The following is a 42011-nucleotide window of genomic DNA, read 5'->3' on the forward strand; positions in this document are numbered from 1 at the left end:
CACGAAGCCTCTGGTGGAGACGGATTTCTTGGTCGAAAACCCATCTACCAGGGGCTTCACCTGTCTGTCACCCCAACTGCCCCTCCAACCGAACAGGTTGGAAAGAGCTCAATGTCTTCCAACTCGATGGAGAGTTCCCGGAGCGTGCCGAAAGAGACGGATATGTGGTCCTCGGCTGATGTTTCGGTCGGCATGTCTTCCCCCTTATGTGCAATCGGAGCTGCTGCGGACGGCGCCTTGTGTCCCGTGAGGTTTCAGAAGGAGTCCAAAGAACTGCGGGGAGGAGCGGTCGGAGGAGCGCTCGTGTGGTGCTCTCTGTGCGGTGTCGACAATCTGTCGACCTCGCTGGTGACGTCCAACTGAATGCGTTGAAGCTGGGTGAGGACGTCCAGTTCGATCTCGGTGAAGCCGTCCCTGCTAAGGCGAACCGCCTGCTCAAGGTGCCGTATCACCTCGCGGATGCGTACCGCGTCCTCGGCTGCTGCCCGGTGGAATGCGCGATAAGCGGTTCCGGCGGGACCGCGCCAGCCGGCCTCTATGTGGTCCACCACCCCGTCCATCCGCCTGACTTGCTTGTCGAGGTGGTCCTGCATGTCGTCGAGGTCGTCCGCGAGCTTGGTCAGGTCGTCGTCGGACACACGCAGATCTGGCTTCTGGCCCTGTCCCGTCGGTGTGTCGGGCAATCCCATGGTGAGTCTCCCCGTTCCCTCGTCAGGCAACTGTTGCCCGTCGCCCGGGAGATGATCCTATGAAACGATCCGATCATGGGTAGCCGAGGCACGTCGACGCGGGCCCCGAGAAATCCCTCCGCTGTGTGCAACCTTCCACCCACCACGCGGGTCGTATTTGCTGTCAGGACTCCTGGGAGGGGACCCGGGGGGGATCGAGGGGTTCTGACGGGGAGGGAAGCGAAGGGGCCCGGTCGACGGACCGGGCCCCTTCGAAGTGCGCACGCCGCCCGCGCTCGACCTACGGTCACGCCCCCACGCTCAGAAGAACACCCCGCATCGCAGCAGCACGTTGGCGTACGGCTGGGCCTCGCCCGTGCGGACGACGAGGCGTGCGCCCGCTGTCAGGGTCTTCAACTGCTCGTGGGGGACCAGGTGCAGGCCGGGGAAGTGGCCGGTGAGCAGGTCGGCGGCGGCCGGGTTGGCGTCGTGGACCTCGGCGGCGGCCGTCGCGCCCTCGACGACCAGCTCCGCCAGCAGCCCGTCCAGGACCTCCGCGAACGACGGCACCCCGGCCCGGAAGGCGAGGTCGACGACGCGGGGCTCGTCGGGGATCGGCATGCCGACGTCGCACACCAGCACCCCGTCGCCGTGGCCGAGTTCGGCCAGGGCGCCGGAGAGGTGACGGTTCAGGATTCCGTGCTTCTTCACAGGGCCGCGACCTCCGCCGCGGTCGGGAAGGACACCTGCGCCCCCTGCCGGGTGACCGTCACCGCGCCGACCCGGGCCGCGTACGTCGCCGCCTCGGCGAGTGACTCGCCCGCGCCGAGCCGCCAGGCCAGGGCGGCGGTGAACGCGTCGCCCGCGCCGGTGGTGTCGACGGCGTCGACCCGCACGGAGGGGACCCGTGCCGTGCCCTCCGGGGACGCGACCAGCGCGCCCTCGCCGCCCAGGGTGACCACCACCGACCGCGGGCCCGCGGCGAGCAACTGCTCTGCCCAGTCCTCCGGCTCGTCGCCGGGGCCGCCCGCACCGCCGGTGCCGTCCAGGATGACCTTCGCCTCGTGCTCGTTGACGATCAGCGGGTCGCAGGCCGCCAGTACCTCCGCGGGCAGCGGCTGCGGCGGCGACGGGTTGAGGACGAACCGGCTGCCGGGCGCGAGGCTGCGCACCACCTCCGCCACCGTCTCCAGCGGGATCTCCAACTGCGCGGACACCACCCGGGCGGCCTGGAACAGACTGCGGGCGGCACGGACGTCCTCCGGCGTGAGCCGGCCGTTGGCGCCCGGCGAGACGACGATGCTGTTGTCGCCGGACGGGTCCACGGTGATCAGGGCGACCCCGGTCGGCGCCCCGCCCACCAGGACGCCTCCCGTGTCGACGCCGGCCGACCGCTGCGAGTCCAGCAGCAGCCGCCCGTGCGCGTCGTCGCCGACCCGGGCCAGCAGGGCCGTACGGGCCCCGAGGCGGGCGGCGGCGACGGCCTGGTTGGCGCCCTTGCCGCCCGGGTGGACGGCGAGGTCGGAGCCCAGCACCGTCTCCCCGGCGGCCGGACGGCGCTCGACGCCGATCACCAGGTCGGCGTTGGCCGACCCCACGACCAGGAGGTCGTAGTCGTCGTTCATGTCGTGCTCCCCACGTGCGTGTGCGGGGCGGACGGCCGTCGTGGCCGCCCGCCCCAGGGTCCTGTCGGCGGTGGTCAGCCGCCGAAGTCGGCCACGTTGTCCTTCGTGACCACCTTCACCGGGACCTTCACCGTGTCGTCGAGCTTCTTGCCGTCGGCCGCGCGCAGCGCGTTGGTCACCGCGATCCGGCCGAGTTCCTTCGGCTGCTGCGCGACCGACGCGTACAGCGTGCCCGCCTCGACGGCCTTGAGCCCGTCCGGCGTGCCGTCGAAGCCGACGACCTGGACGGACGTGCCGGCCTTCGAGCCGAGCGCCTTGATGGCACCCAGCGCCATCTCGTCGTTCTCGGCGAACACGCCGTCGATGTCGGGGTGCGCCTGGAGCAGGTTGGTCATCACGTCCAGGCCCTTGGTGCGGTCGAAGTCGGCGGGCTGCTTGGCGACGACCTCGATGCCGGGGTAGTCCTTCAGGCCCTCGGCGAAGCCCGCGCCGCGCTCGCGGCTGGCGGACGTGCCGGCCTGGCCCTGGAGGATCACGATGGTGCCCTCGCCGCCCAGCTTCTCGGCGAGCGCCTTGGCGCCCTGCCGGCCGCCGGCCACGTTGTCGGAGGCGACCAGCGCGTCCGTCTCGGCCTTGTTGACGCCCCGGTCCACGGCGATCACGGGGATGTCGGCCTGGTTGGCGGAGCGCACGGCCGGACCGGCCGCGTCGGAGTCCACCGGGTTGACGATGATCGCGCCGAGGCTGCCGCTGGTGAAGTTCTGCAGCTGGTTGGCCTGCTGGGAGGCGTCGTTCTGGGCGTCGGTGACGGTCAGGTCCACGCCCTGCTTCTTCGCCTCCTCCTTCGCACCGGCCTGGATCTGCACGAAGAACGGGTTGTTGAGCGTCGACAGGGACAGTCCGACCTTCTCGGTCTTCGCCGCCGAGGAGCCGTTGTGCAGGAAGGACAGGGCGCCGACGATGGCCGCCGCCACCACGGCGGCGAGGAGGTAGGTCGCCGCCTGCTTCTTCCGGTTGCCGCCGCCGGACGCCCCGGTCACCGGGGTGGCCCCGGCCTTGCGCCGGACCGTGTCCAGCAGCACGGCCAGCGCGATCACGACACCGATCACGACCTGCTGCCAGAACGCCGACACCGACAGCAGGTTGAGGCCGTTGCGCAGCACCGCCAGGATCAGCGCGCCGATCAGCGTGCCGGACGCCTTGCCCGTCCCGCCGGCGAGCGAGGCGCCGCCGATGACGACCGCGGCGATGGCGTCCAGTTCGTAGCCCTGCGCGGCCTGCGGCTGCGCGGAGGCCAGCCGGGAGGCGAGCACGATGCCCGCGGCGGCGGCGAACAGGCCGGACAGCGCGTAGATGGCCAGCTTCTGCTTCTTCACCCGCAGCCCGGACAGGCGGGCCGCCTCCTCGTTGCCGCCGATCGCGTACATGGAGCGGCCGATGTAGGTGCGGCCGAGGATGAACGCCGTGATCAGGCCCATGCCGACCATCACGAGCACCGGGACGGGCAGCCAGCCGCCGAGGGTGTCGCCGAGGTGGGACACGGAGTCGGGGAAGGCGATCGGGGAGCCCTGCGAGATCACCAGGGACAGGCCGCGGGCCACCGACAGCATGGCCAGCGTGGCGATGAACGACGGGAGTTTGCCGTACGAGACGAGGATGCCGTTGACCAGGCCGCACGCGATGCCGGTGGCGACGGCCAGCAGCACCGCGAGGACCACGGGGACGCCCGCGGAGGTGGCGCTCCAGGCGAGCACGGTGGCCGACAGGGCGGCGACCGAGCCGACCGACAGGTCGATGCCCGCGGAGACGATGACGAAGGTGACGCCGAAGGCGAGGATCGCGACGACCGCGGCCTGGACGCCGATGTTGAGCAGGTTGTCGGCGGTCAGGAAGTCGCCGGACAGCGCCGACATGGCGATGACGAGGACGATGAGCGCGGTGAGCGCGCCGTTGTCGAGGAGCAGGCGGCGCAGGCCGCCCGGGGCGCCACCCTGCGCGCCCGGCTTGCTCTTGAGCGTGTCAGTGGCCACCGGGGGCCTCCGTTCCGTTGCTGTGGGGGCTGTCGTGCGTGCCGTCGGTGCCGGAAACACCGGGCGGGCCAGACGCACCGGGCGTGCCGGGGGTGCTCGGCGTGCCGGAAGCGGCTGACGTGCCGGGCCTGCCGGGCCTGCCGGGCCTGTCGGGGGTGTCGGCGGTGCCGGTCGCGCCGGGAGACGTGCCGACGGCGAGCGCCATCACGGCGTCCTGGGTGGCGTCCTCGGCGGTCAGTTCGCCGGCGACGCGGCCCTGGGCCATGACGACGACCCGGTCGCTCATGCCGAGCACCTCGGGCAGGTCGCTGGAGATCATGAGCACCGCGGCGCCGGCGGCCGTCAGTTCGTTGATGAGCTGGTAGATCTCGACCTTCGCGCCGACGTCGATGCCGCGCGTCGGCTCGTCGAGGATCAGCACCTTGGTGTTCGCCAGCAGCCACTTGCCGATGACGACCTTCTGCTGGTTGCCGCCGGACAGGGTGCGCACGTGCTGCCCGAGGCCCGCCATCCGCACGCCGAGCTGCCGCGCGATGCGGTCCGCCGCCTCGTGCTGCCCCTTGAGGTCGACGAGGCCCGCGCGGGAGGTGGAGCGCAGGGTGACCAGGCCGAGGTTCTCCTCGACGGAGGCGTCGAGCACCAGCCCCTGTCCCTTGCGGTCCTCGGGCACCAGCCCGATGCCGGCCGCCATCGCGGCGTTCACGTCGTGCCCGCGCAACGGCGCGCCGCCGACGTGCACCGTCCCGGTGTCGTACGGGTCCGCCCCGAACACCGCGCGGGCCACCTCGGTGCGCCCGGCGCCGACGAGTCCCGCGATGCCGACGACCTCACCGGCCCGCACCTCGAAGCTCACGTCGTGGAACACGCCGTCCCGGGTGAGCCCTTCGACCCTGAGCAGGGCGTCACCGGCGTCGGTGCGCTCGCGCGGGTACTGCTGCTCGATGGACCGCCCGACCATGAGCCGGACGAGTTCCTCCTCGCCGGCCGTGGCGGACACCTGTCCGACACTGCGGCCGTCCCGGATGACGGTGACCCGGTCGCCCAGGGCGGCGATCTCCTCCAGGTGGTGGGTGATGAAGACGATGCCGACGCCGTCCTCGCGCAGCCGCCGCACGATCGCGAACAGCCTGTCGACCTCCTCCGAGGTCAGCACGGCGGTCGGCTCGTCCATGATGAGCACCCGGGCGTCCAGGCTGAGCGCCTTGGCGATCTCGACCATCTGGAGCCGGGCGATGCCGAGTTCACGCACCCGGGCACGGGGCGACACGTCGACGCCGACCCGCTTCAACAGCACCTCGGCGTCGGCCTCCATCGTCTTCCGGTCGATCATCCCGAAGCGGCGCGGCTGGCGGCCGAGGAAGATGTTCTCGGCGACGGTCAGGTCGGGCACCAGGTTGAACTCCTGGTAGATGGTGGCGATCCCGAGCCGCTCGGAGTCCTGCGCACCCTGGATGCGCACCTCCTCGCCGTCGACCACGATCCGCCCGGCGTCGGGCGTGTAGGCACCGGAGAGCATCTTGATCAGCGTGCTCTTGCCGGCGCCGTTCTCGCCGAGGAGCACGTGCACCTCGCCCCGGCGCAGGTCGAAGTCGACGCTGTCGAGCGCGACCACGCCGGGGAAGGTCTTGCGGATGCCCTCGATGCGCAGCAACTCGTCCGGACTGCGGCTGCTCACGGCGTACTCCTTCGTACGGGGGAGGGGGACGGGGGAGAGGGGGGCCGGGGGGACGCCTCGGCCGGTGACGGTGACGGTGACGGTGACGGCGGCGGGGTCGGTGACGGCGGCTTCGGGGACGGTGCCGGAGCCGGGGGCGTGGGTGGTGCCGGGGGCGGGGACTGCGGGTCCGGCGCGGGCGCCGGCTCGCCGCAGGAGCGGCGCACGACCAGCCGGGCGGGGAGGGTGACCGACTCGCCGGGCCGCCCCTCGATCCGGTCGACCAGTGCCCGCACGGCGGCCCGGCCCAGCTCCCGGGTCGGCTGGGCGATGGCGGTGACCGGCGGATCGGTGTGCACGAACCAGGGGATGTCGTCGAACGCGGCCAGCGCGATGTCGTCGGGGACGCTCAGGCCACGCTCCCGGATCGCGTCCAGCGCGCCGAGCGCCATCAGGTTGTCGGCGGCGAACAGCACGTCCGGCGGTTCGGCCAGCGCGAGGAAGCCCTCGGTGACCCGGCGTCCGCTCTCGGCCTGGAAGTCGCCCTGGCCGATGTGGGCGTCGGGGAGGTCCAGCCCGTAGGCGCCGAGCGCCTCCCGGAAGGCGTCCACGCGCTCCCGGCCGGTGGTGGTGGCCGCGGGTCCGGCGATGATCGCCAGCCGCCGGTGACCGAGCCCGTACAGGTGGGCGACGAGGTCCCGGACGGCGTCGCGCCCGTCCGACCGGACGACGGGCACGTCGACGCCGGGGATCCAGCGGTCGACGAACACCATGGGCGTGCCCGTGCGGGCGGCGTCCAGCATGCGGGGCGACCCGCCGTCGGTGGGGGAGACGAGGAGCCCGTCGATCCGCCGGTCCAGCAGCGTCGTCACGTGGTGGTCCTGGAGGTCCGGCCGCTCGTCGGCGTTGCCGATGATCACGCTGTAGCCGAGGGCGCGGGCCTCCTCCTCGACGGAGCGGGCCAGCTCGGTGAAGTACGGGTTCATCACGTCGCTGATGACCAGCCCGAGGGTGCGGGTCTGGTGGGTGCGCAACGACCGGGCGACGGCGTTCGGACGGTAGCCGAGCCGCTCGACGGCCGCCGTGACCCGCGTCCGGGCCTCCGCGCTGACCGAGGGGTGCCCGTTCAGCACCCGCGACACCGTGGCCACGGACACGCCTGCCTCGGCAGCGACGTCCTTGATGCTCGCCATCGCCGTTCCACCTCCTCGTGGAATCGATTACACGAGGGATTGGAATCGATTACACGGCGAAGGGCAAGAGGGGGGCCGGTGGCCGAAACTGAATCGTGACCGACGGGGCGGGTGCGGGCCCGCCCAGGGCCTCGCCCCACGCGCAGGTCGCGGGCGATGTCCTACCCGGCCGCCCGCGGGACCGCGCCCGCCGCGACGAGCGCGCCGGCCGTCTCCGGGTGGGGTCCGGTGTCCGCCCACTCCAGCGGGGTCCGTCCCGTGCCGTGGTCCTCGCGCAGGTCCGGGTCGGCACCGTGCGCCAGCAGCTCCCGGACCGCCTCGGTGTGCCCCCAGCACGCGGCGGCACACAGCGGCGTGCCCTCGGATCCCGCGCCGCGGCTCTCGGTGTCGGGGTGCGCCCCGGCCGCCAGGAGCAGCCGGACCGTCGCGGTGTCCCCGTTCACGGCGGCCACGTAGAGCGGGGTGGTGCCGTCGCGGTCCCTGCCCTCCGGGTCGGCCCCGGCCCGCAGCGCGGCCCGCGCTCCGTGCGCGTCCCCCACGAGAACCGCCCCGAAGAGACGCCGGAAGTGCTTCTTCTGCTGCCGCTGTTTCATGGGCGCCGAGCCTATGGACCGGCGCTCCGGTCCCGCGAACCACGTTCGCCGCCCCTCTCGGCCGGGGCCCTGCGCTTGTGGCCGGGTCCCTGTGTCCCTGGTTGGTCGGGTCCCTGGGCGCCCGCCCGGCGCCGCCCGAGGCCGCCCGCTCAGTCCCGGAACTCCCCGTCCTTCGGCAGGGCGGCGAAGTCGTCAGGGCCGGAGGAGAGGAAGGCAAGGCCGGCACCCCGGCCTCCCGGCGCTCAGGCGGCCGCCAGCTCACACCACACGTACTTGCCGCTGCTGCCGTCCCTGGTCAGGGGCTGCCACCCCCACACGTCGGCACAGGCCCGCACCAGCGCCAGCCCTCGCCCGTCCTCCCGCCCGGCCGCCTGCGCGAACGGCTGGGGCGGCTCCGGCGGCCGGGGGTCCGCGTCCCAGGCTCCGATGCGCAACGTGCCCGGCGGCGACCAGTGCACGCGCAGTGCGGCCGGGCCCTTGGTGTGGCGCACTGCGCCATGAAGAGCTGGAGCTGCGAGTTCGCCACCGGATGCAACGCAAGGTGATCCTCGGCACCCCGGCCCGCGTACCGTATGAGGCTGTCATCCACGAAGCGGCATTGCGTATCAGAGTGGGGACCCGGGCCACGGCACGAGCGCAGCTCACCCGCCTTCTTGAACTGTCCGAAGCCGATCATGTCGAGGTACGCGTCATTCCCTTTGACCTGGACGGTTTCGGTGGCACCTGGAGCCCCATGATGCTGGCGGGCGGGAGGGTGCCCAAGCTGGACACGGCGGTTCGTGATGCACCGCATGGCACCGGTTTCATCGATTCCGAGGCCCAACTCGGCGTTTTCCGAACGGTCTTCCGTAGAGTGAAGGATGTGTCACTCGACCCCAGCCGGTCGCGTGACTTCATCCAGAGACTGGCCAAGGAACTGTGAGGCTCCGTGTCCACCCCTGACAACTGGCGCAGGTCGTCCTACTCCGGCGGCGGCGACGGCAACAACTGCGTAGAGATCGCGCACGCACCCACCCGCATATCCGTCCGCGACTCCAAGGCTCCCAGCCGGGCCACCCTCACCTTCCCCGTCTCCGCCTTCGCGGTGTTCGTCGAGGAGCTGAAGAGGCCGACGAGCGGATCGTGACCCACACCGCGTCCGCGCCCGCAGGGCGGCCCCCGCCCGGTGCGTCTTGTCCGTCCACCGGTGCGCGGGAAAGAATCGCGGCATGTCCGGTGACCGCCTCATGCGCATCCACAGTGCCGAGTTCCAGGCCATGGCCGAGAGGGTCCTGCGGGTCACCGAGCTGACCTCCCGCCTGAACGTCCTGCCCTTCGAGGACGAGGAGGGCAAGGCGCAGTTGTTCGAGCGGATCCTCGGCAGGCCGCTGCCGCCGAGGGTCACGATCCACCCGCCCTTCTACACGGACCACGGCCTGAACCTCGATCTCGCCGAGCGGGTCTTCGTCAACCAGAACTGCACGTTCCTGGACTACGCCGGTATCCGGCTCGGTGAGCGCGTGATGGTCGGCCCGAAGGTCACGTTCATCACCAGCGGCCACCCGGTCGATCCCGGGGAGCGGCGGCTGTACCTCACCGGCGCACCCATCGACGTGGCGGAGAACGTGTGGATCGGCGCCGGTGCCACGATCCTGCCGGGCGTCAGCATCGGCCGGGACGCCGTGATCGCCGCCGGCGCGGTCGTGGCCGACGACGTTCCGCCGGCGAGCCTGGTGACCGGTGGCAAGGCGACCGTGCACCGGACGTGGTGACGTCCGCAGTCTGACGAAGGAGCCGTGGGACCACATGGAGAACTGGCGGAAGTCGTCCTACTCGGGCCCCGACGACGGCAACAACTGCGTCGAGATCGCGAACGCACCCACCCGCATATCCGTCCGCGACTCCAAGATCCCCACCCGGCCGACCCTCTCCTTCACCGCCTCCGTCTTTGCCGTCTTCCTCGACGCGTTGAAGGAGCCGGCGCCGACGGGGTGAGGCGCCCGGGGTGATGCGGAGCAGCCCTGTCGCGAGGGCCGGCCGGGTCCGGCGCCCCCTTCCGGCCGTGTACACGCGCGTGTGCCGGACAGCGCGGGGCTGCCCGGCACACGCGGTCGTCTCCAGGAGTGCCGAGGCCGCCGGTGACGTGGACGTCCGGCAGCCTCAGCACCTTGGATCAGCGGCGACCGCGGCTGTCGCGGTTGTCGCGGCGGTCGTCACGGTCGCGGCGGTCGTCACCGGCACGGCGGTCGTCGCGGCGGTCGTCACGGTCGAAGCGGCTGCGGCCCCACGACTCGGTGTCGACGACGCGTCCGCGGTCGTTGCGCAGGGTGGCCGTGTCGGAGCGGTTGTCCCAGATGTGGTTGCGGCGGTCCTGGAACACCCGGGTGCGGGTGTCGCGGCCGATGCCGGTGTGGACGTAGACCGAACTACGCCCGGCGAGGCGGACGTTGTTGAAGCGGTAGCGCTGGCCCTCCTCGTTGCGCAGCGTCCATCCCCTCAGGTTGACCGCGTGGCGGGTGGTGTTGGTGATCCGCACCCACTCACCGTTCACGGAGCGGTTGTTACGGGTGTCGGGACCCGGGGCGTTGTACTGCACGTCGGTGATCTGCACGGCCGGCCGGTGCGGCCGGTGCTCGGCCGCGGAGGCGGGCGCCGTCAGGACCGCCGTCAGGGCACCGACGCTCAGCACGGCGGCGGTGAGGCGGCGAGCGTTGACAGACGTGGACTTGGACACAGGATCCCCCTGCTCGGTGCGGGCCCGGCCTCCCGATCCGGCGTGCCGGCGGCGGAGGCTGGGCCTGGTGCGAAGGGCGGCCGGTCGGCTGCCCACGCACACCCTGCCCACCCGCGGCCGGTCGATGGAGGAGACGTGAAGGGTCGTTACGATCCAGCCACATCGCTGTGAATGTCACCTGTAATATCCATTTACCGCGTCAATGCATCAGGTTGACGACAAATGGGGCATCGTGCCCTTGTGGGCACTGGCCGCCGACCCGATCGCGCCACGGCACGCCACCCCGGCCCTCGCGGCGGCGTCACCCGAAAGTGGGTAACGGCGTCCCGCCTCCGATCACCCCGCCCCGCGACGGAACCGGGCCCAGAACCTGACGGGGCGCCACGGGAAGCCTTCCGGTCGGTCAGGTGGGGAGAGGAGAGGTGCAGAGGCGGGGAGGCGGGGAGGCGGGGGAGCGGGGAGGCGGGGAGGCGGCGTCCGCGTGGCCGGGTCCCGCCGCGCGCGGGCGGGCGGGCCGCAGGCACCCTGCGGCGCGGTGGACGCCCAGCGCCGTCCGTGAACTCGGGGGCCCGCCCCCTGTCACACCCCACCGGTACCGTCGGATCATGTCCAACCAGTCCGCGGCGGCGTCCGGAGGGCCTCGCCTCGCCGTTCTCGAAGGTGTCCTGGAGCGCATCACCTACGCCAACGAGGAGAACGGCTACACCGTCGCCCGCGTCGACACCGGCCGCGGCGCCGGTGACCTGCTCACCGTCGTCGGCGCGCTGCTGGGCGCGCAGGTGGGGGAGTCGCTGCGCATGGAGGGCCGTTGGGGGTCGCACCCGCAGTACGGCAAGCAGTTCCACGTGGAGAACTACACGACCCTCCTCCCGGCGACCGTGCAGGGCATCCGGCGCTATCTCGGGTCGGGGCTGGTCAAGGGCATCGGGCCGGTGTTCGCCGACCGGATCACGCAGCACTTCGGGCTGGACACCCTGAAGATCATCGAGGAGGAGCCGAAGCGGCTCATCGAGGTGCCGGGTCTCGGGCCGAAGCGGACCAGGAAGATCGCCGACGCCTGGGAGGAGCAGAAGGCGATCAAGGAGGTCATGCTCTTCCTCCAGACCGTCGAGGTGTCGACGTCGATCGCCGTGCGCATCTACAAGAAGTACGGCGACGCCTCGATCTCGGTGGTGAAGAACCAGCCCTACCGCCTCGCCGCCGACGTCTGGGGCATCGGCTTCCTCACCGCGGACAAGATCGCCCAGTCCGTCGGCATCCCGCACGACAGCCCGGAGCGGGTGAAGGCCGGCCTGCAGTACGCCCTGTCGCAGTCGGCCGACCAGGGCCACTGCTACCTGCCGGAGGAGAAGCTCATCGCCGACGCGGTGAAGCTGCTCCAGGTGGACACCGGCCTGGTCATCGAGTGCCTCGCCGAACTGGCCGCCGAGCCCGAGGACGGTGAGGACCCCGGCGTCGTGCGGGAGAAGGTGCCCGGGCCGGACGGCGGCGAACCGGTCACCGCGATCTACCTCGTCCCCTTCCACCGCGCCGAAGTCTCCCTCTCCGCCCAGCTGTTGCGCCTGTTGCGCACCGACGAGGACCGCCTGCCGTCCTTCGGGGACGTCGACTGGGACAAGGCGCTCGGCTGGCTGCGCGGCCGGACCGGCGCCGACCTCGCGCCCGAGCAGGAGGCCGCCGTGAAGCTGGCGCTGACCCGGAAGGTGGCCGTCCTCACCGGCGGCCCGGGCTGCGGCAAGTCCTTCACGGTCCGGTCGATCGTGGAGCTGGCCCGCGCCAAGAAGGCCAAGGTCGTCCTGGCCGCGCCCACCGGCCGGGCCGCGAAACGCCTGGCCGAGCTGACCGGGGCCGAGGCGTCCACCGTGCACCGCCTGCTGGAGCTGAAGCCGGGCGGCGACGCCGCCTACGACCGGGACCGCCCGCTGGACGCCGATCTGGTGGTGGTCGACGAGGCGTCCATGCTGGACCTGCTGCTGGCGAACAAGCTGGTCAAGGCCGTGCCGCCGGGGGCGCACCTGTTGCTCGTCGGGGACGTCGACCAGCTGCCCAGCGTCGGCGCGGGGGAGGTGCTGAGAGACCTGCTGGCGGACGGCAGTCCCGTGCCGGCCGTGCGGCTGACCCGGATCTTCCGCCAGGCCCAGCAGTCCGGCGTGGTCACCAACGCGCACCGGATCAACGCCGGGCAGCACCCGCTCACCGACGGCCTGAAGGACTTCTTCCTCTTCGTCGAGGACGACACCGAGGAGGCCGGCCGCCTCACCGTGGACGTGGCGGCCCGCCGCATCCCGGCGCGGTTCGGCCTGGACCCGCGCCGGGACGTGCAGGTGCTGGCGCCCATGCACCGGGGCCCGGCCGGCGCCGGCACCCTGAACGGCCTGCTCCAGCAGGTGGTCACCCCCGGCCGGCCCGACGTCCCGGAGAAGCGGTTCGGCGGCCGGGTCTTCCGCGTCGGCGACAAGGTGACCCAGATCCGCAACAACTACGACAAGGGCGCCAACGGCGTCTTCAACGGCACCGTCGGCGTGGTCACCGCGCTCGACCCGGTCGAGCAGCGCCTGACCGTGCTGACCGACGAGGACGAGGAGGTGCCGTACGACTTCGACGAGCTGGACGAGCTGGCCCACGCCTACGCGGTGACCATCCACCGCTCCCAGGGCAGTGAGTACCCGGCGGTCGTGATCCCGGTGACCACCGGCGCGTGGATGATGCTCCAGCGCAACCTGCTCTACACCGCCGTCACCCGGGCCAAACGGCTGGTCGTCCTCGTCGGCTCCCGGAAGGCGATCGGGCAGGCGGTGCGCACCGTCTCGGCCGGCCGCCGCTGCACGGCCCTGGACTTCCGCCTCTCGGGCCCCCGCGGCCCGGCCGCCCTCTGAGGCCGGGGGAGGGACCACGGGTCCGAGGGGCCGGGGGGCGGGGGCCGAGGGGTGGGGCGCCGGAGTGGCTCGCCCATCGCCCGCCGCCGAGACGTGTCTGCCGCCGTCGAGGGTGCCCGCCGTCGAGGTACGTGCCGCCGAGGAGCCTGCCGGCGCCCCTCCCGGCCGCCGGAGACCCGCCGGAACGGGCTCTCCGGCAAAAATGATCGATCAAATGAGTCGTGAAGGTCACAGAGGACTTCCGGATGGGGTACTCAGGGGGCAGGATGGGCAAGTTGGCGGCACTGAGTGCCGTCAATAGGCCCGATGGTCGACCCCGAGTGCACTCTCCTGGGCCAAGTGGGGGATGGTAGAGACAGTCAGGGCACCTCGAAGATGAGGCACAACGTCGGTGAGGGAAGACGTGAGCGACAACTCTGTAGTACTGCGGTACGACGGCAGCGAGTACACCTACCCGGTGATCGACAGCACGGTCGGTGACAAGGGCTTCGACATCGGAAAGCTCCGCGCCCAGACCGGACTGGTGACGCTGGACAGCGGCTACGGCAACACCGCCGCCTACAAATCCGGGATCACCTACCTGGACGGCGAGGCCGGCATCCTCCGGTACCGCGGCTACCCCATCGAACAGCTGGCGGAGCGCTCCACCTTCCTGGAGGTCGCCTACCTGCTGATCAATGGTGAGCTGCCGACCGTCGACCAGCTCGGCACGTTCCAGCACAACATCACGCAGCACACCCTGCTGCACGAGGACGTCAAGAACTTCTACAAGGGCTTCCCGCGCGACGCCCACCCGATGGCCATGCTGTCGTCGGTGGTCTCCGCGCTGTCCACGTTCTACCAGGACAGCCACAACCCCTTCGACGAGGAGCAGCGCAACCTCTCCACGATCCGGCTGCTCGCCAAGCTGCCGACGATCGCCGCGTACGCGTACAAGAAGTCGGTCGGTCACCCGTTCGTCTTCCCGCGCAACGACCTGAACTACGTCGAGAACTTCCTGCGCATGACCTTCTCGGTCCCCGCCCAGGAGTACGAGCTCGACCCGGTCGTGGTCGCCGCCCTGGACAAGCTGCTCATCCTGCACGCGGACCACGAGCAGAACTGCTCGACCTCCACCGTGCGCCTGGTGGGCTCCTCGCAGGCGAACATGTTCGCCTCGATCTCCGCCGGCATCTCCGCCCTGTGGGGTCCGCTGCACGGCGGTGCCAACCAGTCGGTGCTGGAGATGCTGGAGGGCATCCGCGACTCCGGCGGTGACGTCGACTCCTTCATCCGCAAGGTGAAGAACAAGGAGGACGGCGTCCGCCTGATGGGCTTCGGCCACCGGGTCTACAAGAACTTCGACCCGCGCGCCAAGATCATCAAGGCCGCCGCGCACGACGTGCTGTCCGCGCTCGGCAAGTCCGACGAGCTGCTGGACATCGCGCTCAAGCTGGAGGAGCACGCGCTCTCCGACGACTACTTCGTCTCGCGCAGCCTCTACCCGAACGTGGACTTCTACACCGGCCTGATCTACCGGGCCATGGGCTTCCCGACCGAGATGTTCACGGTGCTGTTCGCCCTCGGCCGTCTGCCGGGCTGGATCGCCCAGTGGCACGAGATGATCAAGGAGCCGGGTTCCCGCATCGGCCGTCCGCGCCAGATCTACACCGGCGTGGTCGAGCGGGACTTCGTGCCGGTCGAGGAGCGCTGACCCGCCGGCGCCGAGCCGCACCGCACAGCCGCACCGCACATCCGGACCGCCGCCGTACGCGCCGCCCGCCCGCACCGCTCGTACCGCGCCGTCCGCGCCGGGCCCCGTCCACGTCGATCGTGGACGGGGCCCGGTCGTTTTCCGTACGGCTTCGCCGGCTCCGCTCGGCTGCGGACGGCTCCGCACGGCGGACGGGCAGGTGACCGACAGGCCGACACCGAGGGGCACGTGATCGGACACGCCGACGGTCGGGCGCCTGGCGGCCTCGCGGCTCCGGCGTCCGTCTGCCCTCTCGGGGTGTGGTGGCCTGGGGCCGTCAGGCTCGTCGGGGGGGCGTCGGGGGGCGTCGGGACCGCCGAGGCCGCCTGGGGCCGCCGAGGTCGCGGAGGACGCACAGGGCGCCGGGAAGGAACGGAGACGCGTCCGGCCGCATCGGACAAGGCCGCGAGGCCCCGAGGCCCGGGGCGCCCAAGGTCACGCGGACGCGGGCATGGGAGAAGGCGCCCTGGCGCCAGTCCCCCCACGGGCCGACGAACCAGGGCGCCTTCCCATGTCCCGGTACGGATTCCCCCCACGGGATCCGGCCGGGCGTCTGTGAGGACAGCGCCTGAATCGCTGTGCGAGTGCGGCGAGCGGACCCGCCGCACTCGTGCGGTGTGCGGTCTGCCGGGACAACGCACGGTCGGGAGGGCCGCTCAAAGCTCCCCGTGTACGTGCCCCGGCAACGCTCTCCAAGCTCTCCACCAGGTGTGAGCAGGGAGGTATCCCTACTACTGGAGACGTCCCCCAAGACATCCCCAGATGTCAGAAAGCGCCCCCCAAGACGCTGCCTGACATCGCCAACTTAGACCTTCGAACCCCTTCGATGGTTACGTTCACATCACTGTGATCTGCGTCTCTTGCTTATGTCCGTTAGGTTCGCAAGAGACCGTTTGGTGCTGGCGCGACTCGCGCGTAAGGATGATGCGCGAGCCTTGTGTAGAGCTTATGTGAAAGGTCGTACCGGACTCCAGGGGTACTGCCGAGTATCCCCACTTGAGATCTCAATGGAATCCGTTTCAGGCGGAACCGATCAGCTCGAAACCCGCCTCGTCGACCGCCGCGCGCACCGCTTCCTCGTCGAGCGGGGTGGCGGAGGTGACCGTGACCTCACCGCTGGAGGCGGTCGCCCGCACCGATCCGACGCCCTCGATCTTGGAGATCTCGCCGGAGACGGCGCCCTCGCAGTGACCGCAGCTCATGCCGCTCACCTTGTAGGTGGTGGTGACGGAACCCTGGGTGTCGGCCTGCGTGCTCATGTCGTTGCTCCTCGGGGTGTGTGGGGTCGTCGGGGCTCGCGGGGCCCCGCCTCTCCTCCACTCTATACCCCCCAGGGGTACTAAACGCCGACCAGCGGGGCGAGATAGCGGTACAGGACGTTCTTCAGTTCCCGGACATAGGCCTCGCGCTCGGCACCCTCGTGGGCGAGCACCAGTTCCAGGCCGGACTTGTAGATGCCCACGCTCATCTGCGCGGTGCGCCTCACCTCGTCCGCGGGCATGTCCGGGAGGTACGGCAGGAGCATCGACTCGACCCGGGCGACCAGTGTGGCGTGCAGGGCGTCGTGCTCCTCGGCGATGCGGCCGGGGGCGTCCGGTCCGTGCATCAGGGCGAAGAAGACCGGGTGGCGGCAGTTGAAGTCGATGAAGCGGTCCACGGCCGCGGCGACCACCTGCTCCAGCGGGGTGGCCGGGTCGACCGGGGTCAGGGCCTCGCCGTAGGTCTGCCGCATCTCGTGCATCAGGCGGCTGCCCAGCTCGATCGCGATCGCTTCCTTGTTGGGGAAGAACTGGTACAGCGTCCCGGGGGAGACGCCCGCCTCGCGGGCGATGGAGTTGGCGCTGGCGGCGGTGTAGCCGTTGGTGCTGAAGACGGAGGCGGCCGCTTCCAGCAGCTGGGCGATGCGCCGCTCGCCGCGCGCCTGCCGGCGGCGGGGCCGCTCCTCCGACCCGGCACCGGGCCCACCTGTGGCCTTGCCTGCGGTGGTCCTTCCTGCGGCGTCCCTGTCTGCGGTGGACCTGCCTGCGGTGGCCTTGGCGGCGGCGCCCTTGCGTGAAGTCCCCGCGGCGTCTGCCGTGTCCGCGGTGCCTGAAGCATCTGCGGCGTCCGTGGCGCCCGTGGCGCCCGCAGTGCCCGTGCGGTCGGGCGTGAGCTCAGTGTCGGGCTTTCCGGTCTGGTCCGGCACGCGTCATCCCCAGCTTTCGGCACGCGATTGACAAACGCGAGTGGTCGCTCGCATTCTTGTGGAACGCGAGCGATCTCTCGTGTTTGCCAGTCTATGGCAACGGCACAACCATGCCGCCTGCCCGTTTGCACCGCGTGGACCGCCAAGGGCACGGGGCGCGCGGGGGCGCGGGGCACGGTTCACGGTGAAGGGGACACCGCAGCATGACCGAAGTCAACGATCCACCGCGCCTCGGAGGCTGGACCCGCTTCGTCACGGCCCGCCCGAGGCTCGCCCTGCTGGCGGGGCTCGTCCTGACCGTGCTCGCGGTGCTGGCCGGCAGCGGGGTGGCCGACCGCATGGGCAGCGGTGGCTGGGAGGACCCGGACGCCGAGTCCACCTACGCCACCCGAGCCCTGGAGGACGCCTTCCCCGCTTCCCAGCCCAACCTCCTGCTGCTCGTCGACGCCGGGGACGCCTCGGTCGACGACCCCGCCGTCGTCGCCGAGGCCACCCGGCTCACCGAGCGCCTGGCCGGCGAGCCCGGCATCACCGGCGTCGGTTCCTACTGGCAGACCCGCTCGCCCGCCCTGCGCGCCGAGGACGGACACGAGGCGCTGATCGCCGCCCGCATCACGGGCGACGAGACCACCATGAACGAGACGCTGGAGCGCATAGCGCCCGTCTTCCGGGGCGAGCACGGCGCCGTGGAGGTCGGTATCGGCGGCCCGGTCGCCGTGCGGCACGAGATGCAGACGATCATCCAGGAGGACCTGCTGCGGGCCGAGCTGATCGCGCTGCCGGTCACGCTCGTCCTGCTGGTGATGGTCTTCGGCAGTGCCGTCGCCGCCCTGCTCCCGCTGGGCATCGGCATCGTCGCGATCCTCGGCACCAACGCGGTCCTGCGCGGCCTCACCGAGATCACCGACGTGTCCGTCTTCGCGATGAACCTCACCACGGCGCTCGGCCTCGGTCTGGCGATCGACTACGCCCTGTTCATCGTCCGCCGCTTCCGCGAGGAACTGTCCGCGGGCTCCGACCCGCGCACGGCCGTGGGCACCACCCTGCGCACGGCCGGACGCACGGTGCTGTTCTCCGCCCTCACGGTCGCGGTGTCGCTGGCGGCCATGCTGCTCTTCCCGCAGTACTTCCTGCGGTCCTTCGCCTACGCCGGGATAGCGGTGGTGCTGCTGGCAGCGGCGGCGGCCCTGATCCTCCTGCCGGCCGCGCTGGTCCTTCTCGGCCACCGGGTCGACGCGCTCGACCTGCGCCGCCTCTTCCGCCGCCGGCGCCGGTCCCCGGAGCAGCCGGATGCCACGGATCGGACGGATGCGCCGGAGCGGACGCGCCGAGCGCGGACGGGCCGCCCGGCGAAGCCCGGCCGGGCGGCGGGCGCGGGCCGGGAGGAGGGGGCCGCGTGGGGTCGCGCGGCGACCGTGGTGATGCGCCGCGCCCCGTTCTTCGCCCTGGGCACCACGGCCGTGCTGGTCCTGCTCGGACTGCCCTTCCTCGGCGTGAAGTTCGGCACCGCCGACGACCGCCAGCTGCCCGCCGACGCCGAGTCGCACGTCGTGCAGCAGCACATCCGCGACGGTTTCCCGGGCAGCCCCGGCGGCGGGCTGGAGGTCCTCGCCGAGGGCCCCGCGACCGAGGCCGAGTACGCGGCCTACAAGGAGCGGGTGGCCGCGCTGCCCGAGGTGGTCCGCGTCGACGGGCCGCTGGTCGAGGGCGACGCCGCCTACTTCACGGTGCTCCCGAAAGGCGAGGCCGTCGACGACCCGGCCCAGGCCCTGGTGGGCGACCTGCGGGCCCTGGACGCCCCCTTCGACACCAAGGTCACCGGCGCGGCGGCGGTCCTGGTCGACTCCAAGGACGCCATCGCGGAACAACTGCCCGCGGCGGCCGTCTTCATCGTCGTCGTGACGCTCTTCCTGGTGTTCCTGCTCACCGGCAGCGTGCTCATACCCGTCCAGGCGGTGGTGCTCAACGCGCTCAGCCTGACCGCCATGTTCGGCGCCGTGGTCTGGGTCTTCCAGGACGGCCACCTCTCCGGCCTGCTCGCCTTCACCACCCCGGGCAACATCGAGACGACGCTGCCCGTCCTGATGTTCTGCGTCGCCTTCGGGCTCTCCATGGACTACGGCGTCTTCCTGCTCTCGCGCATCAAGGAGGAGTACGACCGGACCGGCGACCACGAGGGCGCCGTGCGCCACGGCCTGCAGCGCACGGGCGGGCTGATCACCGCGGCGGCGGTCATCCTCGCGGTGGTCATGGTCGCGATCGGCACCTCGCGCGTCACCAACACCAAGATGCTGGGCCTGGGCATCGCCCTGGCGGTGCTGATGGACGCGATGATCGTCCGCAGCCTTCTCGTCCCGTCGGTCATGCGTCTCACCGGCCGCGCCACCTGGTGGGCGCCGGCACCGTTGCGCCGGTTCCACACCCGGTTCGGCCTGAGCGAGGGCGAGTCCGCGCCGCCGCCCACGGCCGGCGGACCCACCGCCGGAGCCGCTGCCCGGGCCGACGCCGGTGCGGCGGCCGAACCGGGCGGCGCCGGGTCCGCCCCCGTCGCCCCGCGACCGCCCGTCGGCAGCGGCGCGGAGCCCGCCCGCGGCAGCGCGGACGACAGCGAGGCCGAGGACGGACCCGGGACGAGTGACGGCACAAGCACAGGCACCGGAACCGGCACAGGCACAGGCACCGGCACCGGCAGCGACAGCGGAACCGGCACAGGCACAGGCACCGGCAGCGGAACCAGCGCAGGCACCGGGGCCGGGCGCGGGACGGTGACGGCTCGCGGATAGCGTTCCGCCGACAACGCGGTGTTCGCCGGAGAGGCGGGGTACCGGGCGCGTCCGCCGCGACCCGGACCCGCCGCCGGCGCGGACGGAAGGCGGGCGGCCATGCGGGCGGTGGTGTTCGAGCGGTACGGGGAACCGGCCGAGGTGCGGCAGGTGCCCGACCCGGAGCCGGCCGCGCACGGGGTCGTGGTGCGCGTCGAGGCGACCGGACTGTGCCGCAGCGACTGGCACGCCTGGCAGGGCCACGATCCGGACATCCCCCTGCCGCACGTCCCGGGCCACGAACTCGCGGGCGTCGTCGAGGCGGCCGGCGACCGGGTCACCCGCTGGCGGCCGGGGGACCGGGTCACGGTGCCGTTCGTCTGCGCCTGCGGCACCTGCGGCGCCTGCGCGGCGGGCGACCAACAGGTGTGCGAGCGGCAGACCCAGCCCGGCTTCACCCACTGGGGATCCTTCGCGCAGTACGTGGCCCTGGACCACGCCGACGTCAACCTGGTCGCCGTCCCCGAGGACCTCTCCTTCGCGACGGCCGCCTCCCTCGGCTGCCGGTTCGCCACCGCCTACCGCGCGACCGTGCAGCAGGGCCGGCTCGCGGCGGGGGAGTGGGTCGCCGTGCACGGCTGCGGAGGAGTGGGGCTGTCGGCCGTGATGATCGCCGCGGCCTCCGGTGCGCGTGTCGTCGCCGTCGACGTGGCACCGGGCGCCCTGGAACTGGCCCGGCGGCTCGGCGCCGCCGCATGCCTCGACGCCTCGTCCGTGGACGACCCGGCGGAAGCGGTCCGCGACCTCACGGGCGGGGGCGCCCACCTCTCGCTGGACGCCCTCGGCTCGCCCGCCACCTGCGCCGCCTCCGTGAACGGCCTGCGCCGACGCGGCCGGCACGTGCAGGTGGGCCTGCTGCCCTCGGCCACCGGCACCACCCCGGTGCCCATGGCCCGTGCCGTCGCCCTCGAACTGGAACTCCTCGGCAGCCACGGCATGGCCGCCCACGCCTACCCGCCGATGCTGGACCTGGTCCGCACCGGGCGGCTGCGTCCCGACCTGCTGGTCACCCGGACCATCGGCCTGGACGCCGCACCGGCCGCCCTGGCGGCCATGGACACGGCACCGGGGGCGGGCGTCACGGTCATCGCGCCGTGGACGTCCTGAGCGCCGCCCACTCCCGGTCGAGCAGCGCCATGAGCACGTCGTCCACCCACACGCCGTCCCGCCACCGCGCCTCCCGCCGCACCCCTTCCACCACGAAGCCGGCCTTCTCGTAGGCGCGCAGGGCGCGGGGGTTGTCGCCGTGGGCCTCCAGCTCGATCCGGTGCAGCCCCAGGTGCTCGAAGCCGTATCCGACGATCAGCCGCGTGGCCTCGGTGCCGAGCCCCCGGCCCCGGCCGCGCGGCCCGATCAGCGTGCGGAAGACGCAGCTGCGGGCGTCCGGGTCATACGTGTTGAGGACGACCTCGCCGACGAGTTCCCCGGTGGCGCGGTCGGTGACGGCCAGATCCAGCCGGTCGTCCTGCGCGGACCGGGTGGCGTACCAGGAGCGCACCTGCCCCGGCGACAGCTCGGTGGACGCGTCGAAGGTGAAGCGGATGACCTCGGGGTCCTGCAGGATCTCCCACATGCCGTCGGCGTCGTCGGCGGTGAAGGGGCGCAGCACGGTGTGTTCCCCGGTCAGGGTGGGTTTGACGGCGAAGCTCATGGCAGCACTGTGCCCCACCACTGGGGTGGGGCACAGCGGATTCACGGGTGCCGGAGCCCGGTCGGGCCGGGTCCCCCGTGGTCGCCGGCGGGCGTCACCTGCGGCCACCCCGGTTGCCGGGGCGGGACGCCACCCAGGAGCGGACCGTGTCCGCGTACCAGTAGGGCTTGCCCGCCTCGACGTGGTCCGGCGGGGGCAGCAGGCCGTGCTTGCGGTAGGAGCGCACGGTGTCCGGCTGCACCTTGATGTGGGCCGCGATGTCCTTGTACGACCACAGCCGTCGGTCGGTCATGAATTGCACCTCCCCGCGCGCACCGCGGCGGCGGCCGAGGGGCGGCCGTCAGGGGGAGCCGGGTGCTGCGCTGGCGATCACCAAGCGTTGTGCCCGGCCAACGACGCCGACCGGGGCCGGGACGGGGGCTGTGCTGCGGATGTGACGGAAGACCCGCGTACGCGTGACAGGCGTGACACAACCGGAGCGTTTGTGACGAGCGTGACGCAATGGCGTACGCCGGTCGCCACGGCGGGGCGCGTTGACACGGGCCGGACGGCCGTGTGTCCCGGACGGGACGCCACACCCTCCCGGATGTCACACCCTCCTGGACGTCACGCCCTCCTGAACGTCACGTGTTCACGGCGCCGCGCCTGGGGCCCCGGGAGCGGCACCCCCGCGATGCCACTCGTGCGGCCGGTCGACGCGAAATCGTCAGGATGTCCGGACAAAACATTGACAGGGTGTGGCGCCACGGATAGAAAGCCCGGAGAGCCGCGAGGGCCGACGGTGCCCGCCCGGAGGGCCTCGCGGCCGGGGTGCGGTGGAGCGCCCGCATCCCGGGCACCGATCGCCTCCGGCGCGAACGGCCCCTTCGCTTTGGCAGGAGTGAAGAGGCGTGCGAAGACTCCCCGCCCGCCAGGGCCACGCGCCGGAGGTCCCCGGCTACCGCCCCGCGCCCCGGCGCACGCGCCGGCCCGCGCGCCGGCCCAAGCCCGGCCTGCCCCACCCCGCGCCCGCGTCGCCCCGCGCCCCGGCGTCCGGCGTCCGCCGCCCGGCGCCCGGCACCAGGGGGCTCCGCTTCCGCCGTCCCGCGCTCCCGCCGCCCCGCGCCCCCGCACGCCTCGCTCCCGGACGGCCCCGCACGCCTCCCTCCCGCCCAGTCCGCGCACCCCTCCCTCCCGCCCGGTCCCCGCACGCCTCCCTCCCGCCCGGTCGGTCCCCGTGCCGGTCGGTGCTCGTCGTCGGGCGTGTCGCCGCAGATGTGTCTATCAGCGGGCCGCAACGGCCGACACTGTGTCGGGAGCGCCGTCCGTCCGCACCTGTTGGGATGGAACCGTGCCCGGGACCGCGGCGCGGCCGGAGGTCCGGTCGTCACCGGTCAGGGGCACGCGAGCCGTACACCCGGCACGTCCACCCGACGCCGCCCCCTTGCGTAAGGAGTTCTCGGTCATGACGAAGATCGTCAACCACTGGATCGGCGGGAAGACCGCCGAAGGCGCCTCGGGTACGCACGGGCCGGTGACGAATCCGGCGACCGGCGAGGTCACCACGAAGGTCGCCTTCGCCTCCGTCGAGGAGGTCGACGCGGCGGTCGCCGCCGCCCAGGACGCCTACCGGTCGTGGAGCCAGTCGTCGCTGGCCACCCGCACCTCCGTCCTGTTCCGGTTCCGCGCGCTGGTCGACGCGCACCGTGACGAGATCGCCGAGCTGATCACCGCCGAGCACGGCAAGGTGCACTCCGACGCCCTCGGCGAGGTGGCCCGCGGCCTGGAGATCGTCGACCTGGCCTGCGGCATCAACGTCCAGCTCAAGGGGGAGCTGTCCACCCAGGTCGCCAGCCGCGTCGACGTGGCGTCCATCCGCCAGCCGCTGGGCGTGGTGGCCGGCATCACCCCGTTCAACTTCCCGGCCATGGTGCCGATGTGGATGTTCCCGCTGGCCATCGCCTGCGGCAACACCTTCGTCCTCAAGCCGTCGGAGAAGGACCCGTCGGCCGCGGTCCGGCTCGCCGAGCTGATGACCGAGGCCGGGCTGCCGGACGGTGTCTTCAACGTCGTCCACGGCGACAAGCTCGCCGTGGACCGCCTCCTCGCGCACCCCGACGTCAAGGCCGTGTCGTTCGTCGGCTCCACACCGATCGCCCGCTACATCCACACCACCGCCTCGGCGAACGGCAAGCGCGTGCAGGCTCTTGGCGGCGCCAAGAACCACATGCTGGTGCTCCCCGACGCCGACCTCGACGCGGCGGCCGACGCGGTCGTCTCGGCGGCCTACGGCTCCGCGGGCGAGCGGTGCATGGCGATCTCCGCGGTCGTCGCCGTCGGCGCGATCGGCGACACCCTGGTGGAGAAGATCCGCGAGCGTGCCGAGAAGATCAAGATCGGCCCCGGCGACGACCCCACGTCCGAGATGGGCCCGCTCATCACCAAGGCCCACCGCGACAAGGTCGCCTCGTACGTGCGGAACGCCTCCGCCGAGGGTGCCGAGGTCGTCCTGGACGGCACCGGGCACACCGTCGACGGGTACGAGGACGGCCACTGGATCGGCATCTCGCTGCTGGACAAGGTGCCGACCTCCGCCAAGGCGTACCAGGACGAGATCTTCGGCCCGGTCCTGTGCGTCCTGCGCACCGAGACCTACGAGGAGGCCGTCGACCTCATCAACGCCTCCCCGTACGGCAACGGCACCGCGATCTTCACCCGGGACGGCGGCGCCGCCCGCCGCTTCCAGCTGGAGGTGGAGGCGGGCATGGTCGGCGTCAACGTCCCGATCCCGGTCCCCGTCGGCTACCACAGCTTCGGCGGCTGGAAGGACTCCCTCTTCGGCGACCACCACATCTACGGCAACGACGGCACGCACTTCTACACCCGGGGCAAGGTCGTCACCACCCGCTGGCCCGACCCGGCCGACGCGCCCGCGGGAGTCGACCTCGGCTTCCCACGCAACCACTGACCGTCCGTCGCCCGGTCCGTCCGTCGCCCGGTCCGTCCGTCGCCCGGCCCGCCCGTCGCCCGGCCGGAGTCCCGCGCCTCCCCTCACCCGCTCCGCCGGGCCGGCCCCCCACCGGCCCCCGACCCGCCCACACCCACCCCCCCAACCGACGCCCCGAGGGCCGGGGCCGTGCTCACCCGCACGGCCCCGGCCCTCTGGGCGTTCACCGGGCCGAGCCAGGAGCACTCCGACGGCGGACTCTCCGCCCATCCGATGTGTTGATCGGAGCAATTGGGCGAAACGCAAGCATGTCGTCGCATCTTCACCCTTCCTTCACCAGGACGCTGTGGCGGGCGCGCGTTCGACCGGACGTCGGCGCGTGACCGATCCGTCGGCCGGGCGGTCGCCCGGCCCTCGACCACAGGCAAGGAGTGAGTGTGAACATGCGCTTCGGCATGAGACGCGGCAGGACGGCGGTGGCCGCGGCGGTGGCCGCGATCGCCGCCGCGACGCTGCTGGGGGCGGCCCCCGCCTCCGCGGACGGCGACCCGAACGGCAACCACGACGGCAACGGGAACGCCACCCGCGCGGACCACTGGGGCGTGATCACCCGCAACACGATCGGCTCGCCCGTCGCCGCGCTCCGGGACGGCCCGTTCGGCTCGTTCGGCGTGACGGGCCCGTCCGCCCGTCCGCCCTACGGCCAGGGCAGCCTGGGCATCGAGGTGGCCGACAACTCCACCACGCTGAGCCCGCCCAGCGAGAAGGTGGACTTCGGCAACGAGGTCGACTTCTTCGGCGACCGGGTCCGCGACCTGAACAGGCTGGGCTTCCACGTCTTCCAGACCGGTGAGAACGTCACCTACGGCGGCCCGGAGAACATGCCGAACATCAGGTTCGAGATCGACCCGAACCTGAGCGCCCACCCGATGGACAACTACTCCACGATGGTGTGGGTGCCGGACGCCTCCCCGGTCACGAACCGCTGGAGCCCGTTCCTCGACGCCACGACCACCGGCTACTGGTACCTGACGGGCAACGAGACCGTCTGCAACCAGGCCGAGCAGTGCACCTTCGACGAACTGAAGGCGTCGCTCGACGACGGCGGCGACGAGGCCACGATCCTCACGGCCGCGGTCGGCAAGGGACGTGACCACATGTGGATCGGCGCCGTCGACGGTCTGCGCATCAACAACCGCGTCTACGACTTCGAGGCCGACGGCGTCAGGGCGCGTCGCGTGGGCTGACGCGCACGGCTCGCCCCCGTACACAGGAGCCCCGGCCCGGCCACCACCGATCCGGGGCTCCGGGCCGCCCCCGGCCCACCAATCCGGGGCGCACCGGCTCCCGGCCCGCCAACCCGCGGCCCGCCGGCCCCCTCCCCGCCCCTTCCTCCCCACCCCACACCACCCCGCGTACCGCATCCGGTGTACTCCGGCGGGCCGGTGTACGACCCGGGGTGGGGACCGGTATCCCCCTGGGGGCATCCGGCGGGCGCCGCGCTCTCGCTTAGGGTTCCAGGATGGACTTCCGAACGTTCCGTCAGCGGGCCCGTGCGCGAGGCGGCGGGAGCCGCCGGCGGTGGGCCGCCGCCGCGGCGGCCGTCGTCGTACTCGCCGGGGCCGGGACGTGGACCGCCGTCGCCTCCGAGGACGAGGCCGCCCCCGTCGAGCGCGTGGACCGGACCGTGGCCACGGACGACGGAGTACGCATCGACACCTCCTACTTCACCTCCGGACCGGAGGGCCGCCGGCCCGCCGTCCTGCTCGGGCACGGCTTCGGCGGGAGCAAGAAGGACGTGCGGCAGCAGGCCGAGGACCTCGCCCGGGACGGGTACGCGGTCCTCACCTGGTCCGCCCGCGGCTTCGGGAAGTCCACCGGGAAGATCGGGCTGAACGACCCCGAGGGCGAGGTCGCCGACGTGTCCCGGCTGCTCGACTGGCTGGCCGAGCAGCCCGAGGTCCGGCTCGACGCGGACGGCGACCCGCGCGTCGGCATGGCCGGCCGGTCCTACGGCGGGGCCATCGCCCTGCTCGCCGCCGGTCACGACGACCGGGTCGACGCCATCGCCCCGTCCATCACCTACTTCGACCTCGCCGACGCGCTCTTCCCGGGCGGCGTGTTCAAGAAGCTGTGGGCCGGGATGTTCATCACCTCCGGCGGCGGCTGCGCACGGTTCGAGCCCGAACTGTGCGCGATGTACGAGCGGGTCGCCGAGTCCGGGGTGCCCGACGCCGAGGCCCGCGACCTGCTGGAGGAACGCTCGCCGTCCGCGGTCGCCGACCGCATCGACGTGCCCGCGCTCCTCGTGCAGGGCCAGTCCGACTCGCTGTTCCCGCTCGGCCACGCCGACACCGCCGCGCGGGCGATCCGCGCCAACGGCGCCCCCGTCAGCGTCGACTGGATCGCGGGCGGCCATGACGGCGGCGCCCCGGAGACCGAGCGCGTCGAGCGGCGCGTCCGCGCGTGGTTCGACCGGCACCTCAAGGGCGACGAGAACGCCGACACCGGCCCCGCCTTCCGCGTCAGCCGCACCGGGGGCGTCGACTCCACCGACGGGCAGGCCCGGTTGCGCGGCGCGAGCGCCGACCGGTACCCCGGTCTGAGCAGCGGACCGGAGACCGTCGCCCTCAAGGGTGTCGACCAGAGCTTCGCCAACCCGGCGGGGGCCAACCCGCCGGCCGTGTCCGCCCTCCCGGGCCTCTCCGGAGCCGGGGGCGGCCTGTCCCAGCTCTCCTCGCTCGGGGTCGGCGTCTCGCTGGACTTCCCGGGCCAGCACGCCCGCTTCGAGTCGGAGCCGCTCCACCGCGATCTGCGCATCACCGGCTCCCCGCAGGTCACCCTGCGCGTCCGGTCCACCTCCGAGGACGCCGTCCTGTTCGGCAAGCTCTACGACGTCGGACCGGGCGGCCGGCAGCAGGTGCTGCCCTCCCAGCTGGTCACCCCGCTGCGCGTCGAGAACGCCGAGGACGGCCAGGACGTCACGGTCACGCTGCCCGCCGTCGACCACGAGGTGCGCAAGGGCCACCGCCTCCGCCTGGTCGTCGCCTCGACCGACCTCGGCTACGCCTCCCCGGCCGCGCCCGCCACCTACACCGTCTCCGTGGACGGGTACCTGACGGTGCCCACCGCACCCGGTGTGACCACCGCGGCGGCGCCGCTGCCCGCCTGGGTGTGGTGGCTGCCGGCCGTCGGCGCCGTCGTCGCCCTGGCCCTGGTCCTCACCGGCCGCCGCCGCACCACGGCCCCGGCCCCCGACCCCGAACGGGCCGGACTGCCGCTGGAGATCACCGGACTCAGCAAGCGCTACGCCCGCTCCGCCGACCGGTACGCCGTGCGGGACCTGTCCTTCCGCGTCGAGCGGGGCCAGGTCCTGGGCCTGCTCGGCCCGAACGGCGCGGGCAAGACCACCACCCTGCGGATGCTGATGGGCCTGATCACGCCGGACGCCGGCGAGATCCGGGTCTTCGGCCACGCGGTGCGGCCGGGCGCGCCGGTGCTGTCCCGGGTCGGCGCGTTCGTGGAGGGCGCGGGCTTCCTGCCGCACCTGTCCGGCCGGGAGAACCTGGAACTGTACTGGCGGTCCACCGGCCGCCCGCCTGAGGACGCCCACCTCGACGAGGCGCTGCGCATCGCGGGCCTCGGCGACGCCCTGTCCCGCGCGGTGCGCACCTACTCCCAGGGCATGCGCCAGCGCCTCGCCATCGCGCAGGCCATGCTCGGCCTGCCCGACCTGCTCATCCTGGACGAGCCCACCAACGGCCTCGACCCGCCCCAGATCCGCGAGATGCGGGAGGTGATGATCCGTTACGCGGCCGAAGGACGCACCGTGATCGTCTCCAGCCACCTCCTCGCGGAGGTCGAGCAGTCCTGCACCCACCTCGTCGTCATGGACCGCGGACGGCTCGTCCAGGCGGGCCCGGTGCACGAGATCGTCGGTACCGGCGACACCCTGCTGGTCGGCACCGCCGCCCCCGTGGACGAGCCGCTCGCCGAGAAGGTGGCCGCGCTGCCGGGCGTCGCCTCGGCCGTGCGCGCCGAGGACGGGCTGCTGGTCCGGCTGGACGGGGACGGCACCGCCGCCCGCCTGGTCGCCGACCTCGTCCGGCTGGACGTGCCGGTGGAGTCGGTGGGCCCGCACCGCCGCCTGGAGGACGCCTTCCTCACCCTGATCGGAGGTTCCGCATGAGCACGCTCACCAAGCGTGACGAGCACGACGGGCGCGGCGAGCACGACGGGCGTGACAGGCGCGGCGGGCCGGACGGGGGCTCCGGGCCCGGTGTCCCCACGGAGGTCGCCGACGGCTACCGCGCGGGCCGCACGCTGCCGCTGCGCGTCGAACTGGTCCGCCAGGTCAAGCGCCGCCGCACGCTCGTCATGGGCGCCGTGCTGGCCGCGCTGCCGTTCGTGCTGGTCGTCGCGTTCGCCATCGGCGGCGAACCGGAGGGCCGGGACGGCCGCGTGACCCTGATGGACACGGCCACCGCGTCCGGGGCCAACTTCGTCGCCGTGAACCTGTTCGTGTCGGCCGGGTTCCTCCTCGTCATCCCGGTCGCCCTGTTCTGCGGGGACACGGTCGCCTCCGAGGCGGGCTGGTCGTCGCTGCGCTACCTGCTCGCCGCGCCCGTGCCCCGGATGCGGCTGCTGTGGTCGAAGCTCGCCGTCGGCCTGGGCCTGAGCCTCGCCGCGATGGTGCTGCTGCCGGTGGTCGCGTTCGCCGTCGGCACCGCCGCCTACGGCTGGGGGCCGTTGCAGATCCCCACCGGCGGCTCGCTCGACCCCGGCACGGCGGCCCAGCGGCTCGTGGTGGTCGTGGCCTACCTGTTCGTCTCCAACCTGGTGACCGCCGGGCTCGCGTTCTGGCTGTCGACCCGCACCGACGCACCCCTGGGCGCGGTCGGCGGGGCGGTCGGCCTGACCATCGTCGGCAACGTCCTCGACGCGGTGACCGCGCTCGGCGACTGGCGCGACTTCCTGCCCGCGCACTGGCAGTTCGCCTGGGCGGACGCGGTCCAGCCGACCCCGGAGTGGTCCGGCATGATCCAGGGCTCCGCCGTCTCGGTCACGTACGCCCTGGTGCTGTTCGCCCTGGCCTTCCGGCACTTCACCAGGAAGGACGTGGTCTCCTAGCCCGCCCTGCCGCCCGCCGGCCGGCCCTCCCGGGTCGACGGAGGGTCACCCACCGGTCTCGGCGGGCGGCTTCCGTGCCCGCTTCGCAACGCACCCGCAACATCCCGTACCGCACGTTCCGGCCCGCCCGGCCGTCACAGTCGCAGAAGGCGACGTCAACCGGCGGAGGGGACACGGACGATGGAGCGGCACGGAGCACACGCGGACCAGGGGCACGGCAGGCGGGGGCGCCGGGGCGGGCGGAGGTGGGGCGGCGCGCTCCTGGCCCTCACGGCGGCGGGCGGCCTGCTGCTCGCCGGCTGCTCCCAGGGGGACTCCGGGGGGAAGGCGCAGGACTCCTCCTACGACCGGGGCGGCGACCGCCCGGCCCCGCACCCCGCGCCGGACGGCCCCCGGGACACCGACCGGCAGCGCGAGGGCGAGCAGGACTCCCGGGACATCGCCCCCGAGCCCGACCACCTCTCCACCTTCGCCCTCGACGTCGACACCGCCTCCTACGGCTACGCCCGCCGCACCCTGGCCGACGGCCGGCTGCCCGACCCGTCGACGGTACGTCCCGAGGAGTTCGTCAACAGCTTCCGGCAGGACTACGAACGCCCCGACGGGGACGGCTTCACGGTCACCGTCGACGGCGCCCGCACCCCGGAGAAGGACTGGTCCCTGGTCCGGGTCGGTCTGGCCACCCGTGCCGCCGAGGACTCCGGCGAACGCCCGCCCGCCTCCCTCACCTTCGTCGTCGACATCTCCGGCTCCATGGCCGAGCCCGGCCGCCTGGACCTCGCCCGCAGCGCGCTGGCCACCCTGACCGACCGGCTGCGGGACGACGACGCGGTGGCCGTCGTGACCTTCAGCGACGAGGCCGAGACGGTCCTGCCCATGACCCGCCTCGGCGGCCACCGCGACCGCATCCACGACGCCGTCGACAGCCTGCGGCCCGCGCAGTCCACCAACCTGGGCGCGGGCGTCGAGACCGGCTACGAGACCGCCGTCGAGGGCCTGCGGAAGGGCGCCACCAACCGGGTCGTGCTGGTCTCCGACGCGCTCGCCAACACCGGCGAGACGGACGCCGACGCGATCCTGGAACGCGTCTCCGCGTCCCGCCGCGAGCACGGCATCACCCTGTTCGGCGTCGGTGTGGGCAGCGACTACGGCGACGCCCTGATGGAACGCCTCGCCGACCGGGGCGACGGCCACACCGTGTACGTCTCCGACGAGGAGGAGGCCCGCGAGGTGTTCTGCGAGGACCTGCCCCGCAACATCGACCTGACCGCGCGGGACGCCAAGGCCCAGGTCGCCTTCGACCCGGAGACGGTCGCCGAGTTCCGGCTCGTCGGCTACGACAACCGCCGGGTCGCCGACGAGGACTTCCGCGACGACCGGGTCGACGGCGGCGAGGTCGGCCCCGGCCACGCCGTGACCGCCCTGTACGCGGTGCGCACCCGGCCCGGCGCCGAGGGGCACCTCGCCACCGCCACGGTCCGCTGGCTCGACCCCGACAGCCGGGCCCCGCACGAGGAGACCGGGGACCTGGAGACGGACGCCCTCGGCGCCTCCGTGTGGCGCTCCGGCGACGGCCTCACGGTCACCGCGACCGCCGCCTACTTCGCCGAGGCCCTGCGCTCCCGCCACCCCGACCGCGCCGGCGCCCTGCCGGGCGCGCCCGCCCTGGGCACGCTCGCCGAACGCGCCGCGGACCTGGCCGCCCGGACCGAGGACGACGCCGTCCGCGACCTGGCCGAGGCGATCCGCACGGCGGACCGGCTGACCTGAGCCGCCCGGGGCGGCCTGACCCGACCTGACCGGATGCGATGCGACGGATCCGGACCGGTCCGGACCCGGCCATCCGGACCCGACCCGTCTGGTCGGGGCCCGATCGGGGACGCGGGCCTGTCCGGGCCGGCGTACGGCCGCGGGTGCGAAGACGGGTGCGGGTGCACAACCCCGCCCGCCGCGCCCGCCGGCCGGCGCGTCACCGCGGCCCGCCGTTCGCGCGCCGCCCCGTACCTCCGTCCGCCCGGCCCGCCGCCCGCGGTGCCCTTCACGTCGCCCGCCCATTGACTGACGGCTACGCACCGGTAAGTTTACTCCCGAGTAAGTAAGAGACTCGCAGAGCACGGCAGCAGCACGAGAGCCTCCAGCCGCGACCGGGAGCCGCCATGGGCGTACGCAGGGACCTGAAACGAGCCACACGACGCACCGGCCTCACGGGGCCCGCCGGCATCGAGACCACCGTGGACGGTGACGGCGTCGTCCGCGAGGTCCGCGCGGCCCCCCTGGCGCCGCGGCCGACGGCCGGCAGCACCGCCGACATCCCGTACACCAACGCCGCCGAGGCGCCCGACGACGTCGTGCTGCGCCGCGAACGCGACGGCGCCTGGCACCCCGTCACGGCGGCGGAGTTCGCCCGGGAGGTCACCGCCGTCGCCAAGGGCCTGATCGCGGACGGCGTGGAGCCCGGCGACCGGGTCGCGGTGATGTCCCGCACCCGCTACGAGTGGGCGGTCCTGGACTTCGCCGTCTGGTCGGCGGGCGGCGTCACCGTACCCGTCTACGCCACGTCCTCCGCCGACCAGGTGGAGTGGATCGTCCGCGACTCCGGCGCCCGCCACGTCGTCACCGAGACGGCGGAGAACACCGCCACCGTCACCGCCGCCACCGCGGACCACGCGGAACGGCCCCGCGTCCGGGAACTCGACGCCGGAGCCCTGAACGACCTGACCTCCCTCGGTCGGGACGTCCCCGACGAGGAGGTCACCGGCCGCCGCACCACCCTCACCCCGGACTCCGTCGCGACCCTGTGCTACACCTCCGGCACCACCGGCCGCCCCAAGGGCTGCGTCCTCACCCACGCCAACCTGCACGCCGAGGCCGCCAACACGGTCGAACTGCTGCACCCCGTCTTCAAGGAGGTGACCGACCAGACCGCCTCCACCCTGCTGTTCCTCCCGCTCGCCCACATCCTCGGCCGGACGATCCAGATCGCCTGCCTGTCGGCACGCATCGAGGTGGGCCACTTCCCGAGCATCAGACCGGACGAACTGCGCCCGGCCCTCAAGGCGTTCCGCCCGACCTTCCTCGTCGGTGTGCCCTACCTCTTCGAGAAGATCCACGACACCGGCCGCGCCACCGCCGAGAAGATCGGCCGCGGCGCCTCCTTCGAACGCGCCCACCGCGTCGCCGTCCGCTTCGGCGCGGCCCACCTCGACCGGCTCCGGGGCCGCGGCAAGGGCCCCGGCCCCGGCCTGCACGCGGCGCGGGCCCTCTACGACCTGCTGGTCTACCGCCGCGTCCGCAAGGAGCTCGGCGGTCGCCTGCGGTACGCGATCAGCGGCGGCTCCCCGCTGGAACGCGACCTCAACCTCTTCTTCTACGCCGCCGGCATCCTCATCTACGAGGGCTACGGCCTCACCGAGACGACCGCCGCCGCCACCGTCGTCCCGCCGCTCGGCCCGCGCCCCGGCACCGTCGGCCTCCCCGTGCCCGGCACCGCTGTGCGGATCGCCGACGACGGGGAGGTGCACATCAAGGGCGGCATCGTCTTCGGCTCCTACTGGAACGCTCCCGAGGCCACCCGACAGGTGCTCGACGACGGCTGGTTCGCCACCGGCGACCTCGGCTCCCTCGACGAGGACGGCTACCTCACCATCACCGGGCGCAAGAAGGACATCCTCGTCACCAACGGCGGCAAGAACGTCTCCCCGGCCGTCCTGGAGGACCGGCTGCGCAGCCGCCAGCCCGTCGGCCAGTGCCTCGTCGTCGGCGACCAGCGGCCCTTCGTCGGCGCGCTGATCACCCTGGACCCGGAGACGGTCGCCCACTGGCTGTCCGTGCGGGGCCTGCCCGCCGACACCCCGATGTCCGAGGTGATCGACGACCCGCGGATGCGCGCCGACGTGCAGAAGGCCGTCGACTACGCCAACGAGGCGGTCTCCCGCGCCGAGTCGATCCGCGCCTTCCGGCTGGTGGAGGGCGAGTTCACCGAGGAGAACGGACTGCTGACCCCGTCCCTGAAGGTCAAACGGCAGGCCGCGCAGCAGACGTTCGCGGCGGACGTCGACCAGCTCTACTCCTGAGCGGCCCGCGGCGCCCCGCGTGCCGCACCGCCCGCCGCCCCCGGGCGCACGACGAGGGCGGGGCCACCGGTCGTACCCGGTGACCCCGCCCTCGTCGTGCGCCGTCCGGCGCGTCGTGAACCGCTCAGCTCTCGCCGTTGGCCGACAGGATCGACACGTCCTCCAGCAGGTGCGACAGGGCACCGTCGCGCTTGGCCTGCGTGGAGTTCTCGGTGCACTGCTGGTTCGACTCGTCCGACAGCAGGCTCAGGCCCTGGATCGGCACGAGGTTCAGCACCGAGACCGGGATGTCGTCGACCGCGATGCAGGGCTTGTTGAAGGAGCCCTGGATCAGCGCCATCTGCGGGCTCATGTTGCCGTACGTGGCGGAGTTGCCGAAGTTCTGCATCGCTCCGTTGCCGTTGGCGACGCTCGGACCGGAGTCGTCCCCGATCGCCAGTGCCTGCGGCGCCATGGCGACACCGGTGCCCATGGCGGAAGCGGCGATCGCCGCAACGGCAATAGCCTTCTTGATCATTGGCCAAGTCCTTTCTGACGAAACCCCGTCCACCGAGGCGACCTGGTCAACTCCCCGTACCCGCAAGGGTTTCTCCCCTTCACCCCGTCGGCGGACACCGGAGTGTGTTGTCGGCCCATATGAGAAATGGACCGCTGGGCGGCGGAGGCCCCTTATTTCCCAGGTCCCGGGAAAGTCATGCGGGCCAACCGGGTGAACGCCCGCAACCAAAATCCATGGGACCGGTTGATGAGGCCGTAGGACTTGCGTCGCTACGACATGCGTCGCTACGAGGAAAGGAACGCGAAGTGCTCAAGAAGGCTATGGTCGCCGCGGCGGTCATCGGTATGTCGGTGGCGGCCGCTCCCACGGCGCTGGCCATCGGTGACGACTCCGGCCCCAACGTCGCCAACGGCAACGGCGCCTCCTCGGCGTTCGGCAACTCGTCGACCGAGGGCGACATGAGCCCGCAGCTCGCGCTGGTCGACGGCACGCTGAACAAGCCGTGCCTGGGTGTCGACGACGTCAACGTCGCCGTCCTGAACCTGGTCCCGGTCCAGGGTGTGCCGGTCCTCTCGGACCAGCTGAACCAGCAGTGCGCCGACAACTCCACCCAGGCGAAGGGCGACGCCGCCCTGTCGCACATCCTGGAGGACCTGTCGGTCCTGTCGGCCAACATCGAGGACTGAGCCGCACCGCACGCGGCCCGTGTGGGGCCGGCCGGGCGGTGGACACCGCCCGCTCGGAGGTATGTCACCGACGTGGCGTGGAGCATCCGGGTGAATTACCGGGTCCTGCCCGTTCCGTCGTTTCTTCGACCGTCAATTCCTCGTTTGCAGGCTGCAGGTCATGGTGCGAGCCGTCCAGCTGCGCTCGCTCGGTTTAGGCCGTCACACGGGCATGACCGCAGAGAAGGGAAACTTCATGAAGAAGAGCGCTGCTGTCGTCGCGGGCGCACTCATGGCTCTGGGCATGGCCGCCCCGGCCTTCGCCGACTCGGGCGCCCAGGGTGCCGCGATCGGTTCCCCCGGTGTCCTCTCCGGCAACGTGATCCAGGTCCCGGTCCACATCCCGGTCAACGTCTGCGGCAACACCGTCAACGTGCTCGGTGCGCTGAACCCGGCCTTCGGCAACGCGTGCGTGAACGACTGACGATGTCCCGCTCGGCCGTCACGGCCGCGCGTCACGGCCGGCCCGGCGAACAGTGATCGTTCCCGGGTCGGCCGTACCGCTTCTCCACCATTCTTCAAGCAGGAAGACAACGACAATGCGACAGACCCTGAGCAAGGGAATGGTCGCGGCGGCCGCCGCGACGGGCATTCTGTCCCTGTGCGGCGGCACCGCCCTCGCCGACTCGCAGGCGGAAGGCGCCGCGCACGGCTCGCCGGGCGTCGTGTCCGGCAACGACATCCAGGCCCCGGTGCACGTCCCGGTCAACATCTGCGGCAACACGGTCGACGTGGCCGCCGCACTGAACCCGGCCTTCGGCAACGAGTGCGCCAACGTGTCGGAGCAGCACCAGGACAGCGGCAGGCCGGACCACGGCACCCCCGGTGCCCCCGGCGGCCACCACGACTCCGGCCACCACGGGCACGGCGGCGACGAGGGGTACGGCCCGGGCGGCGACTCCGGTCACGACTCCGGCCACGACTCCGGTCACCACGGGAACGGCGGTTCCGGTCACCACGGGCACGGCGGTTCCGGTCACCACGGGCACGGGGGCGACGAGGGGTACGGCCCCGGCGGCGGCACCTCCGCCGAGGGTTACACCGAGGGCTCGCCCGGCGTCGGCTCCGGCAACAACGCCCAGCTCCCGGTCGACGTGCCGGTCAACGCCTGCGGCAACTCGGTGAACGTGATCGGCCTGCTCAACCCGGTCTTCGGCAACTCCTGCGCCAACGAGGAGCCCCCCGGCTACGGCGAGACCCCGCCGCCCACCACCCCGCCGACGACGCCCCCGACCACGCCGCCCACCACCCCGCCGACGACGCCTCCCACGACGCCGCCGACGACCCCCCCGACGACGACGCCGCCCACGACGCCGCCGTCCACCCCGCCCAGCCTGCCGGAGACCGGCAGCGAGAACATGGCCGGCGCCGCGGCCGCCAGCCTCGCCCTCATCGCGGGCGGTGCCGTCCTCTACCGTCGGTCCCGCGCGGCCTCCCGCCACTGATTCCGACGTCCCCCGCAGCCCTCGCCCCCGGGCACCCGCCGCCGCGCGTGCCCGGGGCCGGGGGCTCGCGCGTGTCGGCGGCGGCCTGCCCGCCGTGGCGCCCCCGCGGTGGTCACGTCCCGGCCCGGGCAGCGGTCCGGGCCGTCGTGCGGCCCTGACGCCTCGTCGGCGAGGACGCCGTGACCCCGTGGCGGCGCGGTCGGTTGCCGCCGGCCGGGGAGATGCCGGCGCCCCGGGCCGGGCAGCGCACGCCGCCGCGTTTCCGGGCCCGGCACCGGTCGCTCCCGGTCAGCCGGCGGGGCGGGACGCCGCGAGGTCGAGGGCGATGTCGGTGATCATGTCCTCCTGGCCGCCGACCATGCCCCGGCGCCCGACCTCCACCAGGATGGCGCGGGTGTCGAGGCCGTAGCGGTGGGCGGCGGCCTCGGCGTGGCGCAGGAAGCTGGAGTAGACGCCGGCGTAGCCGAGGGTGAGGGTCTCCCGGTCGACGCGGACCTCGCGGTCCTGGAGCGGGCGGACCAGGTCGTCGGCGGCGTCCATCAGCGGGAACAGGTCGCAGCCGTGGTCCCAGCCCATCAGGTCGGCGACGGCGACGAACGCCTCCAGCGGGCAGTTGCCCGCCCCGGCGCCCTGGCCGCCGAGGGAGGCGTCGACGCGGGTGACGCCGTTCTCGACGGCGACGACCGAGTTGGCGACGCCCAGGCCGAGGTTGTGGTGGGCGTGGATGCCGATGCCGGTGGCCGGGTCGAGGACATCGCGGTAGGCGCGGACCCGGTCGCGGACGCCGTCCATGGTGAGCCGGCCGCCGGAGTCGGTGACGTACACCGCGTGGGCGCCGTAGGACTCCATGAGCTTGGCCTGGCGGGCGAGTTCCGCGGGCTCGGTCATGTGGGACATCATCAGGAACCCGGCGACGTCCATGCCCAGTTCGCGGGCGGCGGCGATGTGCTGGGCGGAGATGTCGGCCTCGGTGCAGTGGGTGCTTCAACTCCGTCTCGATCGACCCGCCCCTGGTGTCCTTCATGCCGGACCGCGCCTCGCGCACCTTCGCCCGCCTGCGGGAGGCGGACACCTTCTGCGTCAACGTGCTCGCCGACCAGGCCGACCTCGTCACGAGCTGGCGCGGCCCGCAGTCGTTCGACGGCGTGGCGTGGCGGCCGTCGCCGTCGGGCGCGCCGATCCTGGACGACTCGGTCGCCTGGATCGACTGCTCCTACCACGAACTGGTCGACGCCGGTGACCACTACATCGTGCTCGGCGAGGTGCACGAGCTCCAGGTGCAGCGCCCGACCAGCCCCCTGCTCTTCTTCCAGGGCGGCTTCGGCGGCTTCGCGCCGTCGTCCTTCCTGGTGCCGGGCGAGCACGAGCTGATCCGGGCCGCCCGCCTCAGCGAGGCGGCGATGGAGCCGCTGGCCGCGCTGGCCGCCGAGGAGTCGGCCGACGTGTCGCTGCTCGCGTCGATCGGCGACCACGACGTGGTGATCGGCACCGAGCGGGGCTCGGCGACGCCCACGTACTTCGAGATCGGGCTGCGGCTCCCGCACCTGCCGCCCGTCGGCGCCGTCCACCTCGACCCCGGCGACGACGCGGGCCTGACCCGCTGGCTCGACCGGCTGCCCCGCAAGGACGAGGCCGCGCGCGAGCACTGCCGCCGGCTGGCGGAGCGGGTCGCCGTCCAGGGCTACTCGCTCTGCCTGGTCGGACACGCACCGGACCGGGACACCTGGCAGGACGTCACCCGCTACATCCACGGCGAGCCGACCCCGCGCCGCCACCGCCAGGTGCTCAACATGCACCTGGACCGCCTCGACTACTACGAGCCCGACCTCACCCCCGACGGCACCTACGACGTCCGCTCCATCACCGTCGCCGTGCCGATGGCCGGCACCCCGCGGCTGGCGGTCCGGATGTCCTTCCCGCCGGCCGGCGCCGACGGCCGGACCGTCGCCCGGTGGAGCGCGCAGGTGCGCGACCGGGCCGCCGAGGTCGCCGACCTGATCCAGATCCGGTTCGGCCAGGACCGCGTGCTCGGCTGAGCCCGGCCCGCACGCTCGACCGCAAGGGAGAGACATGACCGCCCGCGTCACCGCCCTCGGTTACCTGCAGTTCACCGCCACCGACCTCGACCACTGGCAGGACTTCGGCCAGCGGGTGCTGGGACTCATGGCCGACCGCCGCAGCGACGACCGCCTGCTGTTCCGCATCGACGAGAAGGCCTACCGGCTCGAGGTGCGCCCCGGCGAGCGCGGTGGCGTGAGCGCGGTGGGCTGGGAGACCAGGGGCCCCGCCGAACTCGCCGAGCTGGGGGAGCGCCTGACGGCCGCCGGGTACGAGGTGACCCGCCCGGGCCCCGAGGTGGCCGAGGAGCGCATGGTCTCCGACCTGATCCGCTTCCGCGACCCCGACGACGCCTACGACCACGAGATCTTCTGGGGACTGGGCACCTCCTCGGTGCGGTTCGCCTCCCCGATCGGCGCCGAGTTCGTCGCCGGCACCGAGGGCGTCGGCCACATCCTGCAGGTCGTCTCGGACCGGGACCGCTACGAGTCGCTGTTCACGGACGTGCTGGGCTTCCGGCTCTCCGACCACATCGACCTCGCCCCGGGCCTGGCCGCGACGTTCCTGCACTGCAACCCCCGCCACCACTCCTTCGCGTTCACCCCGCAGGTGCCCGGACGCCCGCTGGGCGTGGGCCACTTCATGCTCGAGGTGACCGACCTCGACGTGATCGGCCGGGCCCTGGAGCACATCGAGGACGAGCCGCACCGGCTCCTGAAGACGTTCGGCCGGCACAGCAACGACCGGATGGTCAGTTTCTACCTGCTCACCCCGTCCGACGTGGGACTGGAGTTCGGCACCGGCGGCATCAAGATCGACGACGCGACCTGGACGCCCACGCGGTACGACACCGCCCACTTCTGGGGTCACCACGCCGTCGACCACCACTGACCCCGGCCCCCCCGCCACACCCCCCACCGCCACACCCGAGAGGAAGGGCGCCATGAACGCCGTGCTTGACCGCGTGCTGCAGCACGCCGAGCTGCTGGAGAGCGACGGACCCGTGTCCGAGGAACTCGGACGGGCCAGCGACGAGGTCGCCGCCGCGCTGCGCGGTTCCGGCGTGATCCGGATGCTGCAGCCCCGCGACTTCGGAGGCTACGAGTCCCACCCGTCCGACTTCCTGCGCACCGTCTTCGAGATCGGCCGGCGCAACGGCGCCGCCGGCTGGGTCGCCGGCGTGGTGGGCGTGCACCCGCACGAACTCGCCCAGGGCGACCGGCGGATGCAGCAGGAGATCTGGGGCGAGGACCCCGACACCTGGGTCGCCTCGCCGTACGCGCCGATGGGGCGGGCCCGGCCGGTGGAGGGCGGCTACCGGTTCAGCGGGCGCTGGCCGTTCTCCTCGGGCACCGACCACTGCCGATGGGTGATGATCGGCGGTCTGATCACCGACCAGGAGGGCAACGTCACCGACCGGGAGACGATCCACTTCGTCCTGCCCCGCTCGGACTACGAGATCGTCCACGACTCCTGGGACGTGATCGGGCTGCGCGGCACGGGCAGCAAGGACATCGTCGTCAAGGACGCCTTCGTGCCGGAGCACCGGCTGATCCGCACCGACCCGGTGACCGACGGCAGCGCCGGGCTGGTCGCCGGCCGGGACGTGCCGCTGTACTCGATGCCGCGCAACGTGGTGTTCTCCGGCGCCATCACCACGGCCACGATCGCGCTGGCCCAGGGCACGCTGGACGCCTACCTGGCCTGGACCCGGGAGCGCGGGAGCCGCTTCGGCTCGGCCAGCCGGGACCCGTTCCAGCTGTCGGCCCTCGGACCGGCCGCCGCCGACATCGACGCCAGTCTCCGGCACGTCCTGCACGACGTGGACCGGGCCTTCGACATCGTCTCCTCGGGCCGGCTGCTGACGCTGTCCGAGCGGGCCGAGATCCGCCGCAACCAGATCTCCGCCTCGCACCGGGCGGCGGCCGCCGCCGACGAGGTGTTCAAGGTCAGCGGCGGGTCCCAGCTGCACGCCCGCAACCCGATGCAGCGGATGTGGCGCGACTGCCAGAGCGCGCTGCACCACGTGCAGAACTACGCCGGCCCGCTGTACCAGGCGTACGGCATGGACTTCTTCGGCGGCGAGATGCCGGCGGCGGTGAAGGTCTGATGTCCACCGAGCCGCTCGCCGGCGTCGCCCCGACCCGCGAGTCCACCTCCCGCTTCGTCACGGTCGGCGGCACCCGCCTGCACTACCACGAGGCCGGCACCGGCCCGGAGGTGCTGCTCTGCATCCACGGCGGGGCACCCGGAGCCTCCGGCTGGGGCAACTTCGGCGGCAACCTCGCCGGCCTGTCCCGGCACGCCCGGGTCCTGGTCGTCGACCTGCCCGGCTACGGCCGGTCCGACACCATCGACCTGTCCGGCGGCAAGTACCGGCCGTACGCCGACGTGTTCGCCGCGATGCTCACCGAACTGGGCATCGAGCGGGCCAGCGTGGTCGGCCTCGCCACCGGCGGGGCGGTCGCCCTCGCGATGGCGCTGCACCACCCCGAGCGCGTGGACCGGCTGGTGCTGGTCTCCAGCGCCGGCGGGGTCCCGCTGTTCAGCACGATGCCGTCCGAGGGGCAAAAGGCGATCCGCTCCTACTACGCGGGCGAGGGCCCGTCGCGGGAGAAGATGCGCGCCTACCTGCGGATGATGATGCACGACCCGGCGCTGGTCACCGACGAACTCGTCGAGGAGCGGTACCGGGAGTCGGTCGCGGGCGGCGAGGAGCGCCGGGCCGCCGCCGAGTCGGCGGGCGGGCCTGCCGAGCCGCTGTGGCAGGAACTGGACCGGATCGCGGTGCCGACGCTGATCGTGTGGGGCACCGAGAACCGGGTGCAGGGCTTCGACAACGCCCTCTTCCTGCTCAAGCGGATCCCGGACGCCCAGCTGCACCTGTTCAAGCGCACCGGGCTGGGGGTGCCGCACGAGCGCGCCTCGGAGTTCGACCGGCTGGTCCTCGGTTTCCTCGCCGAACACCCCACGGGATCCCGCCCCGCCTGAGGACGCCCGACCACCCGACCACCGAGAGGCAAGGAGAGACGAATGTCGTACACGAGCGTGTGGTCCGACCTGGCGCAGGTCGAGTTCTGGCAGGGATTCCTGCGGACCCCGTCGTACCGGACCCGGTACCTGCAGGCGGGCAGCCCCGACAAGCCGCTGCTGCTGATGCTGCACGGCATCACCGGGCACGCCGAGGCGTACGTGCGCAACCTGGCCGCGCACGCGGAGCACTTCAACTGCTACGCGATCGACTTCATCGGCCACGGCTACTCCACCAAGCCGGAGCACCCGCTGGAGATCCCGCACTAGAGCCAAGGCCGTGAAGTTTGCGGCTGGGGCGTGTCGTCAAGGGCCTGCGGGCGCGAGGATTTCGATGCCGGTGGTGGCTTTGTAGCTGGTCCGGTCGATGCGGGGGCCTCGGG

The 42011-nt window shown here is 72.7% G+C and carries 33 protein-coding genes and 4 pseudogenes; 22 read left to right on the top strand and 15 right to left on the bottom strand.

Translation table 11 applies throughout. From position 1 onward, the window contains the following. Positions 1-254: 254 nt before the first annotated feature. From AC02VZ_RS25030 to AC02VZ_RS25065, 8 genes and pseudogenes are all read right to left on the bottom strand, one after another. Entirely contained in the window at positions 255-689 is a 435-nt protein-coding gene (locus tag AC02VZ_RS25030) for a WXG100 family type VII secretion target (RefSeq protein ID WP_476476455.1), read from the bottom strand. A gap of 300 nt (positions 690-989) precedes the next feature. Next, positions 990-1379 (bottom strand): D-ribose pyranase, encoded by a 390-nt coding sequence (gene rbsD / locus AC02VZ_RS25035; protein WP_476476456.1) that lies wholly within the window; start codon positions 1377-1379, stop codon positions 990-992. After that, positions 1376-2293, bottom strand: a complete 918-nt coding sequence (locus AC02VZ_RS25040) for a ribokinase (RefSeq protein ID WP_476476457.1) — start codon at positions 2291-2293, stop codon at positions 1376-1378. Before AC02VZ_RS25040 ends, rbsD begins: the two co-directional genes overlap by 4 nt. Positions 2294-2367: 74 nt before the next feature. Beyond that, positions 2368-4323 (bottom strand): ABC transporter permease/substrate-binding protein, encoded by a 1956-nt coding sequence (locus AC02VZ_RS25045; protein ID WP_432055480.1) that lies wholly within the window; start codon positions 4321-4323, stop codon positions 2368-2370. Further along, entirely contained in the window at positions 4313-5998 is a 1686-nt protein-coding gene (locus tag AC02VZ_RS25050; protein WP_476476458.1) for an ATP-binding cassette domain-containing protein, read from the bottom strand. The genes AC02VZ_RS25045 and AC02VZ_RS25050 overlap by 11 nt, the downstream gene beginning before the upstream one ends. Further along, positions 5995-7170, bottom strand: a complete 1176-nt coding sequence (locus AC02VZ_RS25055; RefSeq protein WP_476476459.1) for a LacI family DNA-binding transcriptional regulator — start codon at positions 7168-7170, stop codon at positions 5995-5997. The genes AC02VZ_RS25050 and AC02VZ_RS25055 overlap by 4 nt, the downstream gene beginning before the upstream one ends. A gap of 161 nt (positions 7171-7331) precedes the next feature. Then, positions 7332-7763 carry an ankyrin repeat domain-containing protein gene (locus AC02VZ_RS25060; protein ID WP_476476460.1) on the bottom strand — a complete coding sequence of 144 codons (432 nt, stop codon included), beginning with the start codon at positions 7761-7763 and terminating at the stop codon, positions 7332-7334. 242 nt (positions 7764-8005) lie between these two features. Then, positions 8006-8260, bottom strand: a pseudogene (locus AC02VZ_RS25065) (ATP-binding protein); the annotation flags it as partial. Between AC02VZ_RS25065 and AC02VZ_RS25070 the strand changes: the two are divergent. The 4 genes and pseudogenes from AC02VZ_RS25070 to AC02VZ_RS25085 form a co-directional block, all read left to right on the top strand. Next, positions 8254-8685 (top strand): annotated as a pseudogene (locus tag AC02VZ_RS25070) (DUF5753 domain-containing protein); the annotation flags it as partial. The pseudogenes AC02VZ_RS25065 and AC02VZ_RS25070 overlap by 7 nt on opposite strands. A 6-nt stretch (positions 8686-8691) precedes the next feature. Next, positions 8692-8889 (top strand): DUF397 domain-containing protein, encoded by a 198-nt coding sequence (locus tag AC02VZ_RS25075; protein WP_476476461.1) that lies wholly within the window; start codon positions 8692-8694, stop codon positions 8887-8889. An 82-nt stretch (positions 8890-8971) separates the two neighbouring features. After that, positions 8972-9514 (top strand): DapH/DapD/GlmU-related protein, encoded by a 543-nt coding sequence (locus AC02VZ_RS25080; RefSeq protein WP_476476462.1) that lies wholly within the window; start codon positions 8972-8974, stop codon positions 9512-9514. Positions 9515-9548: 34 nt separating this feature from the next. Beyond that, entirely contained in the window at positions 9549-9737 is a 189-nt protein-coding gene (locus tag AC02VZ_RS25085) for a DUF397 domain-containing protein (RefSeq protein WP_476476463.1), read from the top strand. Positions 9738-9915: 178 nt separating this feature from the next. Here the strand turns inward: AC02VZ_RS25085 and AC02VZ_RS25090 are convergent, their stop codons facing one another. After that, positions 9916-10476 (bottom strand): lamin tail domain-containing protein, encoded by a 561-nt coding sequence (locus AC02VZ_RS25090; protein ID WP_476476464.1) that lies wholly within the window; start codon positions 10474-10476, stop codon positions 9916-9918. Positions 10477-11081: 605 nt separating this feature from the next. Between AC02VZ_RS25090 and recD2 the strand changes: the two genes are divergently transcribed. Both recD2 and AC02VZ_RS25100 read left to right on the top strand, forming a co-directional pair. After that, positions 11082-13352, top strand: a complete 2271-nt coding sequence (gene recD2 / locus AC02VZ_RS25095; RefSeq protein ID WP_476476465.1) for an SF1B family DNA helicase RecD2 — start codon at positions 11082-11084, stop codon at positions 13350-13352. Positions 13353-13755: 403 nt separating this feature from the next. Beyond that, positions 13756-15045 carry a citrate synthase gene (locus tag AC02VZ_RS25100; RefSeq protein WP_432055469.1) on the top strand — a complete coding sequence of 430 codons (1290 nt, stop codon included), beginning with the start codon at positions 13756-13758 and terminating at the stop codon, positions 15043-15045. Positions 15046-16103: 1058 nt separating this feature from the next. Here the strand turns inward: AC02VZ_RS25100 and AC02VZ_RS25105 are convergent. Together AC02VZ_RS25105 and AC02VZ_RS25110 are read right to left on the bottom strand one after the other, a co-directional pair. After that, complete coding sequence (locus AC02VZ_RS25105; protein WP_476476466.1) at positions 16104-16343, bottom strand: heavy-metal-associated domain-containing protein; 240 nt, start codon at positions 16341-16343, stop codon at positions 16104-16106. Between the two features lie 80 nt (positions 16344-16423). Then, positions 16424-16987: a TetR family transcriptional regulator gene (locus tag AC02VZ_RS25110; RefSeq protein ID WP_432055510.1), complete on the bottom strand. Its 564-nt coding sequence runs from the start codon at positions 16985-16987 to the stop codon at positions 16424-16426. Between the two features lie 485 nt (positions 16988-17472). Between AC02VZ_RS25110 and AC02VZ_RS25115 the strand changes: the two are divergent. Together AC02VZ_RS25115 and AC02VZ_RS25120 are read left to right on the top strand one after the other, a co-directional pair. Beyond that, positions 17473-19731, top strand: a pseudogene (locus AC02VZ_RS25115) (MMPL family transporter); the annotation flags it as partial. A 420-nt stretch (positions 19732-20151) separates the two neighbouring features. Beyond that, positions 20152-21198 (top strand): zinc-dependent alcohol dehydrogenase family protein, encoded by a 1047-nt coding sequence (locus AC02VZ_RS25120; protein WP_476476467.1) that lies wholly within the window; start codon positions 20152-20154, stop codon positions 21196-21198. Here the strand turns inward: AC02VZ_RS25120 and AC02VZ_RS25125 are convergent. Both AC02VZ_RS25125 and AC02VZ_RS25130 read right to left on the bottom strand, forming a co-directional pair. Then, complete coding sequence (locus tag AC02VZ_RS25125) at positions 21176-21742, bottom strand: GNAT family N-acetyltransferase (protein WP_476476468.1); 567 nt, start codon at positions 21740-21742, stop codon at positions 21176-21178. The genes AC02VZ_RS25120 and AC02VZ_RS25125 overlap by 23 nt on opposite strands. Before the next feature lie 94 nt (positions 21743-21836). Continuing rightward, positions 21837-22034, bottom strand: a complete 198-nt coding sequence (locus AC02VZ_RS25130) for a helix-turn-helix transcriptional regulator (RefSeq protein WP_362089942.1) — start codon at positions 22032-22034, stop codon at positions 21837-21839. Positions 22035-23186: 1152 nt separating this feature from the next. Here AC02VZ_RS25130 and mmsA point away from each other — a divergent pair. The 6 genes from mmsA (at position 23187) to AC02VZ_RS25160 (ending at position 33871) form a co-directional block, all read left to right on the top strand. After that, the gene (gene mmsA / locus AC02VZ_RS25135; protein ID WP_476476469.1) at positions 23187-24689 is read left to right on the top strand and encodes a CoA-acylating methylmalonate-semialdehyde dehydrogenase; all 1503 of its coding nucleotides are present in this window, start codon (positions 23187-23189) and stop codon (positions 24687-24689) included. A 422-nt stretch (positions 24690-25111) separates the two neighbouring features. Further along, on the top strand, positions 25112-25915 hold the full coding sequence (locus AC02VZ_RS25140) for a hypothetical protein (protein ID WP_432055463.1): 804 nt from the start codon (positions 25112-25114) through the stop codon (positions 25913-25915). 275 nt (positions 25916-26190) lie between these two features. Then, positions 26191-28857, top strand: a complete 2667-nt coding sequence (locus AC02VZ_RS25145) for a CocE/NonD family hydrolase (RefSeq protein WP_476476470.1) — start codon at positions 26191-26193, stop codon at positions 28855-28857. After that, positions 28854-29798, top strand: coding sequence for an ABC transporter permease (locus AC02VZ_RS25150; protein WP_432055461.1), 945 nt, complete (start codon positions 28854-28856; stop codon positions 29796-29798). Before AC02VZ_RS25145 ends, AC02VZ_RS25150 begins: the two co-directional genes overlap by 4 nt. 180 nt (positions 29799-29978) lie before the next feature. After that, a complete protein-coding gene (locus tag AC02VZ_RS25155; protein ID WP_432055460.1) occupies positions 29979-31568 on the top strand; it encodes a vWA domain-containing protein in 1590 nt (529 codons plus the stop codon). Positions 31569-31954: 386 nt separating this feature from the next. Next, the gene (locus AC02VZ_RS25160) at positions 31955-33871 is read left to right on the top strand and encodes an AMP-dependent synthetase/ligase (protein ID WP_476476471.1); all 1917 of its coding nucleotides are present in this window, start codon (positions 31955-31957) and stop codon (positions 33869-33871) included. A 124-nt stretch (positions 33872-33995) separates the two neighbouring features. Here AC02VZ_RS25160 and AC02VZ_RS25165 read toward each other — a convergent pair whose 3' ends face one another. Beyond that, positions 33996-34388: a rodlin gene (locus AC02VZ_RS25165; RefSeq protein ID WP_432055458.1), complete on the bottom strand. Its 393-nt coding sequence runs from the start codon at positions 34386-34388 to the stop codon at positions 33996-33998. A 287-nt stretch (positions 34389-34675) separates the two neighbouring features. Between AC02VZ_RS25165 and AC02VZ_RS25170 the strand changes: the two genes are divergently transcribed. From AC02VZ_RS25170 to AC02VZ_RS25180, 3 genes are all read left to right on the top strand, one after another. Next, complete coding sequence (locus tag AC02VZ_RS25170) at positions 34676-35056, top strand: rodlin (protein WP_432055457.1); 381 nt, start codon at positions 34676-34678, stop codon at positions 35054-35056. Positions 35057-35291: 235 nt separating this feature from the next. After that, a complete protein-coding gene (gene chpD / locus AC02VZ_RS25175) occupies positions 35292-35519 on the top strand; it encodes a chaplin ChpD (protein ID WP_362090237.1) in 228 nt (75 codons plus the stop codon). A 115-nt stretch (positions 35520-35634) separates the two neighbouring features. After that, entirely contained in the window at positions 35635-36540 is a 906-nt protein-coding gene (locus AC02VZ_RS25180) for a chaplin (RefSeq protein ID WP_476476472.1), read from the top strand. Positions 36541-36828: 288 nt separating this feature from the next. On the opposite strand, the pseudogene dmpG reads toward AC02VZ_RS25180, so the two are convergent. Next, a pseudogene (gene dmpG / locus AC02VZ_RS25185) lies at positions 36829-37524 on the bottom strand (4-hydroxy-2-oxovalerate aldolase); the annotation flags it as partial. A 38-nt stretch (positions 37525-37562) separates the two neighbouring features. On the opposite strand from dmpG, the gene AC02VZ_RS25190 reads away from it, so the two are divergent. From AC02VZ_RS25190 to AC02VZ_RS25210, 5 genes are read left to right on the top strand one after another with little or no spacing between them, the layout of a single operon-like run. Further along, positions 37563-38576, top strand: a complete 1014-nt coding sequence (locus tag AC02VZ_RS25190; protein ID WP_476476473.1) for a flavin reductase family protein — start codon at positions 37563-37565, stop codon at positions 38574-38576. A 34-nt stretch (positions 38577-38610) separates the two neighbouring features. Next, complete coding sequence (locus tag AC02VZ_RS25195; protein WP_476476474.1) at positions 38611-39489, top strand: VOC family protein; 879 nt, start codon at positions 38611-38613, stop codon at positions 39487-39489. A gap of 52 nt (positions 39490-39541) precedes the next feature. Continuing rightward, complete coding sequence (locus AC02VZ_RS25200; protein WP_476476475.1) at positions 39542-40708, top strand: acyl-CoA dehydrogenase family protein; 1167 nt, start codon at positions 39542-39544, stop codon at positions 40706-40708. Beyond that, on the top strand, positions 40708-41589 hold the full coding sequence (locus AC02VZ_RS25205; protein ID WP_476476476.1) for an alpha/beta fold hydrolase: 882 nt from the start codon (positions 40708-40710) through the stop codon (positions 41587-41589). Before AC02VZ_RS25200 ends, AC02VZ_RS25205 begins: the two co-directional genes overlap by 1 nt. A gap of 42 nt (positions 41590-41631) precedes the next feature. Beyond that, positions 41632-41898, top strand: a complete 267-nt coding sequence (locus AC02VZ_RS25210; RefSeq protein ID WP_476476477.1) for an alpha/beta fold hydrolase — start codon at positions 41632-41634, stop codon at positions 41896-41898. Positions 41899-42011: the final 113 nt, after the last annotated feature.

This window comes from Streptomyces sp. 3-6 (assembly GCF_056323165.1).

Coding starts and splice junctions, on each gene's coding strand:
- AC02VZ_RS25030 (WP_476476455.1), bottom strand. CDS start 689: ATGGGATTGCCCGACACACCGACGGGACAGGGCCAGAAGCCAGATCTG.
- AC02VZ_RS25040 (WP_476476457.1), bottom strand. CDS start 2,293: ATGAACGACGACTACGACCTCCTGGTCGTGGGGTCGGCCAACGCCGAC.
- AC02VZ_RS25055 (WP_476476459.1), bottom strand. CDS start 7,170: ATGGCGAGCATCAAGGACGTCGCTGCCGAGGCAGGCGTGTCCGTGGCC.
- AC02VZ_RS25060 (WP_476476460.1), bottom strand. CDS start 7,763: ATGAAACAGCGGCAGCAGAAGAAGCACTTCCGGCGTCTCTTCGGGGCG.
- AC02VZ_RS25080 (WP_476476462.1), top strand. CDS start 8,972: ATGTCCGGTGACCGCCTCATGCGCATCCACAGTGCCGAGTTCCAGGCC.
- AC02VZ_RS25085 (WP_476476463.1), top strand. CDS start 9,549: ATGGAGAACTGGCGGAAGTCGTCCTACTCGGGCCCCGACGACGGCAAC.
- recD2 (WP_476476465.1), top strand. CDS start 11,082: ATGTCCAACCAGTCCGCGGCGGCGTCCGGAGGGCCTCGCCTCGCCGTT.
- AC02VZ_RS25105 (WP_476476466.1), bottom strand. CDS start 16,343: ATGAGCACGCAGGCCGACACCCAGGGTTCCGTCACCACCACCTACAAG.
- AC02VZ_RS25120 (WP_476476467.1), top strand. CDS start 20,152: ATGCGGGCGGTGGTGTTCGAGCGGTACGGGGAACCGGCCGAGGTGCGG.
- AC02VZ_RS25125 (WP_476476468.1), bottom strand. CDS start 21,742: ATGAGCTTCGCCGTCAAACCCACCCTGACCGGGGAACACACCGTGCTG.
- AC02VZ_RS25130 (WP_362089942.1), bottom strand. CDS start 22,034: ATGACCGACCGACGGCTGTGGTCGTACAAGGACATCGCGGCCCACATC.
- mmsA (WP_476476469.1), top strand. CDS start 23,187: ATGACGAAGATCGTCAACCACTGGATCGGCGGGAAGACCGCCGAAGGC.
- AC02VZ_RS25140 (WP_432055463.1), top strand. CDS start 25,112: ATGCGCTTCGGCATGAGACGCGGCAGGACGGCGGTGGCCGCGGCGGTG.
- AC02VZ_RS25145 (WP_476476470.1), top strand. CDS start 26,191: ATGGACTTCCGAACGTTCCGTCAGCGGGCCCGTGCGCGAGGCGGCGGG.
- AC02VZ_RS25150 (WP_432055461.1), top strand. CDS start 28,854: ATGAGCACGCTCACCAAGCGTGACGAGCACGACGGGCGCGGCGAGCAC.
- AC02VZ_RS25155 (WP_432055460.1), top strand. CDS start 29,979: ATGGAGCGGCACGGAGCACACGCGGACCAGGGGCACGGCAGGCGGGGG.
- AC02VZ_RS25160 (WP_476476471.1), top strand. CDS start 31,955: ATGGGCGTACGCAGGGACCTGAAACGAGCCACACGACGCACCGGCCTC.
- AC02VZ_RS25165 (WP_432055458.1), bottom strand. CDS start 34,388: ATGATCAAGAAGGCTATTGCCGTTGCGGCGATCGCCGCTTCCGCCATG.
- chpD (WP_362090237.1), top strand. CDS start 35,292: ATGAAGAAGAGCGCTGCTGTCGTCGCGGGCGCACTCATGGCTCTGGGC.
- AC02VZ_RS25180 (WP_476476472.1), top strand. CDS start 35,635: ATGCGACAGACCCTGAGCAAGGGAATGGTCGCGGCGGCCGCCGCGACG.
- AC02VZ_RS25190 (WP_476476473.1), top strand. CDS start 37,563: ATGCCGGACCGCGCCTCGCGCACCTTCGCCCGCCTGCGGGAGGCGGAC.
- AC02VZ_RS25195 (WP_476476474.1), top strand. CDS start 38,611: ATGACCGCCCGCGTCACCGCCCTCGGTTACCTGCAGTTCACCGCCACC.
- AC02VZ_RS25200 (WP_476476475.1), top strand. CDS start 39,542: ATGAACGCCGTGCTTGACCGCGTGCTGCAGCACGCCGAGCTGCTGGAG.
- AC02VZ_RS25205 (WP_476476476.1), top strand. CDS start 40,708: ATGTCCACCGAGCCGCTCGCCGGCGTCGCCCCGACCCGCGAGTCCACC.
- AC02VZ_RS25210 (WP_476476477.1), top strand. CDS start 41,632: ATGTCGTACACGAGCGTGTGGTCCGACCTGGCGCAGGTCGAGTTCTGG.